This window comes from Agromyces tardus, assembly GCF_003710805.1.
Lineage (GTDB): Bacteria > Actinomycetota > Actinomycetes > Actinomycetales > Microbacteriaceae > Agromyces > Agromyces tardus.
On sequence record NZ_RHHB01000018.1, the window covers coordinates 1 to 54487 of the forward strand.

General features: G+C 72.1%; 57 protein-coding genes (1 of these 57 cut by a window edge). 40 read left to right on the forward strand and 17 right to left on the reverse strand.

The genetic code is table 11. From position 1 onward, the window contains the following. Positions 1-135 precede the first annotated feature (135 nt). The 4 genes from EDM22_RS10445 (at position 136) to EDM22_RS10460 (ending at position 2905) form a co-directional block, all read left to right on the forward strand. Positions 136-477 carry an NAD(P) transhydrogenase subunit alpha part 2 gene (locus EDM22_RS10445; protein ID WP_122936997.1) on the forward strand — a complete coding sequence of 114 codons (342 nt, stop codon included), beginning with the start codon at positions 136-138 and terminating at the stop codon, positions 475-477. After that, complete coding sequence (locus tag EDM22_RS10450) at positions 474-1847, forward strand: NAD(P)(+) transhydrogenase (Re/Si-specific) subunit beta (RefSeq protein WP_122936998.1); 1374 nt, start codon at positions 474-476, stop codon at positions 1845-1847. Before EDM22_RS10445 ends, EDM22_RS10450 begins: the two co-directional genes overlap by 4 nt. A gap of 189 nt (positions 1848-2036) precedes the next feature. After that, the gene (locus tag EDM22_RS10455; protein ID WP_122936999.1) at positions 2037-2627 is read left to right on the forward strand and encodes a DUF308 domain-containing protein; all 591 of its coding nucleotides are present in this window, start codon (positions 2037-2039) and stop codon (positions 2625-2627) included. After that, positions 2624-2905 carry an ABC transporter ATP-binding protein gene (locus EDM22_RS10460; RefSeq protein WP_212591936.1) on the forward strand — a complete coding sequence of 94 codons (282 nt, stop codon included), beginning with the start codon at positions 2624-2626 and terminating at the stop codon, positions 2903-2905. The genes EDM22_RS10455 and EDM22_RS10460 overlap by 4 nt, the downstream gene beginning before the upstream one ends. 81 nt (positions 2906-2986) lie before the next feature. Here the strand turns inward: EDM22_RS10460 and purB are convergent, their stop codons facing one another. Further along, positions 2987-4369, reverse strand: coding sequence for an adenylosuccinate lyase (purB, locus tag EDM22_RS10465; RefSeq protein WP_122937000.1), 1383 nt, complete (start codon positions 4367-4369; stop codon positions 2987-2989). Further along, positions 4366-4893, reverse strand: a complete 528-nt coding sequence (locus EDM22_RS10470) for a low molecular weight protein-tyrosine-phosphatase (protein ID WP_122937001.1) — start codon at positions 4891-4893, stop codon at positions 4366-4368. The genes purB and EDM22_RS10470 overlap by 4 nt, the downstream gene beginning before the upstream one ends. Positions 4894-4962: 69 nt before the next feature. Between EDM22_RS10470 and EDM22_RS10475 the strand changes: the two genes are divergently transcribed. The 3 genes from EDM22_RS10475 (at position 4963) to EDM22_RS10485 (ending at position 7914) form a co-directional block, all read left to right on the forward strand. Beyond that, positions 4963-5916 carry an aminoglycoside phosphotransferase family protein gene (locus EDM22_RS10475; RefSeq protein WP_122937002.1) on the forward strand — a complete coding sequence of 318 codons (954 nt, stop codon included), beginning with the start codon at positions 4963-4965 and terminating at the stop codon, positions 5914-5916. A gap of 133 nt (positions 5917-6049) precedes the next feature. Next, positions 6050-6445, forward strand: coding sequence for a hypothetical protein (locus EDM22_RS10480; protein WP_138708065.1), 396 nt, complete (start codon positions 6050-6052; stop codon positions 6443-6445). Then, the gene (locus EDM22_RS10485) at positions 6430-7914 is read left to right on the forward strand and encodes a hypothetical protein (RefSeq protein WP_122937004.1); all 1485 of its coding nucleotides are present in this window, start codon (positions 6430-6432) and stop codon (positions 7912-7914) included. The genes EDM22_RS10480 and EDM22_RS10485 overlap by 16 nt, the downstream gene beginning before the upstream one ends. 6 nt (positions 7915-7920) lie before the next feature. Here the strand turns inward: EDM22_RS10485 and EDM22_RS10490 are convergent, their stop codons facing one another. Beyond that, a complete protein-coding gene (locus EDM22_RS10490; protein ID WP_122937005.1) occupies positions 7921-8301 on the reverse strand; it encodes a phage holin family protein in 381 nt (126 codons plus the stop codon). Between the two features lie 52 nt (positions 8302-8353). Here EDM22_RS10490 and EDM22_RS10495 point away from each other — a divergent pair, with 52 nt between their 5' ends. From EDM22_RS10495 to EDM22_RS10510, 4 genes are all read left to right on the forward strand, one after another. Continuing rightward, positions 8354-9463, forward strand: coding sequence for a histidinol-phosphate transaminase (locus EDM22_RS10495; protein ID WP_245989319.1), 1110 nt, complete (start codon positions 8354-8356; stop codon positions 9461-9463). Between the two features lie 16 nt (positions 9464-9479). Further along, positions 9480-10613 carry a thiamine pyrophosphate-dependent dehydrogenase E1 component subunit alpha gene (locus EDM22_RS10500; RefSeq protein WP_122937007.1) on the forward strand — a complete coding sequence of 378 codons (1134 nt, stop codon included), beginning with the start codon at positions 9480-9482 and terminating at the stop codon, positions 10611-10613. An 83-nt stretch (positions 10614-10696) separates the two neighbouring features. Further along, the gene (locus tag EDM22_RS10505) at positions 10697-11656 is read left to right on the forward strand and encodes an alpha-ketoacid dehydrogenase subunit beta (RefSeq protein WP_122937047.1); all 960 of its coding nucleotides are present in this window, start codon (positions 10697-10699) and stop codon (positions 11654-11656) included. 17 nt (positions 11657-11673) lie between these two features. After that, positions 11674-13122 (forward strand): dihydrolipoamide acetyltransferase family protein, encoded by a 1449-nt coding sequence (locus EDM22_RS10510; RefSeq protein WP_122937008.1) that lies wholly within the window; start codon positions 11674-11676, stop codon positions 13120-13122. Positions 13123-13134: 12 nt separating this feature from the next. Here the strand turns inward: EDM22_RS10510 and EDM22_RS10515 are convergent, their stop codons facing one another. Further along, entirely contained in the window at positions 13135-13620 is a 486-nt protein-coding gene (locus EDM22_RS10515; RefSeq protein WP_170964087.1) for a GNAT family N-acetyltransferase, read from the reverse strand. A 116-nt stretch (positions 13621-13736) separates the two neighbouring features. Here EDM22_RS10515 and EDM22_RS10520 point away from each other — a divergent pair, with 116 nt between their 5' ends. From EDM22_RS10520 to EDM22_RS10540, 5 genes are read left to right on the forward strand one after another with little or no spacing between them, the layout of a single operon-like run. After that, a complete protein-coding gene (locus tag EDM22_RS10520; protein WP_122937010.1) occupies positions 13737-14759 on the forward strand; it encodes a metal ABC transporter substrate-binding protein in 1023 nt (340 codons plus the stop codon). After that, entirely contained in the window at positions 14759-15541 is a 783-nt protein-coding gene (locus tag EDM22_RS10525; protein WP_122937011.1) for a metal ABC transporter ATP-binding protein, read from the forward strand. Before EDM22_RS10520 ends, EDM22_RS10525 begins: the two co-directional genes overlap by 1 nt. A gap of 1 nt (position 15542) precedes the next feature. Next, complete coding sequence (locus EDM22_RS10530) at positions 15543-16484, forward strand: metal ABC transporter permease (protein WP_245989320.1); 942 nt, start codon at positions 15543-15545, stop codon at positions 16482-16484. Continuing rightward, on the forward strand, positions 16484-17338 hold the full coding sequence (locus tag EDM22_RS10535; RefSeq protein WP_122937012.1) for a metal ABC transporter permease: 855 nt from the start codon (positions 16484-16486) through the stop codon (positions 17336-17338). Before EDM22_RS10530 ends, EDM22_RS10535 begins: the two co-directional genes overlap by 1 nt. After that, entirely contained in the window at positions 17335-17787 is a 453-nt protein-coding gene (locus EDM22_RS10540; RefSeq protein ID WP_122937013.1) for a Fur family transcriptional regulator, read from the forward strand. The genes EDM22_RS10535 and EDM22_RS10540 overlap by 4 nt, the downstream gene beginning before the upstream one ends. A gap of 49 nt (positions 17788-17836) precedes the next feature. Here the strand turns inward: EDM22_RS10540 and EDM22_RS10545 are convergent, their stop codons facing one another. Next, on the reverse strand, positions 17837-20665 hold the full coding sequence (locus tag EDM22_RS10545; RefSeq protein ID WP_122937014.1) for a hypothetical protein: 2829 nt from the start codon (positions 20663-20665) through the stop codon (positions 17837-17839). A gap of 316 nt (positions 20666-20981) precedes the next feature. Here EDM22_RS10545 and gad point away from each other — a divergent pair, with 316 nt between their 5' ends. The 7 genes from gad to EDM22_RS10580 all read left to right on the forward strand — a co-directional run bounded on the left by gad (position 20982) and on the right by EDM22_RS10580 (position 26654). After that, a complete protein-coding gene (gad, locus tag EDM22_RS10550; RefSeq protein ID WP_122937015.1) occupies positions 20982-22352 on the forward strand; it encodes a glutamate decarboxylase in 1371 nt (456 codons plus the stop codon). 31 nt (positions 22353-22383) lie between these two features. Beyond that, positions 22384-23070: a YrhK family protein gene (locus tag EDM22_RS10555; protein ID WP_122937016.1), complete on the forward strand. Its 687-nt coding sequence runs from the start codon at positions 22384-22386 to the stop codon at positions 23068-23070. A 223-nt stretch (positions 23071-23293) separates the two neighbouring features. Next, positions 23294-23530 (forward strand): 50S ribosomal protein L28, encoded by a 237-nt coding sequence (gene rpmB / locus EDM22_RS10560; protein ID WP_122937017.1) that lies wholly within the window; start codon positions 23294-23296, stop codon positions 23528-23530. After that, on the forward strand, positions 23530-23697 hold the full coding sequence (gene rpmG / locus EDM22_RS10565) for a 50S ribosomal protein L33 (protein ID WP_021760158.1): 168 nt from the start codon (positions 23530-23532) through the stop codon (positions 23695-23697). The genes rpmB and rpmG overlap by 1 nt, the downstream gene beginning before the upstream one ends. Positions 23698-23700: 3 nt before the next feature. Beyond that, entirely contained in the window at positions 23701-24006 is a 306-nt protein-coding gene (gene rpsN / locus EDM22_RS10570) for a 30S ribosomal protein S14 (RefSeq protein ID WP_122937018.1), read from the forward strand. 261 nt (positions 24007-24267) lie between these two features. Then, positions 24268-24555: an HU family DNA-binding protein gene (locus tag EDM22_RS10575; protein ID WP_122937019.1), complete on the forward strand. Its 288-nt coding sequence runs from the start codon at positions 24268-24270 to the stop codon at positions 24553-24555. Between the two features lie 191 nt (positions 24556-24746). Then, complete coding sequence (locus tag EDM22_RS10580; RefSeq protein ID WP_212591939.1) at positions 24747-26654, forward strand: bifunctional copper resistance protein CopD/cytochrome c oxidase assembly protein; 1908 nt, start codon at positions 24747-24749, stop codon at positions 26652-26654. A 23-nt stretch (positions 26655-26677) separates the two neighbouring features. Here EDM22_RS10580 and EDM22_RS10585 read toward each other — a convergent pair whose 3' ends face one another. Continuing rightward, on the reverse strand, positions 26678-27727 hold the full coding sequence (locus EDM22_RS10585; RefSeq protein WP_122937020.1) for a hypothetical protein: 1050 nt from the start codon (positions 27725-27727) through the stop codon (positions 26678-26680). Positions 27728-27882: 155 nt separating this feature from the next. Here EDM22_RS10585 and EDM22_RS10590 point away from each other — a divergent pair, with 155 nt between their 5' ends. Beyond that, the gene (locus EDM22_RS10590) at positions 27883-29202 is read left to right on the forward strand and encodes an ATP-dependent DNA helicase (protein ID WP_122937021.1); all 1320 of its coding nucleotides are present in this window, start codon (positions 27883-27885) and stop codon (positions 29200-29202) included. Positions 29203-29366: 164 nt separating this feature from the next. Here the strand turns inward: EDM22_RS10590 and EDM22_RS10595 are convergent, their stop codons facing one another. Both EDM22_RS10595 and EDM22_RS10600 read right to left on the reverse strand, forming a co-directional pair. Further along, positions 29367-29921 (reverse strand): hypothetical protein, encoded by a 555-nt coding sequence (locus EDM22_RS10595; protein WP_122937022.1) that lies wholly within the window; start codon positions 29919-29921, stop codon positions 29367-29369. Between the two features lie 10 nt (positions 29922-29931). Beyond that, positions 29932-30339, reverse strand: coding sequence for a DUF4383 domain-containing protein (locus EDM22_RS10600; protein WP_122937023.1), 408 nt, complete (start codon positions 30337-30339; stop codon positions 29932-29934). Positions 30340-30523: 184 nt separating this feature from the next. On the opposite strand from EDM22_RS10600, the gene EDM22_RS10605 reads away from it, so the two are divergent. Further along, positions 30524-31825 (forward strand): serine hydrolase domain-containing protein, encoded by a 1302-nt coding sequence (locus tag EDM22_RS10605; RefSeq protein ID WP_138708066.1) that lies wholly within the window; start codon positions 30524-30526, stop codon positions 31823-31825. Between the two features lie 21 nt (positions 31826-31846). On the opposite strand, the gene EDM22_RS10610 is transcribed toward EDM22_RS10605, so the two are convergent. After that, the gene (locus tag EDM22_RS10610; RefSeq protein WP_212591937.1) at positions 31847-32425 is read right to left on the reverse strand and encodes a YdeI/OmpD-associated family protein; all 579 of its coding nucleotides are present in this window, start codon (positions 32423-32425) and stop codon (positions 31847-31849) included. Positions 32426-32609: 184 nt separating this feature from the next. On the opposite strand from EDM22_RS10610, the gene EDM22_RS10615 reads away from it, so the two are divergent. The 3 genes from EDM22_RS10615 to EDM22_RS10625 all read left to right on the forward strand — a co-directional run bounded on the left by EDM22_RS10615 (position 32610) and on the right by EDM22_RS10625 (position 36665). Then, positions 32610-33446: a class II glutamine amidotransferase gene (locus EDM22_RS10615; protein WP_122937025.1), complete on the forward strand. Its 837-nt coding sequence runs from the start codon at positions 32610-32612 to the stop codon at positions 33444-33446. A gap of 76 nt (positions 33447-33522) precedes the next feature. Next, positions 33523-35178 carry an MFS transporter gene (locus tag EDM22_RS10620; RefSeq protein WP_122937026.1) on the forward strand — a complete coding sequence of 552 codons (1656 nt, stop codon included), beginning with the start codon at positions 33523-33525 and terminating at the stop codon, positions 35176-35178. Continuing rightward, on the forward strand, positions 35175-36665 hold the full coding sequence (locus EDM22_RS10625) for a DUF2252 domain-containing protein (RefSeq protein WP_245989322.1): 1491 nt from the start codon (positions 35175-35177) through the stop codon (positions 36663-36665). The genes EDM22_RS10620 and EDM22_RS10625 overlap by 4 nt, the downstream gene beginning before the upstream one ends. A gap of 168 nt (positions 36666-36833) precedes the next feature. Here EDM22_RS10625 and EDM22_RS10630 read toward each other — a convergent pair whose 3' ends face one another. Continuing rightward, on the reverse strand, positions 36834-37214 hold the full coding sequence (locus EDM22_RS10630; RefSeq protein ID WP_122937028.1) for an SHOCT domain-containing protein: 381 nt from the start codon (positions 37212-37214) through the stop codon (positions 36834-36836). Between the two features lie 204 nt (positions 37215-37418). On the opposite strand from EDM22_RS10630, the gene EDM22_RS10635 reads away from it, so the two are divergent. From EDM22_RS10635 to EDM22_RS10645, 3 genes are all read left to right on the forward strand, one after another. Then, the gene (locus EDM22_RS10635; protein ID WP_245989323.1) at positions 37419-38219 is read left to right on the forward strand and encodes a phosphatase PAP2 family protein; all 801 of its coding nucleotides are present in this window, start codon (positions 37419-37421) and stop codon (positions 38217-38219) included. 23 nt (positions 38220-38242) lie between these two features. After that, a complete protein-coding gene (locus tag EDM22_RS10640; RefSeq protein WP_245989324.1) occupies positions 38243-38965 on the forward strand; it encodes a phosphatase PAP2 family protein in 723 nt (240 codons plus the stop codon). 130 nt (positions 38966-39095) lie between these two features. Next, positions 39096-40313, forward strand: coding sequence for a low temperature requirement protein A (locus EDM22_RS10645; RefSeq protein WP_170964088.1), 1218 nt, complete (start codon positions 39096-39098; stop codon positions 40311-40313). Between the two features lie 85 nt (positions 40314-40398). On the opposite strand, the gene EDM22_RS10650 is transcribed toward EDM22_RS10645, so the two are convergent. From EDM22_RS10650 to EDM22_RS10660, 3 genes are all read right to left on the reverse strand, one after another. Beyond that, positions 40399-41838: a DHA2 family efflux MFS transporter permease subunit gene (locus tag EDM22_RS10650; RefSeq protein ID WP_122937031.1), complete on the reverse strand. Its 1440-nt coding sequence runs from the start codon at positions 41836-41838 to the stop codon at positions 40399-40401. Positions 41839-41999: 161 nt separating this feature from the next. Continuing rightward, positions 42000-42572, reverse strand: coding sequence for a TetR/AcrR family transcriptional regulator (locus EDM22_RS10655; RefSeq protein WP_122937032.1), 573 nt, complete (start codon positions 42570-42572; stop codon positions 42000-42002). Positions 42573-42700: 128 nt separating this feature from the next. Further along, complete coding sequence (locus EDM22_RS10660; protein WP_122937033.1) at positions 42701-43795, reverse strand: SDR family NAD(P)-dependent oxidoreductase; 1095 nt, start codon at positions 43793-43795, stop codon at positions 42701-42703. A gap of 81 nt (positions 43796-43876) precedes the next feature. On the opposite strand from EDM22_RS10660, the gene EDM22_RS20170 reads away from it, so the two are divergent. Beyond that, positions 43877-44455, forward strand: a complete 579-nt coding sequence (locus EDM22_RS20170; protein WP_122937034.1) for a TetR/AcrR family transcriptional regulator — start codon at positions 43877-43879, stop codon at positions 44453-44455. Between the two features lie 73 nt (positions 44456-44528). Here the strand turns inward: EDM22_RS20170 and EDM22_RS10670 are convergent, their stop codons facing one another. Then, complete coding sequence (locus EDM22_RS10670) at positions 44529-44945, reverse strand: nuclear transport factor 2 family protein (protein ID WP_122937035.1); 417 nt, start codon at positions 44943-44945, stop codon at positions 44529-44531. 23 nt (positions 44946-44968) lie between these two features. Here EDM22_RS10670 and EDM22_RS10675 point away from each other — a divergent pair, with 23 nt between their 5' ends. Beyond that, positions 44969-45451, forward strand: coding sequence for a MarR family winged helix-turn-helix transcriptional regulator (locus tag EDM22_RS10675; protein ID WP_122937036.1), 483 nt, complete (start codon positions 44969-44971; stop codon positions 45449-45451). Between the two features lie 45 nt (positions 45452-45496). On the opposite strand, the gene EDM22_RS10680 is transcribed toward EDM22_RS10675, so the two are convergent. Beyond that, positions 45497-46150 carry a class I SAM-dependent methyltransferase gene (locus EDM22_RS10680; protein WP_122937037.1) on the reverse strand — a complete coding sequence of 218 codons (654 nt, stop codon included), beginning with the start codon at positions 46148-46150 and terminating at the stop codon, positions 45497-45499. A 110-nt stretch (positions 46151-46260) separates the two neighbouring features. Here EDM22_RS10680 and EDM22_RS10685 point away from each other — a divergent pair, with 110 nt between their 5' ends. Then, a complete protein-coding gene (locus tag EDM22_RS10685) occupies positions 46261-48060 on the forward strand; it encodes a SulP family inorganic anion transporter (protein ID WP_122937038.1) in 1800 nt (599 codons plus the stop codon). A gap of 17 nt (positions 48061-48077) precedes the next feature. Here EDM22_RS10685 and EDM22_RS10690 read toward each other — a convergent pair whose 3' ends face one another. After that, positions 48078-48860, reverse strand: coding sequence for an SDR family oxidoreductase (locus tag EDM22_RS10690; RefSeq protein WP_122937039.1), 783 nt, complete (start codon positions 48858-48860; stop codon positions 48078-48080). Between the two features lie 144 nt (positions 48861-49004). Between EDM22_RS10690 and EDM22_RS10695 the strand changes: the two genes are divergently transcribed. Next, positions 49005-49190, forward strand: a complete 186-nt coding sequence (locus tag EDM22_RS10695) for a hypothetical protein (protein ID WP_122937040.1) — start codon at positions 49005-49007, stop codon at positions 49188-49190. A 120-nt stretch (positions 49191-49310) separates the two neighbouring features. Continuing rightward, a complete protein-coding gene (locus tag EDM22_RS10700) occupies positions 49311-50819 on the forward strand; it encodes a multicopper oxidase family protein (RefSeq protein WP_122937041.1) in 1509 nt (502 codons plus the stop codon). Between the two features lie 54 nt (positions 50820-50873). Here EDM22_RS10700 and EDM22_RS10705 read toward each other — a convergent pair whose 3' ends face one another. Further along, complete coding sequence (locus EDM22_RS10705) at positions 50874-51248, reverse strand: hypothetical protein (protein WP_122937042.1); 375 nt, start codon at positions 51246-51248, stop codon at positions 50874-50876. Between the two features lie 186 nt (positions 51249-51434). On the opposite strand from EDM22_RS10705, the gene EDM22_RS10710 reads away from it, so the two are divergent. From EDM22_RS10710 to EDM22_RS10720, 4 genes are all read left to right on the forward strand, one after another. Then, positions 51435-53093, forward strand: a complete 1659-nt coding sequence (locus EDM22_RS10710) for an FAD-dependent oxidoreductase (protein ID WP_122937043.1) — start codon at positions 51435-51437, stop codon at positions 53091-53093. A 97-nt stretch (positions 53094-53190) separates the two neighbouring features. Continuing rightward, a complete protein-coding gene (locus EDM22_RS19555) occupies positions 53191-53352 on the forward strand; it encodes a hypothetical protein (RefSeq protein ID WP_170964089.1) in 162 nt (53 codons plus the stop codon). Positions 53353-53448: 96 nt separating this feature from the next. Then, positions 53449-54102: an RNA polymerase sigma factor gene (locus tag EDM22_RS10715; protein ID WP_122937044.1), complete on the forward strand. Its 654-nt coding sequence runs from the start codon at positions 53449-53451 to the stop codon at positions 54100-54102. Position 54103: 1 nt separating this feature from the next. Beyond that, on the forward strand, positions 54104-54487 hold the 5' portion of the coding sequence (locus EDM22_RS10720) for a hypothetical protein (RefSeq protein ID WP_122937045.1). The gene runs 366 nt beyond the window's last position; 384 of the gene's 750 nt are visible here — the first part of the coding sequence; the start codon lies at positions 54104-54106; its stop codon lies off the right edge, out of view.

The window sequence follows — 54487 nt, forward strand, 5'->3', positions numbered from 1 at the left end:
GCCGCCGAGCCCGCCAGGGCCGCCGGCGCCGCCGACCCCGCCAGGCCCGCCTGCGCCGCCGGCTCCGCCCGGGCCGCCCATCGCCCCGGCAACCGACCTCGCCACCCCCACCACCGATTCGGAAGGAGCGGCCTGATGGACGCCGTCGCCCTCACCACCATCACCGTGCTGGCGGTGTTCGTGGGCTTCGAGGTGGTCTCGAAGGTCTCGAGCACGCTGCACACGCCCCTGATGTCGGGCGCCAACGCGATCCACGGCATCATCCTCATCGGCGCGATCATCGTCGCGGGCCAGGCGTCGGATGCCGCGACCCTCATCGTCGCGCTCATCGCCGTCGTGCTCGCCACCGCCAACCTGGTGGGCGGCTTCGTCGTGACCGACCGCATGCTGGAGATGTTCCGCGGTCGCCGGCCCGCGGCATCCGGAACCGCCGTCGCGGGGGCCGCGACCGACCAGAAGAAGGAGAACGGTCGATGACCCTGCTCGATCCCACCTGGACCGCGCTGCTCTACCTCGTCGCCGCCGTCTGCTTCATCCTCGCGCTCAAGGGCCTCAGCTCGCCGCGCACGGCGCGACGCGGCAACCTCATCGGCGCGGCCGGTGCGCTCATCGCCGTGGTCACCGTGTTCCTCTCGACGAAGCTCGACAACATCCCGTGGATCCTCGCGGCCATCGCGATCGGCGCGGCGATCGCGGCCCCCGTCGCACGGCGCGTGCAGATGACGCAGATGCCGCAGCTCGTGGCGCTCTTCAACGGCGTGGGCGGCGGCGCGGCCGCGCTCGTGGCGCTGCTCGAGCTCGACCTGGCCGAGGAGTCGTGGGTGCGCGTGGCCATCGTGTTCACGCTGCTCATCGGCGCCGTGTCCTTCGCGGGATCCCTCGTGACGTTCGCGAAACTGCAGGAGCTGATGACCACGCGCCCGGTGCTGTTCCCGGGCCTGCCGGTGCTCATGGGCGCCGCGATCCTCGCCTCGGTCGGGTCGGCCATCGCGGTCGTCTTCACGGGCGAGCTGTGGATCGCGGTGCTGCTCATCGTGCTCGGCCTCCTGACGGGCGTGCTGCTCGTGCTGCCGGTCGGCGGCGCCGACGTGCCCATCGTGATCTCGCTGCTCAACGCATTCACGGGACTCGCGGTCGCGGCGTCGGGTCTCGTGCTCGGCAACGTGCTGCTCGTCGTGGCGGGCACCCTCGTGGGTGCGAGCGGAACGATCCTGACCAGGGCGATGGCGCAGGCGATGGGACGCAGCGTCACCGGCATCCTGTTCGGTGCGTTCCGCGGCGGGTCGACGGCGGGGTCGACCGTGGCATCCGACCGCCCGGTGCGCTCCTCGAGCGCCGAGGACGTCGCGGTGCTGCTCGGGTACGCCCAGAAGGTGATCATCGTGCCGGGCTACGGCCTCGCGGTCGCACAGGGACAGCACACCGTCGCCGAGCTGCAGCACGCCCTCGAGGCGCGTGGCATCGAGGTCGAATTCGCGATCCACCCGGTCGCGGGCCGCATGCCCGGCCACATGAACGTGCTGCTCGCCGAGGCGAACGTGCCCTACGAGTCGCTCAAGGAGATGAGCGAGATCAACCCCGAGTTCAAGACCGCGGATGTCGCGCTCGTCGTGGGTGCGAACGACGTGGTGAATCCCGCGGCGAAGTCGTCGCCCGGCTCGCCGATCTACGGCATGCCGATCCTCGAGGTGGCCGACGCCCGCCAGGTCGTGTTCCTCAAGCGCTCGATGCGACCTGGGTTCGCCGGCATCGAGAACGAGCTGCTGTTCGAGCCGCAGACGACGCTGCTCTTCGGCGACGCGAAGGACTCGCTCACGAAGGTACTCGGCGCCGTGAAGGCGCTGTAACCGGGTTCTCGGGTCTCCAGGGCGGCGGATGCAGCGGCAGTGCGCCGCGGCATCCGCCGCCGCTGCTCGACCTGATGGGTTCGATCGAGCGAGCGCGTCGAGGCGGTGCCGGTCGAGCGCCCCGGCGCGGCTTCACAGGAACGCGGCGCGTAGGATTGAGCGGAACCCCCGATGTGAAAGAGGTCGCCCGTGGCCGACGCCCGCGATGCTGCGCCCGAGCGAGCCGGTTACTGGCTCGTCCCGGTGCTGCGCGGCGTGCTCGCCCTCATCCCCGCTGCCGTGATCACCTTCTCGCCGAACCACTCCCCCGCGTTCGGCCTGGCCGTGTTCGGCGTCTGGGCGCTCGTGTCGGGACTCGTCACGGGCGCGCTGGCGCTGCGACGCACGAGCGAGGCCACCATCCGGGCGATCTTCGGCGCGAACGCCGTCACGACCGTGATCGCCGGCATCCTCGCGCTCACCGTCGCGCCGAGCCTCGCGCTGTTCACGTACCTCGTGAGCGTCTGGGCGGCCATCACGGGCATCGCCGAGCTCATCGCCGGGCTCCGCTCCCGGGGCCGCACCGCCGCCGCCCGCGACTGGATGACCGCCGGCGTGCTCACCGCACTGCTCGCGCTCGTCTTCCTGCTCTTCCCGCTCGACCCGGTGACGGCCGTGGGCTTCCTCGGAGCGTACTTCGTGGTGCTCGGCGTGTTCCTCGTGATCGGCGGATTCTCGTTGAAGTGGGCCGAACGCCCGGCCACGGCCGGCGGCGCGGCGACCGGATCGGAGCACTCGTGACCAAGAACCCCGACGGCGACTACCGCCCCAGCCGGCGTGAGGTGCTGCGGCCCGTCGAGTACGTCGGCGGCGCGGCGATCGCAGCCGTGTTCACCTCGGTCGTCGTGCTCATCGTGACCCGCGAGTGGAACCTCGCCCTCATCACGGCCGGCGGCGTCTTCATCGTGGTGCTCGTCGTGCTCGCGCTGCTCGCCATGGCCGTGAAGCCCAACGCGTCCGAGACCGCCGAGCTGCACGACGACGGCACGAACCCTCCCCCGCCGCCCTCGCACGGCTGAGCGGACCGCCCGCCCCTCCTGAGGGGGCGAGCTGACGGGCGAGCGGATGCCGCGTCGCGGCCGGATGCCGCACGGCCCGGGTCAGCCCAGGCGGTCGACGAGCTCCGACGCGATGCCGGTGTAGCTCGCGGGAGTCAACGCCAGCAGGCGCTGCTTCGCGGCATCCCCGATCTCGAGGCCCTCGACGAAGGCAGCGAGGTCGGCCGCGCCGACGCGCTTGCCGCGCGTGAGCTCCTTGAGCAGCGCGTACGGGTCGGCGATCGTCGAGCGCCCTGCGGCGACCTCGGCGCGGATGACGGTCTGGATCGCCTCGCCGAGCACCTCCCAGTTGCCGTCGAGGTCGGCGAGCAGCAGCCCGCGGTCGAGGTCGATCTCGCCGAGGCCGCGCTGGATGTTGTCGAGCGCGAGGAGCGAGTGGCCGAAGCCCACGCCGATGTTGCGCTGCGCGCTCGAGTCGGTGAGGTCGCGCTGCAGGCGGCTCGTGACGAGCGTCGCCGCGAGGGAGTCGAGCACGGCGCTCGAGAGCTCGAGGTTCGCCTCCGCGTTCTCGAAGCGGATCGGGTTGACCTTGTGCGGCATCGTCGACGAGCCCGTGGCACCGGCCTGCGGGATCTGGCGGAAGTAGCCGAGCGAGATGTAGGTCCAGATGTCGGTCGCGAGGTTGTGCAGCACGCGGTTCGCGTGCGAGATCTTGCCGTAGAGCTCGGCCTGCCAGTCGTGCGACTCGATCTGCGTCGTGAGCGGGTTCCAGGTCAGCCCGAGCGACTCGACGAACTCGCGTGAGACGTCGGGCCACGTCACATCCGGAGCCGCGACCACGTGCGCCGAGAACGTGCCGGTGGCGCCCGAGAACTTGCCGAGGTACTCGGCGGCCTCGACCTGCTTCGCGATGCGCTCGAGGCGGAACACGAAGACCGCGAGCTCCTTGCCCATGGTCGACGGCGTCGCCGGCTGGCCGTGCGTGCGCGAGAGCATCGCCGCGTCGCGGTGCTCGCGGGCGAGGGCGGCGAGGGTGTCGATGACGGTGCGGTACTTCGGGAGCCAGACCTGCTGCACCGCGTCGCGCACGGTCACGGCGTAGGAGAGGTTGTTGATGTCCTCGCTCGTGCACGCGAAGTGCGTGAGCTCGGCGAGGTGGTCCAGGCCGAGGTCGTCGAGCCGGCGCCGCACGTAGTACTCGACGGCTTTCACGTCGTGGCGGGTGGTGGCCTCGAGCGACGCGAGCTCGTCGATGTCGGACTGGCCGAACTCGGCGACCACCCGGCGCAGTGCCGCCTTCTGGTGGTCGGAGAGCGGCTCGGTGCCGAAGAAGCGGCGGTCGGTCTGCGCGATGAGCCACTCGACCTCGACGTGCACGCGAGCGCGGTTGAGGCCCGCCTCCGAGAGGTGCTCGCCGAGCTCGCCGACCGCTGAGCGGTACCGTCCGTCGAGGGGGCTGAGCGGCTGGGGAGGCAGCGAAGTCATCGGATTCCTTGTCTGAGTGCGGGGGCGAGCTGGCGGAAGAGCGCCGAGGTCGACCGCTCTATCATCCCAAGAACTCGATCGAAGGTCTCCGCATCGCTGTAGTAGGGGTCGGGAACGTCCTGGATCGGGGCGAGCTCGCTGTCGAACTCGAGCAGCAGGCGCACCTTGTGCTGGTCGTGCGCGCTGCGTGCCCAGTTCCGCAGGATGCGGGACTGCCCGCGGTCGAACGCGACCACCAGGTCGAGCGCGGGGAAGTCCCCGGGGTCGAACTGACGGGCACGATGCTGGCTGCCGTCGTAGCCGGCCCGGGCGAGCGCCTCGATGGTGCGCTGGTCGGCCTGCTCGCCCACATGCCAGTCGCCCGTCGCCGCGGATTCGATCGCGATGCGGTCCTCGAGTCCGGCGCGCTCGGCGAGGGAGCGCAGCACCACCTCCGCCATGGGCGATCGGCAGATGTTGCCGGTGCACACGAACGACACTCGGAAGGGCTGCGCCGCGTCCCCTGCGGGCTGCGCGCGCGTCATGCCTCTTATTGTGGTGGCAACGGTGCGCTTCGCACAGGGCGGAAGCGCCGACCGGTACGCAATGTTCACATGAGCCGCTCGCATGAGGTGGGGGTCGCGATGCCGACAGACGCGCCCGACGCCGACGTGGAGGTCGACGCGGCCCTCGTGGCCCGGCTCGTGACGGCGCAGCATCCGGCGTTCGCGGGTGCTGTCGAGCTCGTTGCGAACGGGTGGGACAACGCGATCTTCCGGCTCGGCGAGCGGCATGCGGTGCGGATGCCGCGGCGCGCGATCGGCGACCGGCTCGTCCGGTCCGAGCAGCGCTGGCTGCCGGTCATGGCCGCGGCGCTTCCCGACGGGGTGCGGGCACCGGTGCCCGTCGTCGTGGGCGAGCCCGGCGAGGGCTACCCGTATCGGTGGAGCATCACGCCGTGGTTCGAGGGCGTGGTCGCGGCATCCGTGGACCCGCCGGAACGGAGCGGGGCGGCGCTCGCGCTCGCCGACGTCGTCGTCGCGATGGGCAGGCCGGCGCCGTCGGACGCGCCCGAGAACCCGTTCCGCGGGGTGCCGCTCGCCGAGCGCGACGAGGTCGTGGCCGAGCGGCTCGCGTCGGGCCGGCTCGAGGCCGTGCTGCCGGCGACGGATGCCGCTGCGCTCGCCACGGTCTGGCGCGACGCGCTCGACGCGCCGCCGTGGGCGGGGCCGCCGCTCTGGGTGCACGGCGACCTGCACCCGGGGAACCTCCTGCTCGAGGCCGACCCGGCGGGCGAACTGCGGCTCGCCGCCGTGCTCGACTTCGGCGACCTCACCTCGGGCGATCCCGCGACCGACCTCGCGACCCCCTGGCTCACGTTCGACGGGCGCGGGCGCGCGGCGTTCCGCGCCCGGGTGGCCTCGCTGCGGCCGACGGATGCGTCGGACTGGGCGCGTGCCCGTGGCTGGGCGCTCGCCGTGGGCAGCGCCATCGTCGACACGATCGGCGTCGAAGGGCCGATCGGTCGCATCGGCGCGCACGCGCTGGAGCAGGTGCTCGCAGACTGATCCCCGGTCGCGAACGCTGTTCTCCCGGGCGATCGGGCGCCACTCCTCCTCCCCCGCGCGCCGCGCGAGATGGACTGCACCGAGCGCGGTTGCCGGAGGGCGGGGCGCTACACCAGCCGCGAGCATCGGTGCCATGCTCTCCCCCGATTCCCCGGCGCCACCGACCGGTACGGCGGTCGTGCTGCCCGGCGCACCGCTCGACGAGCACGCCATCGACCTCCTGCGTGAGCAGCTCGCCGCGCTCGACCGCCTGCGCATCGGCGTGCTCGACGAGCTGCCGGCGCTCGCGCCGCCCGACGTCATCCGCGAATGGCGGTCGAGCGCGGCCGATCGCTGCTCGGAGCGGATCCGGGAGCTCAATGCCGACGCGCACTGGATCGGCGAGCACCTCCACGACGCGGCACTCGCGCTGCGGCATCGCATCGACGAGGTCGAGGCGCAGTTGGCGGAGCGGCGCGCGGCCGCGGCGCTCGCGGCCGCTTCCGTCGCCACCCCGCCGTCCGAGGGGTGGCGATGGACGACCGGCTGATCCTCGCGGGCGGCGGGTCGACGGCCGTCGCGGTCGACGAGCTCTTCGTCGAGGTCGCGCGACTCCACCGGCTCGCCGCCGCTGCTCGCGACTGGGGCCGCCGGCTCGCGTCGATCACGTCGAGCCTGCAGGCGCTCGGACTCACGTCCTCGTCGGCGGGCTTCCTGCCCTCGCGATTCGACGCGAGTGCGGTCGACGCCGGTCTCGGCGGCGCCGCCTCCGCGATCACCCGCTCGATCCGGTTGGCGGAGCGTCTGGGGCACGACCTCATGAGTTCGGCGGAGCGCTACGGCCGGGCCGAGCGCGAGGCGGTGGAGCGCTGGCGGTTCCTCGTCGGCGCCGCGGCATGGGCGGTCGGCGCGGCCCCGCTGTATGCGGCGGCGACCGCGGCGACGATCGCCGGAGCCACGTGGCTCGCGGCGGAGACCAATGCCGTGCCCCGCGTCGATCGCATCGACTGGAGACCCGTCTTCTCGTCGCCGGAGTTCGTCTCGCTCGTGCGGGCGCTCGCGGACTCACCCGATGAGCTCGCGGCGGGCGGCGCGCACGTGCCGCTCGCCGAGTCGCTGCGCGCCGGCGACGGACTCGGCGCGCCGAGCGCCGCCGCCGTACTCCTCGCGGCGGCCGCGATGATCGCCGGTACGGGTCGCAGCGCCGGTGCCGTGGGCACCGCCGGAGCCGGCCCCGTGCTCGTCGAGCGGGACCTCGGCATCGTCCAGGCGCGCACGGTGCACCCGCAGCCGGGCGCGCCGCTGCCGACGGCGCCTCGCGGGGTCGCGGAGCTCGCGGCCCGCATCCCCTCGCCCGAACCGGGCGCGCCCCAGGTGCGGGTCGAGCGGTACGGCGAGGGCGCCGACGCGAGGTACATCGCGTACGTCACCGGCACGGTCACGTTCGACGTGCACGCCGGATCCGAGCCGTTCGACATGACCTCGAACCTGCACGGCGTCGCCGATGACGCCCCCGCCGCGAACGTGCCCCCGGCCGCCATGGAGCGTGCGGTCAGGCTGGCGCTCGCCGAGGCCGGCGCGGGCACCTCCAGCCCCGTGCTCGTGGCGGCCTACTCCGGGGGCGGCATCGCGGCGGCGCAGCTGGCCGCGGCATCCGACCTCAACGTGGTCGGCGCGGTCACGTTCGGCAGCCCGACGGCCTCGGCTCCGCCGAGCGACGGCGTGCCGGTGCTCGCGTTCGAGCACGCCGAGGATCCGGTACCGGCGACCGGCGGCGCCGGAGCACCGTCGCCGGATCGACTCGTCGTCGCTCGCGCCGCCCTCGACGGCGCCGTGATCGCGCCTGATGACGTGCTGCCCGGCCATGCACTGTCGCGCTACCGCGAGACCGCCCGCCTCGTCGACGCCTCCGAGGAGGCGCGGCTCGTGGCCTTCCGGCAGACCGTCGCCGGATTCGCCGAGGGCGGCGCCACCGAGGTCACGTCGTTCCGGTTCGGTCGCGAGGCGTCGGCCGACTGACCGGGGTCAGTCCCGGGGACGCACCACGATGCCGATGAGCCAGCTGATGAGTCCGAGCACGATCGCCCCGAGCACGCCCCACCAGAAGCTCTCGACCTCGAGCCCGAACCCGAGGAGGCCGCTGATCCAGTCGACGAGCAGGAGCAGCAGTCCGTTCACGATGAACGAGATGAGCCCGAGCGTGAGCACGTACAGCGGGAAGCCGACGATGCGCACGAACGTGCCGACGGTCGCGTTCACGATGCCGAAGATCGCGGCGACGAGCAAGTAGGTGAGGATCGTGGCGAGCTGGGTGTCCTCGTACGGCACCACCCGCACGCCCGAGACGATGAACGTCGTGAGCCACAGGGCGAGTGCCGAGACGATGACCTTGACGAGGAAGCGCATCCCCCCACTCTGGCAGCGGAGCCCGTGGCGGCAAAGGGGTACGGTGGAATCCGTGACCGCACCGGAGCCCACGGGCGCGCGGGTTCGCCTGCGTGCCGAGATCGCCGCCCTTCCGCCGTACCGACAGGGGCGCCCGGCGCCCGCCGACGGCTTCAAGCTGTCGAGCAACGAGAACCCGTTCGATCCCCTGCCGTCGGTGCAGGCTGCGATCGCGGCGGCGGCGACCGAGGTCAACCGCTACCCGGATGCCACGGCGCTGCGTCTGCGCGAGCGCCTCGCCGAGCGCTTCGGCGTCTCGCCCGACGAGGTCATCGTGGGCGCCGGATCGGTGTCCCTCCTCGCGCAGTTCATCCTCGCCGCGGCCGGCCCCGGCGACGAGGTGGTCTACGCCTGGCGCTCGTTCGAGGCCTACCCCGGACTCGTGACGGTCTCGGGCGCGACGAGCGTCCAGGTCCCGAATCGCGCCGACCACGGACACGACCTCGACGCGATGGCCGACGCGATCACCGACCGCACGCGGGCCGTGATCGTCTGCTCGCCCAACAACCCCACGGGTGTCGCCGTCACGGCGGACGAGTTCGAGCGCTTCATGGCGCGCGTGCCGAGCGACGTGCTCGTGCTGCTCGACGAGGCCTACGCGGAGTTCGTGCGCGACGAGGCATCCGTCGACGGCAGCACCCTGATCGGGCGGTACCCGAACCTGGTCGTCCTGCGCACCTTCTCGAAGGCCTACGGGCTCGCGGGCGTGCGCATCGGGTACGCGATCGGGCCCGTCGAGATCCTCGACGCCGCGCGAGCCACTGCCATCCCGCTCGGCGTCACGGGCGTCGCCACGGCCGGCGCGCTCGCCGCCCTCGAGGCCGATGCCGAGGTCGAGCTCCTCCGGCGGGTCGACGCGCTGGCCGAGCAGCGCACCCGGTTCCGGGCCGCCCTCCTCGAGCAGGGGTGGGCCGTTCCCGACGCGCAGGGCAACTTCGTCTGGCTGCCGACGGGCGAGCGCACGGCGGCCGTCGCGGACCGCCTCTTCGACGCCGGGTTCGTCACCCGCGCGTTCCCGCCCGACGGCATCCGCATCTCCGTGGGTGAGGCGGAGTCTGTCGACACGCTCCTAAGGGTTCTCGAAGAGCTTGTGGAGCCGTCACAAGAAGGGCACTCCGCCTAGCGGGTAGCGTGGAACGGTGGCCGCCCCCTCGAGAGACTTCACCGCGCCGACGCTCCAGCTGCTGACGCCCGACGGCGAGCTGCGCCCGACCCCCGAGGCCGAGGCGTATCTGCCGCTCGTCGAGGCGCTGTCCGACGAGACACTCGAGCAGTTCTACCGCGACATGCTCATCTCGCGTCGCGTCGACGTCACCGGCGCCAACCTGCAGCGCCAGGGCCAGCTCGCGCTCTGGGTCCCGAGCCACGGCCAGGAGGCGGCCCAGGTCGGCTCGGGCCGTGCCAGCCGCCCGCAGGACCACATCTTCCCCTCCTACCGCGAGCACGTCGTCGGCATGATCCGCGGCCTCGACCCCGTGAAGATCATGAACCTGCTGCGCGGCGTCACCCTCGGCGGCTGGGATCCGGCAGAGAACGGCAACTTCCACCTCTACACGCTCGTGCTCGCGTCGCAGACGCTGCACGCCACGGGCTACGCGATGGGCCTCCAGTTCGACGGCGACACCGCCACGGGCGACCCCGACACGGATGCCGCGGTGCTCGTGTACTTCGGCGACGGCTCCACCTCGCAGGGCGACGCCAGCGAGGCGCTCGTCTTCGCGTCGAGCTATCGGACGCCGCAGGTCTTCTTCGTGCAGAACAACCAGTGGGCGATCTCGGTGCCCGTCTCACGGCAGTCGCGCTCCCCCATCTCGCTCCGCGGCGGCGGATTCGGCATGCCCGGCATCCGCATCGACGGCAACGACGTGCTCGTGAGCTACGCGGTCACGCGCCAGGCGCTCGAGGAGGCCCGCGCCGGCGACGGCCCGAGCTTCATCGAGGCGGTCACCTACCGCATGGGCGCGCACACCACCGCCGACGATCCCACGAAGTACCGCACCGACGACGAGGTCGAGTACTGGCGGCAGCGCGATCCCATCACCAGGTACCGCGCGTGGCTGGAGGCTCGCGGGGCATCCGCCGCCTTCTTCGAGGAGGCCGAGGCCGAGGCGACCGATGTCGCGGCCGACGTGCGCGCCCGCCTGCTCGACGCCACGGCGCCGCCGCGCAGCGCGATCTTCGAGCACGTGTACAGCGAGCCGCATCCGCTCGTCGAGGCCCAGGCCGCCTGGCTCGAGGCGTACGAGAACTCGTTCGAGGGAGAAGGCCAGTGAGCGTCGAGACCGTTCCGAGCGCGACCGCGACCACCGGCACGGATGCCACGGCCGACGCGGTGCGCGGCGTGCAGACCCTCTCGATGGCGAAGGCCATCAACGCGGGCCTGCGCGAGGCGCTGCTGGCCGACCCCAAGGTCCTGCTGATGGGCGAGGACATCGGCCCGCTCGGCGGCGTCTTCCGCGTCACCGAGGGGCTCCACGCCGAGTTCGGCGACAAGCGCGTGCTCGACACCCCGCTCGCCGAGTCCGGCATCGTCGGCACGGCGATCGGCCTGGCCATGCGGGGCTACCGCCCGGTGGTGGAGATCCAGTTCGACGGCTTCATCTTCCCGGCGTTCGACCAGATCACCACGCAGCTCGCCCGCGTGCACCTCCGCAGTGAGGGCACCGTGCCCATGCCGGTCGTCATCCGCGTGCCCTACGGCGGGCATATCGGATCGATCGAGCACCACCAGGAGAGCCCCGAAGCGTACTTCGCGCACACTCCGGGCCTGCGCGTCGTGAGCCCGTCGTCGCCGCACGACGCGTACTGGATGATCCAGGAGGCGATCGCCTCGAACGACCCGGTGCTCTTCTTCGAGCCGAAGAGCCGCTACTGGCCCAAGGGGCCGGTGGACCAGGACCACCCCGGCACCCCCTTGCACGCGAGCCGGGTCGTGCGCCGCGGCACCGACGCGACGCTCGTCGGCCACGGCGCCATGGTCGCCACCCTGCTGCAGGCCGCCGACATCGCCGCCGGCGAGGGCCGCAGCCTCGAGGTCGTCGACCTGCGTTCCCTCTCCCCCATCGACTACGGGCCGATCGTCGACTCGGTGCAGCGCACCGGCCGGCTCATCGTGGCCCAGGAGGCCTACGGCTCGGTGAGCGTCGGCTCCGAGGTCGCCGCCACCGTGGCCGAGCGGGCGTTCTACTCGCTCGAGGCGCCCGTGCTGCGGGTGTCGGCGTTCGACACGCCCTTCCCGCCGGCCGCACTCGAGACCGAATACCTCCCGAGCGCCGACCGTGTGCTCGAGGCCGTCGACCGCGCCCTGGCGTACTGAAGCACCCGAGGAGAGCGATGACCGAGATCCGGTTCCCACTGCCCGACGTCGGAGAGGGACTCACCGAGGCGGAGATCGTGCAGTGGCGCGTGGCGCCCGGTGACCGCATCGCCCTCGACCAGGTGTTCGTCGAGATCGAGACGGCCAAGTCGCTCGTCGAGCTGCCGAGCGCCTACGAGGGCGTCGTCTCCGAGCTCCTCGTCGAGGAGGGCAATACGGTCGACGTGGGCACGCCCATCCTCGTGATCCAGACGGATGCCGCGAGCGGCATGAATACCGCGACCACTCCCCCGGCGGCGACGCCCGCCACGCAGGCTGCCTCGGATGCCGCCTCCATGGTGGCCGACACGGTCGCGTCGATCGCGCCCGACGAGGGCGGTGCCGTGCTCGTGGGCCATGGCAGCTCCGGACCGGCGAACAGCCGTCGCCGGCGTCACCCATCGCCCGGTGGCGCGCACGAGCATCTGGCGGCACCGGCACCGGCACCGGCACCGGCTCCCGCGCCCGTCGTGGCCCCCACGGCGTCGGCGCCGCGGCCAGCGGGGAGCGCCGTCGCAGCGCCCGACACCGCGCGCCGTGCCGCGCCGGAGCGGGTCGACGACGGCATGCCCGTCATCGCCAAGCCGCCCATCCGCAAGCTCGCGAAGGACCTCGGCGTCGATCTCTCGCGGGTCACCCCCACCGGTCCGATCGGCGACGTCACGCGCGACGACGTGATCCGCGAGGCCAGCCAGGCGAGCGTGTTCCGCAACATCCAGACGCCCGAGGTGCCGTCGGATCGGGAGACCCGCATCCCCGTCAAGGGCGTGCGCAAGGCGATCGCGCAGACGATGGTGCAGAGTGCATACTCCGCGCCGCATGTATCGGTGTTCGTCGACGTCGACGCCACCCGCACGATGGAGTTCGTGAAGCGACTCAAGGCGTCGCCCGACTTCGCGGGCGTGAAGGTGTCGCCGCTGCTGATCATGGCGAAGGCCATGATCTGGGCCGTGCGTCGCAACCCGAGCGTCAACGCGCAGTGGACCGACGACGAGATCATCATCAAGCACTACGTGAACCTCGGCGTCGCGGCGGCGACGCCGCGCGGCCTGATCGTGCCGAACGTCAAGGAGGCGCAGGCCATGTCGATGGTCGAGCTGGCCACCGCGCTCGAGCAGCTCACGCTGACCGCCCGCGACGGCAAGACCCAGCCCGCCGAGATGCAGGCCGGCACCATCACCATCACGAACATCGGCGTCTTCGGCATGGACACGGGCACGCCCATCCTCAACACCGACGAGGTCGCGATCGTCGCGCTCGGCACGATCAAGCAGAAGCCCTGGGTGGTCGACGGCGAGGTGCGTCCGCGCTACGTGACGACGATCGGCGCCTCGTTCGACCACCGGGTCGTCGACGGCGACGTGGCCAGCCGCTTCCTCGCGGATGTCGCGGCGATCATCGAGGAGCCGGCGCTGCTACTGGAGTAGGAGAACCGCAGGTCAGAGGCGGATCTCGTAGACGACCGCGTCGGCGGTGCGGGAGACCTCGGCCATGCCGGCGCCCTCGAGCACGCGACGTGCGGGGAGGTTCGCGACCTCGGCGGCGGCACGAGCGATCGCGGCGCCGCTCGAGCGGAGCAGCGCGAGCGTCTCGCCCACCACGTGGGTGGCCAGGCGCTGTCCGCGCACCGCGGGCACGAGCCCGAAGTCGAACTCGACCGCGCCGCGGTCGTCGGGCGGCCCGAACAGGTTGACTCCCCCGATCGCGGGGCCGTCGGGGCCGCGGCGCACCAGGTACGGGCCGAAGGGCGCGGGGTCGCCCACGTCGCGCACCGCACGCACGAACTCGGCGAGGAGTTCGGGCTCCTCGGTGAACGCGTAGCCGCCCTCCCAGCCGTCGACCGGGTCGACCTCGCCTGCGAGCATGCGCTCGGCGTCGGCAACGGTGAACGGCGTGAGGGCGAGTTGGAGCGTCGGTGAATCCACGTGCTTCATGGTGTCATCCCCCGCCGACGTTCGAGGACTTCCGTCCACAGACGCGCGGGCGCGGCATCCGTTGACTGATGTTGACAATCATTATCAATAGACCTACCGTGGAGCACATGAACCGCGCCGTCCGCCGTGCTCGCACGCCCCTCACCGTCGCATCCGTCGCGGTCGCAGTCAGCCTGACGCTCACGGGCTGCGCGACCCAGGGGAGCGGCGACGCCGGTGATTCGGGGGTGTCGATCGTGGCCACGACGACGCAGGTCGCCGACTTCACGCGCGAGCTCGTCGGCGACACGGCGGAGGTCACGCAGCTCGTGCAGCCCGACCAGAGCGCCCACGCGTTCGACCCGTCGGCCAAGCAACTGCTCGCGCTCAGTCAGGCGGACGCCCTCGTCGTGAACGGCGCGGGGCTCGAGAGCTGGCTCGACGACACGATCGCGGCATCCGGCTTCGACGGCGAGCTCATCGTGGCGAGCGACGGCATCGAGCTCGCGGGGGAGGCCCACGACCACGCCGACGGCGCAGCCGCCGGCGATGAGAGTCCGGCCGCCGACGATCACGAGTCGGGCGACCCGCACGTGTGGACCGACCCGGCCAACGCCATGACCATGGTCCAGAACATCGCCATCGGACTCGAGGGCGTCGACGGCGTCGACGCAGAGGTCGTGTCGTCGAACGAGACCGCCTACCTCGGCAGGCTCGAGGCGCTCGACGCGTGGATCCGCGAGAACATCGACGCCGTGCCCGCCGACGAGCGCCTGCTCGTGAGCAACCACGACGCGTTCACCTACTTCACCGCGGCGTACGGCATCACCTTCGTCGGCAGCATCATCCCGAGCTTCGACGACAACGCGGAGCCGAGCGCCGCCGAGATCGACGCGCTCGTGAGCGCGATCCGCGAGACGGGCGTCAAGGCCGTCTTCTCCGAGGCGTCGCTCTCGCCGCGTGCCGCCGAGACCATCGCGAAGGAGGCCGGGGTGGCCGTCTACTCGGGCGACGACGCGCTCTACGCGGACTCGCTCGGCCCGGCGGGCAGCGACGGCGCGACGTACCTCGGCAGCCAGGTCCACAACGTGCGGCGCATCCTCGAATCGTGGGGGGCGACGCCGACCGAGCTCCCCGCTACGCTGCAGTGATGACGCGCGATCCCGCCGACGGGGCGGTGCTCGAACTCCACGAGGCCGCCTTCTCGCACCCGGGCGGAGGCGGCGTCTCGGGCATCGAGCTGCGCGTGGCGGCGGGGGAGTCGGTCGCGCTCATCGGCCCGAACGGCGCGGGCAAGTCCACGCTCCTGCAGGGCATCCTCGGGCTCGTGCCCATGACGGCCGGGAGCCTGCGCATCGACGGGGTCGCGAATGCCCGCGATCGCGGCCGGGCCGTCGGCTACCTGCCCCAGCAGGCGGCCCTCGACCCCGAGTTCCCGATCACGCTCGACCAGGTCGTCATGCAGGGCCGCTATCGCCGGCTCGGCTGGCTCAGGTGGCCGGGTCGCGCCGACCGCCGGGCGGTCGCCGACGCGCTCTCGGCCGTCGGCCTCGCGCATCGGGGGGGCGCGCGGTTCGGCGACCTGTCGGGCGGGCAACGGCAGCGTGGACTGCTCGCGCGCGCCCTCGCGTCCGAGCCGCGCGTGCTCCTGCTCGACGAGCCGTTCAACGGCCTCGACCAGCCCAATCGCGACGCGCTCCTCGAGACGGTGCGCGAGCTGAAGGGCCGCGGCGTCGCCCTGCTCATCTCGACGCACGACCTCGAGCTCGCCCGCGAGGTGTGCGACACGGTCGTGCTGCTCAACGGCGTGCAGCTCTCGGCGGGTCCGGTCGACCAGGTGCTCACCCTCGGCAACGTGCAGGAGTGCTTCTCCGACCAGGGCGTCGAGTTCGACGAGCACACGCTCGTGGTCCCGGGCCACGAGGGCCACTGACGTGGATGCCGCCGACGCGCTGTTCGGCGCCTTCGCGCTGCCGTTCATGGCGCGCGCCCTCGTGGTGCTGCTCGTGCTCGCGGTGGTCGCGGGCTTCGTCGGCGTGCTCGTGAACCTGCGCGGGCTCGAGTTCATCAGCGACGGACTCACGCACGCCGTGTTCCCCGGGCTCGCGATCGGCTTCGCGCTCGGCGGGTTCGGCGGGCTCATCCCCGGGGCGGCGGTCGCCGCGCTCATCGCCGCACTGCTGCTCACGATGCTCGCGCGTGCGGGGGTGGCATCCGACTCGGCGATCGCGATCGTGCTCACGGCGACCTTCAGCGTCGGCGTGATCGTGGTGTCGCGCGGCAACGACTACGCGGGGGAGCTCGAGGCGCTGCTCTTCGGCCGGCTGCTCACGATCACGCCGGAGGAGGTCGTGCCCATCGTCGCGGTGGCGCTCGTCGCGCTCGTGACGGTCGCGGTGACGTTGAAGCAGCAGCTGTTCCGGGCGTTCGACCCCGTGGGCAGCCGCGCGGCGGGCGCACCCGACCTGGGGCTCGACCTGGCCCTCAACGCCGCGATCGCCCTCGTCGTGGTCGCAGCGTCGACCGCGATCGGCTCGCTGCTCGTGCTGGCGCTGCTCATCGTGCCGGGAGCCACCGCACGGCTGCTCTCGAACCGGCTGTTCGCGCTCTTCCCCATCGCGATCGGGTTCGCGGCGCTGTGCGCGTGGCTCGGCCTCGCGTCCGGCTTCGCGCTGTCGGTCGGCGCCGGCATCGACGTGCCCGGCGGTGCGACCGTCGCGGGGGTCTTCGTGGCGGCGTACGTGCTCGTGCTCCTCGGCTTCCTGCTGGTGCGCCGACTGCGTCCTGCGGATGCCGCAGCCCGGCGCGTGACCGCGGCGGGTGCGGAGCGCGCGGCATCCGTCACCTCCTCGACCGGTGTCGGGACGGCCGGCTGATGGGCTACTTCGAGCGGGCGATGCTCGCGGCGACGATCATCGGGGCCGGTGCGGGACTCGTCGGCGTGCTCGTCGTGCTGCGCCGCCGCACGTTCTTCGCGCAGGCGCTCACCCACGCGACCTTCCCCGGTGCCGTGGCGGCGGCCGCCCTCGGCGTCTCGGTGCCGCTCGGCGCGGCGGTGGCCGCGATCGCGATCGTCGCCGCGGTGACCGCGATCGGGCGGGTGCGCCGGCAGGGGCCCCAGGTGGCGGCGGGCATCCTGCTCACGGGCGGCTTCGCCCTCGGGATGCTGCTGCAGGCCCTCGTGCCGGGGATCCCGATTCGCACCGAGTCGTTCCTCGTGGGCTCGATCCTCACGGTGAGCGACGGCGACATCCTGCTCGCCGGCACCGTCGCCGCGGTGGCACTCGCCGCGGTCGTCCTGTTCGGCAAGGAGCTCGCGTTCTCGACGTTCGACCGCAGCGGCTACCGTGCGGCCGGCTATCGCGAGTGGCCGGTCGAGGTGCTCGTGCTCGTGCTCATCGCGGCCTCGGTGGTGACGTCGCTGCCGGCGGTCGGCGCGATCCTGGCGATCGCGCTCATCGCGGCGCCCGCGGCGGCGGCTCGGATCGTCGCGCCCTCGTTCCGCGCGATGCTCGTCGTCGCGCCGCTCCTGGGGGCCGCCTCGGGAGTGCTCGGCGTGCTCGCGTCCCGCACGTTCGCGATCGCCGCCGGTCCCGCGATCGCGCTCATCGCCACGGGGTTCTTCGCGCTCGCGCTGCTCGCCGGCCGGCTGCGCCGAGTACCGTGGAAGGGCCCCGCGGCATCCGGGATCGAACGAATCAGGCCGCCCGAGGAGGTTCGAGGCACATGAAGCGCAACACGTGGCAGCGCGAAGCCGTGCGCGAGGCCCTCGACGGCACCGGCGGGTTCATCAGCGCACAGGCGCTGCACTCCGCGCTGCACGCGAGCGGGTCGCCCATCGGACTCGCCACCGTCTATCGCGCGCTCGGCGATCTCGCGTCGACGGGCGAGGCCGACTCGCTGCAGTCGCCCGACGGCGAGGCGCTCTACCGCGCCTGCAGCACCACCGGACACCACCACCACCTGATCTGCCGCAACTGCGGGCTCACGGTGGAGATCGCCGCCGACGAGGTCGAGGCGTGGGCGAAGCGGGTCGCGGGGGAGCACGGCTTCACGGGCGCGGCGCACGTCGTCGACGTCTTCGGGCTGTGCGCCGACTGCACGGCGGCGCAGCGCGGAGCCGACGAGCGTCGGGCGGATGCCACAGCGAACGGCTCCTCGTCGTCGCACCCCGCCTGACCGGTCCCGGCCTCTCGGCTGAGCCGTGCGGCCGCGCCCCCGGCTCGGTTCAGCGCGACAGGCGTCGGCGGCGCCACACGAGTCCCGCGCCGGCCAGCAGGAGCAGCAGGCCCGCGACGAGCGGGGGCAGCAGGTCGGTGCCGGTCGTCGAGAGCCCGGCGGGTCCGGGTTGCGGCGTCGGCGTCGGCGCTGGTGTCGGCGTGACGTGCACGGTGAGACTCGTGCTCACGTCGCCGAGCGTCGCGGTGATGACATGCGGGCTCGCGGTGGGGAAGGTGACCGTGAGTCCGTCGACGACGTCGGTCGCGACCGAACTGGTGAGCACGACCCCGCTCGTGTCGACCGGGCGCCCGTCGTGCGTCGTGCCGCTCACACGGAAGGTGAGGGAGTCGCCCTGGTTCACGGTGTCGTCATCCGCCGTGAGCACGAGCGTTGCGTCGGTGGTCGCGAAGAGGCTGAGGTCGCCGGTGACCGGGGTCGTCGCCTCGAACCAGTCGCCCGACCCGTCGGCCGCGGTGTTCCAGCCGTCGAGCTCCGGCGGCGCGGGAATCGTGCGGTAGCCGCTTGCGAAGTCCGGTGCGTAGAGGCGAATGGATGTCGCGGGGTCGCCGTCCTGCGGATCGAAGGTCACGAGGAAGTCGTGGTCGTTCACCTCGACGCCGACGAACGACTCCTGGAGTGCGATGACCCCGTGGTTGTCGATCTGGCCGTCGCCGCCGATGCTCGCGCCGCTCGTCGGATCGGCCTCGGTGCCGACCAATCGACCACCGGACTCCACCACGACCTCCGCCCCGCCCGCATCGGAGTCGAGGATGGTGAGGAGCCCCTCGGGTACCCGCAGGGTCCCGGCGACGCGAAGCGACCCGAACTCCGATGCACCGTTGCCGGCTCCGACCGCCGACGTGGCGGGGAGGTCGACGCCGACCGCGGTGACCGTTCCACCGATGATGTCGACCGCGGCTCCCGCGCCCCCATTCCCGCCGCCGATGCCGGCGCCGCCGGAGCCCGCCACGGCGGTGACCGCGCCGCCGAACACCGTCAGCAAGCCGCCGCTGTCGCCGGTCTCGCCGCCGCCGATTCCGGAGGCACCGGTCCCGCCGACGGCCGTGACCGTGCCTCCCGTGACCCCCACGTCGCCGCCGGCACCACCGTATCCGCCGCCGATCCCGGCACCGTAGAGGCCGCCGGTCGCCGTGACGGTTCCTCCTTCGATTCGGATGAAGCCCGCGCGCTGCCCACCGCCACCGCCGATCCCAGCGCCGCCGCGTCCGCCGGCGACCGTCACGGTGCCGCCGCGGATGATGAGTCCGGCGCCTGTGGTCACTCCGATCCCGGCCGCTCCGCTGTAGTTCTCGGGGTCGAGCGCCGGAGTCGACAACTCGCCGCCGCCGCGGGTGTCTTCGATGATGAGGAGGCTGTCCACGGCGACCTGCACGTCCGACGCGAAGAGGGCGAACCCGTTCAAGTCGAGCGTGACGTCGCATCCGACGAGGAGGCTCCCGCCGGCGAGGTCGCTGCCGAGCTCGATCACGTCGCCGTCGGTGCACTCCGCCAGTTTCAGGGCGAACTGCCAGAAGGCGTCGTCGACCGCGTACAGGGTCGTGTCGGCGAAGACACGGGTGGTCTCGGTGAACACCTGCCCGAGGCCATCGGCCGACGTGTTCCACACGGTGCCGCCCGGCGACGGTGGGATCTGACGGTACCCGCTCGCGAAGTCGGGGGCGTAGAGGCGAACGGATGCCGGCGGCCCGCCGGTCTGCGCATCGAAGGACACCAGGTAGTTGTTGCCGGCGACCTCTACAGCGACGCGCGACTCGTCGAGCGCGATGACGCCCGAGTTCTGGATCTGGCCCGCGCCGGAGAGGTCGGCGCCGACCGTGGGGTCGGCCTCCGTGCCGAGGAGTTGCCCGCCTTCCTCGATGAGCACCTCCGGCCCGCCACCGGGATCGGAGTCGGGAATCACGAACGGGCCGGATGGGGCGCGCAGTGCGGCGCCGGCGCCGACGACGAGCGATCCGAACTGGCTGCTCCCCGCACCGGCGCCGATGGCGGTGGACCCGCCCGTCGCGGTGACGACGCCACCCGTGATGGAGACCTTCGCGCCCGGCTGCCCCTGTGCTCCGCCGATTGCGGCGCTGCCGGTGCCGCCGATGGCCGTGACCGTGCCGCCGGTGACCGCCACTTCGAAGTCGGCAGGGCCGCCGATCCCGACGCCCTCACCGCCGCCGCCGGTCGCCGTGACGGTGCCGCCGTTGACCGTGAGACGCCCGCCTTCGAGCGCCGCAGCGAATGCCGCGCCGATTCCGGCCGCGGCGCCGCTGTCCAGGACCTGGTCGCCGCCCACTGCGGTGACGTTCCCGCCGTTGATGGTGATGTCCCCGACGCCGGCCTCGGAGCCATCGGGAGCCGTCAAGCTGCCGCCGATCCCCGCAGCCGCGACGCCGTCGTTGAAGTCCAGTTCGCTGTCACCGGTCGCCACGATGGTGCCGCCGTCGATGACGAGGCCCGACCCGATCGGGACCGCGATCCCGGCGAGCGAGGCGCGACCGGAGGACACGAGCGTGCCGCCTCCGGTGGCCGTGATCGTGAGCACGGTGTCGGGCGCGATCACCACGCCCTCGGCGGCGAGGCTGCGGCCGTTCAGGTCGAGCGTCACGTCGCAGGCGACCACGAGTTCCCAGTCGGGGGAGAGAGGCGGGACGGTGAGGTCGGCGCCGAGCCGGATCGTGTCGCCGTCGGCGCACGTCGCAAGTGCCGCCTTGAGGTCGGCGAAGGTGCTCGGCGTCCACTCGGCGGCGAACGCGGGTGCCGCGCCGAGGCCGGCGAACAGCAGCGCTGCTGCAGCGGTGGACGCGGCGAACGTGGTCGAGCGCATCATCGGGCTCCATCCGTCGAGGCGCCGGGGGGACTCCGAGGCCTTCGACCTCCCACCGTACGGTCGGGATCGACCATACGGTCAGTCCCAGAACGGGTGCCGCGCCCCGCACGGCTGTCGGGCGGCATCCATTCGAGAGGCCCGTGGGACCTTCGTCCCGGTGCCGGGGTATCGGGCGCGCGGGGCTCGGGCGTAGTGTCGGGCGGGTAACAGGTGGATCCGGTCCGGGGGGCCCGGCGCCCTCCTCAGGTTCACGGCCTTCCGGTGTGCTCGCGGCGTCGCGAGCGGGGTGCGCCGACCTCGACGGAAGGACCGGAAGATGACCCACGACCCCAGCGTGCTCGCGCCGACCTACACGAGGGCGGGCGAGCGAGCCGTCGCACCGCGGTACACGATCCCCGACGTGGAGATGGACCCGACCACGGCGTACCAGATCGTGCACGACGAGACGATGCTCGACGGCAACGCGCGCCTCAACCTCGCGACCTTCGTCGCGACGTGGATGGGCGACGAGGCCGACCGGCTGTTCGCCGAGACGTACGACAAGAACATGATCGACAAGGACGAGTACCCGCGCACCGCGGCGATCGAGGAGAACTGCTGGCGCATCCTCGCGTCGTTGTGGAACGTGCCCGACGTGAAGAACTCGATCGGCACGTCGACGATCGGCTCCTCGGAGGCCTGCATGCTCGGCGGCCTCGCGTTCAAGCGCCGGTGGCAGCTCGCCCGACGCGCCGCGGGCAAGTCGACCGAGAAGCCCAACCTCATCATGAGCTCGGCCGTGCAGGTGTGCTGGGAGAAGTTCTGCAACTACTTCGAGGTGGAGCCCCGTTACGTGCCGGTGAGCGACGAGCATCCGGCGCTCGACGGCAGCCAGCTCGAGCAGTACGTCGACGAGAACACGATCGGCGTCGTCGCGATCATGGGCGTGACGTACACGGGCAAGTACGAGCCCGTGCAGGAGATCGCCGCGGCGCTCGACGCGCTGCAGGAGAAGACCGGCCTCGACATCCCGATCCACGTCGACGGCGCGTCGGGCGCGATGATCGCGCCGTTCCTGCAGCCCGAGATCGAGTGGGACTTCCGCCTGCCGCGGGTGCACTCCATCAGCACGTCGGGCCACAAGTACGGCCTCGTGTATCCCGGCGTCGGCTGGGTGGTCTGGCGCACCCTCGATGCGCTGCCCGACGAGCTCATCTTCCGCGTCAGCTACCTGGGCGGCGACATGCCCACGCTCGCGCTCAACTTCTCCCGCCCCGGCTCGCAGGTGCTGCTGCAGTACTACCAGTTCCTCCGCCTCGGCCGGGAGGGGTACACGGCGATCCAGCAGGAGTGCCAGGACGTCGCCAAGTACCTCTCGAAGGCGATCTCGGAGATGGGCGCCTTCGACCTCTGGAGCGACGGATCCGACATCCCCGTGTTCGCCTGGCGGCTGAAGCCCGGCCACACCGAGAACTGGAACCTGTACCACCTCTCCGATCGACTGCGGATGAAGGGCTGGCTCGTGCCGGCCTACCCCATGCCCGACGACATGAGCGACCTCACCGTGCAGCGCATCGTGGTGCGCAACGGCTTGAGCCGCGACCTCGCCGACGAGCTGCTCGACGACATCCGCACCGAGACGGCATGGCTCGACGGGCTCTCATCGCCCATGCCGACCGAGGGGCAGCAGCCCGGGTTCCACCACTGACCGGCGAGCGAGGCGAGCGGATGCCGCGGCGATGACCACGACGGCGGGGCGCACCGGCCGGCGACGGCGCCTGCGCCGCGAGGCGTGGGGTTTCGCGGTCGGATCGGTGCTCTTCGCGCTCGGCGCGATCCCCTTCTACGCGGAGTGGGCGGGCGCCGTCGGCGTGGGAGTCACCTTCTTCGCCGGCTCCATCTTCTTCACGGCGGCCGGGTTCATCCAGCTGAGCCTGAGCGGCAGGAGGCCGCCGCGGACGGGGACGAACCCGGCCGACCGTGCCGACTGGTGGGCCGCCGCCATCCAGTTCGCGGGCACCCTGTTCTTCAACGTGAGCACGTTCGTCGCGCTCCTTGCGGCGATCGCCGACCCGACGAGGCTCGGCGCCGGCTGGCGGCCCGACGCGTGGGGGTCGCTCGCGTTCCTCGTGTCGAGCGCGCTCGCCGTGGTCGCCACGAAGGACCGCGGCGAACTGTGGGACACCGACGCGCGCACGTGGCACGGCACGTGGCTCAACCTGCTCGGCTCGATCGCCTTCGGCGTCTCGGCGATCGGCGCCTACGTCGTGCCCGAGACCGGAACCCTCGTCAGCATGTTCTGGGCGAACCTCGGCACGCTCATCGGCGCCCTGTGCTTCCTCGTGGCGGCACTGCTCTCACGCCGGGCGATCGACGCGGATCCGGATGCCGCCGCGGGCCCGGCCTCGGCGCCGACGGCGGGGTGACGCGGCGGCCGGATGCCACGGGGCCGACCACGCGGCATCCGCTCGTTTCGGCTGATCAGGGCGGATCTGGTAATCTAGTCCTTTGGCTGGGCACTTCCACTGCCCAGACCGCGACACTCCCACCTCGAGATCCGCGAGAAATCGCGGGCTTCGGGGTGGGCAGCGTCAGCAGACAAGAGACCTTGGGAGGGGCATCCGCCCCTCGGTATTGGAGGAAAGACCAATGGCAGCAGTGTGCCAGGTGACCGGAGCCGTTCCCGGCTTCGGACACAACATCTCGCACTCGCACCGCCGGACGAAGCGCCGCTTCGACCCGAACGTGCAGAAGAAGACGTACTACGTGCCCTCGCTTCGTCGTAGCGTCACCCTGAACGTGTCCGCCAAGGGCATCAAGGTGATCGACGCCCGTGGCATCGAGGCCGTCGTCAAGGACATCCAGGCTCGTGGGGTGAAGCTCTAATGGCGAAGCAGCAGGACATCCGTCCGATCATCAAGCTCCGTTCGACGGCCGGCACCGGGTACACCTACGTGACCCGCAAGAACCGTCGCAACAACCCCGACCGTCTCGTGCTCAAGAAGTACGACCCCGTGGTGCGCAAGCACGTCGACTTCCGAGAGGAGCGCTAAGACATGGCGAAGAAGAGCAAGATCGCGCGCAACGAGCAGCGCAAGGTGGTCGTCGACCGCTGGGCCGCGAAGCGCCTCGAACTGAAGAAGGCCCTCGTCGACCCGAACGGCACCGACGAGTCCCGCGAGGCCGCACGCGTCGGCCTGCAGAAGCTCCCGCGCAACGCCTCGCCGGTGCGCGTGCGCTCGCGTGACGCCATCGACGGCCGCCCCCGTGGCGTGCTCACGAAGTTCGGCGTCTCGCGCGTCCGCTTCCGTGACATGGCCCACCGTGGCGAGCTGCCCGGCATCACCAAGTCGAGCTGGTAGCACTCCCGCTTCACCGAGAGGGGCGTCCCGAAAGGGGCGCCCCTCTCGTCGTCTGCGGGTTCCGATCCGGGCGGATGCCGCGGCATCCGACCGCCGACACGCCCGGGCGGATCGCCCGAACCCCCTCGAAATCCGCGTGATTCCGGGGAACTCTGCTACATTCGAGGCGGCCCGAACGGCCACGGGGGAGATCGAAGGGTCGAGCCCGCATTTCCACACGACAGCTGTTCACACACAGCGAAGGTCCGAGGAGGACATTCAATGGCTGACAAGTCGCTCAACAAGTCCGAGCTCGTTGCCAAGATCGCTGCGGCGACGAACCAGAGCCAGACCACCGTCGACGCCGTGCTCGGCGGGTTCTTCGACGCGCTCGCCGACTCGGTCAACTCGGGCACGAAGGTCTCGATCCCGGGCTGGCTCGCCGTCGAGCGCTCGCACCGTGCCGCGCGCACGGGCCGCAACCCGCAGACGGGTGCGACCATCGAGATCCCGGCCGGCTACTCGGTCAAGGTCACGGCGGGCTCGAAGCTCAAGGCTGCTGCGAAGTAGTCTTCCGCGACTTGCGTAGGGGCGCCGGCATCCGCCGGGCGCCCCTTCGTCGTCTCCGGGGCACGGATGCCGCGTGCCGCGGCGCCCGCGGCCGATGCGCCGTTCTCAGGCGGCTCACCTAGGCTTGTCCGGTGCTCCGTACCGTCCGCGTGCTCGGCCCAGCCGTGCTCACCGCCGCCGCCCTGCTGGCGATGATCGCGGCCCTGTCGTACGGCGGGGGAGCGGAGCCGTACCCCATCCAGGACCCGGGGCCGGTGGCCCGCTGGGGCGTTCCCGCCGCGAAGCTCTTCGTGAACCTCGGCGCCGCGGGCATGATCGGCGCCCTCGTGCTCGCGGTCTGGGCGCTCAGCCCGAAGCGACGCGAGTTCGACCTCGCGCTCGATGTGGCCGCGGCATCCGCTGCGGTGCTCACGGTCGCGAGCGCCGCGACGGGCCTGCTCACCTTCGTGCTCGTGACGGGCGTGCCGCTCGACTTCGGCGACGCGTTCGGCCAGCAGCTCGGGCAGTTCGCCACGACGATCGAACTCGGTCGTGCATGGCTCACCACCACGCTCGTCGCCGCGGCGGTCACCGTGCTCTGCTTCGCGGTGCGCAACCACACCGCGCTCGTCTTCGTCACGGTGCTCGCCGTGGCGGCGCTCGTGCCGATGGCCCAGCAGGGCCATGCCGCGGGCACCGCGGGGCACAGCGCCGCGATCACCGCCCTGGGGCTGCACCTCGTGTTCGTCTCGGCGTGGCTCGGCGGCCTCCTGACGATCGTGATCCTGCGGAATCGGCTCGAGGGCGACCGGCTGCCGACGGTGCTCGCCCGCTACTCGACGGTGGCGCTCGTGTGCTTCATCGTGGTCGCGATCTCGGGGTACACGAGCGCGGCCCTGCGCATCGGCACGTGGAACGAGTTGGCGACGCCGTACGGCGTGCTCGTCGTGGTGAAGGTCGCCGTGCTCGTGGGACTCGGCTTCATGGGTGCGCTGCAGCGACGGGCGTTCATCGGGCGGATGTCGCGGGACGCGGCATCCGTCGCCAAGCCCTTCTGGCTGCTCGTCGTCGTGGAGCTGGCGTTCATGGGGATCGCCTCGGGAGTGGCCGCCGCCCTGGCCCGCACGGCGACGCCGGTCGCCGAGAGCCCCGGCACCATCGCCCGCACGCCCGCCGAGATCCTCACGGGCGAGCCGCTGCCGCCGTGGCCCGACTGGTACCGCTACTTCACCGAGTGGCGCCCCGACCTGCTGTGGGTGCTCGCCTGCGGGTTCGGCATCTTCTTCTACGTCGCCGGCGTCGTGCGCCTGCACCGGCGGGGCGACCGGTGGCCCGTCTATCGCACGGTGCTGTGGGTGTCGGGGCTGCTCCTGCTCGCCTTCGTCACGAGCGGCGGCCTCAACGTCTACGAGCAGTACCTCTTCTCGGCGCACATGGGCGCGCACATGATGCTCACCATGGCCGTGCCGGTGCTGCTCGTTCCCGGCGCCCCCGTCACGCTCGCCGCGCGCGCCATCCACCCGCGCAAGGACGGCAGCCGGGGCGGCCGCGAATGGATCCTGCTCGCGGTGCACTCGAGGTTCGCGAGCATCATCGCGAACCCGATCGTGGCCGCGGTGCTGTTCGCCGGCTCGCTGTGGGTGTTCTACTTCTCGCCGCTCTTCAGGTGGACGATGCTCGACCATATCGGCCACGAGTGGATGGTCGTGCACTTCCTCATCACGGGCTACCTGTTCGTGCAGTCCCTCATCGGCATCGACCCCGTGCCGTACCGGCTGCCGTACCCGTTCCGGCTCGTGCTGCTGCTCGGCACGATGGCGTTCCACGCGTTCTTCGGACTCGCGATCATGTCGGGCACCGGGCTGCTGCTCGCCGATTGGTACGGGGCGATGGGCTGGGGCACCGACGCGCTCGCCGACCAGCAGGTCGGCGGCGGCATCGCGTGGTCGATCGGCGAGATCCCCACGGTGGCGCTCGCGATCACCGTGGCGGTGCAGTGGTCGCGCAGCGACGCGAAGGAGTCGAAGCGCCGCGATCGGCACGCCGACCGCACGGGAGATGCCGAGCTCGAGGAGTACAACGCCCGGCTCGCGGCCCTCGCCGACCACGACCGGGTCTGACGCTCGCCCCGACCCGCCCGGCGCTACTTCAGCTGGATCGAGATGGAGCCGTCGGGCCTCACGGATGCGTCGAGGGCGAGGGTGAAGACGACGTCCTCCTCGTAGGTGTAGACCGTGCCGTCGAAGAGCGACTGGAGCTCGACCGTGATGTGGGCGACGCCGTCGGTCGGCGGCATCTCGAACGACGACTCGCCGGGGACGAGCGTCACCTGCGGCGATGCGTCGATGCGCCACGTCGGATCGCTCAGCACGCGGTCGTCGAGTTCGACGCCGAAGGGGCATCCGGCGGGCTGGAGCACCGCCTGCGACGCGCAGGTCTCGGACAGGAACTCGTCGACCTTGGTCTGCACGCGCTGCACGAACGTGTCGGTGGGCAGGGCGTCGACGGTCACGGCCGTGTGCGAGCCGGGCTCGACGCCCGCCGTCACATGGGTGGCCTCGAGCAGGGTGGAGTCGTAGTGGAACTCGTAGACGGCCGGCGCGATCGCGAGGTAGGGGGCCGTCTGCGAGAACGCGGTGAGCTCGTCGCCCGACTTCGTCGCCCGCGTGTCGAGCGAGAGCGTGCCGACGGTGAAGAGCGGGTTGTGCGCGGCGGTCACGTCGATGATGGCGAGGGGGCTCGTCGCGAACTCCCAGCGGTTGAGCACGCCGTAGAGCGGTGCGATGGGGCTCACCCGGAACGAGGACTCGACGATGGCGGTGTCGAGCCGGTAGCTGACGCTGACGGTGTGGGAGCCGTCGTCCTCCGTGACGTCGCTCAGGATGCGCACGTCCTCGGGCGCCGACGCGATCACGCCCGACCGCATCATGGCCGTGGACACGTCGGCCGGCAGCCCGGCCGCCTCGAGCTCGGCGGCATCGAGCTGCACGCCCGGCGTGCTCGAGGCCGTGATGAGGTCGTCGTTCGCGATGGCCTCGAAGTACCGCTCGACGAAGCTCGACGCGCCGTAGAGGGTCTGGTTGAGGGCGCCGAGGGCCGCGAGGAACGCTCCGACGAGCACCACGGCGAGACCCGCCCACCCGGCGATGGCCGCCGGCGACAGGCGCCCACCGCGTCTGCCCGAGCTTCCCACGCGTGAAGTCTATGCGGAGGCTTCCTCGGATCCGCCGATATCCCCAGCGGGGCAGTGGGTTCCACGGATGCCGCGGCGCCGGGCGAACCCCGCAGCCGGTCGGTCTACAGTGGGAGCGCCCGCCCTGCGGCATCCCCGACCGTGAAAGCCCGACCGTGCAGAACGTGACCCTCACCCGCGAACAGGCCGCGGTGTACCAGGCGATCGAGCACACCCGCGAGCACGTCTTCGTCACGGGTCGCGCGGGCACGGGCAAGTCGACCCTGCTCAATCACCTCAACTGGAACACGCAGAAGCAGATCGTGATCTGCGCGCCCACGGGTGTCGCGGCGCTCAACGTCGGCGGGCAGACGATCCACTCGCTGTTCCGGCTGCCCATCGGGGTCATCGCCGACCACGACATCGACCAGAACGATGCCGTGCGCAAGATCCTCAACGCCATGGACACCCTCGTGATCGACGAGGTGTCGATGGTCAACGCCGACCTGATGGACGCGATGGACCGCTCGCTGCGGCAGGCGCGCCAGCGCCCGCACGAGGCGTTCGGCGGGGCGCAGGTGGTGCTGTTCGGCGATCCGTACCAGCTCGCGCCCGTGCCGGGCAGCGGCGACGAGCGCCGGTACTTCGCCGACACCTACCGTTCGATGTGGTTCTTCGACGCGAAGGTCTGGCAGGAGGCCGACCTGCGCATCTACGAACTGGGGGAGGTGCACCGCCAGCACGACGACGCCTTCAAGCACATGCTCAACGCCGTGCGGCACGGCATCGTCACCGCCGAGATCGCGGGCATGCTCAACGAGACGGGCGCCCGCCGTCCGCTGCCCGAGCACGGCGCCATCACGCTCGCCACGACGAACGACACCGTCAATCGCATCAACCGCACCCAGCTGCACCGGCTGCCGGGCCAGTCGCAGGCCAACGAGGCCGAGGTGAACGGCGACTTCGGGGGCCGCGCGTTCCCCGCCGACGAGACGCTCGAGCTCAAGCTCGGCGCGCAGGTCATGTTCCTGCGCAACGACACCGCGCTGGGGCCCGACGGCCAGCGCTGGGTGAACGGCACGATCGGCACGGTCACCTCGCTGAAGCGCGAGGTGCGCGTCGAGATCGACGGCGACGAGCACGAGGTCGAACCCGTGACGTGGGAGAAGTACAAGTACTCGTGGGATCCGGGGCGCAAGAAGCTCGAGCGCCAGATCGTCGCCGAGTTCACCCAGTACCCCCTCCGGCTCGCGTGGGCGGTCACGATCCACAAGTCGCAGGGTGCGAGCTACGACGCCGCGATCGTCGACCTCGGGTCGCGCGTGTTCAGCCCGGGGCAGACCTACGTCGCACTCAGCCGGCTCACGAGCCTCGAGGGGCTCTACCTCGCGCGGCCCCTGCGTCCGAGCGACATCATCGTCGATCGCGACGTCGAGCGCTTCATGTCGGGCGCGCAGCGCGAGATCGGCACCGCGGGCGAGGCGCACTCGGCCTGACCGGGCGGATGCCGCGGCGTGGCGCCTTCGTCGCGTGCAGTGGTCCCGCCGGTCCTGCCGGTCTCGCCGGTCCCGCCGGTCCAGCGGAGCGAGGACGCCGCCGCCGGCAGCAGCGGAGCGGCCGGGGGCGTCGTCGCCACGCACCCCCGGCCGCGGTCTGGGGGTCAGTGCGAGTGACCCGGCTCCCCGTGCACCTCGAGCGGTGCGATGGTTCCCGGGCCACCGTGCTGGCCGTGCGGCACGGCGAGGCGTCCGGGCTCGGTCGCCGCGAGGGCGGGCGTGGCGAGCGCGGCCACGAGCGCGGCGCCGCCGGCGAGGCCGAGCAGCGACATCCGCCCGTCGATCGCGCGGCGCGGGCGGGGCTCGGCGCCGGCGGCGCGGCCCCGTCGCACCTCGAACGCGGCCGAGAGGGCGACGGCCACGACGAACACGGATGCCGCCGCGAGCGGGAGGCCCGCGGCATCCGCCATCGCGCCCGTCGCGACGAGGAGGCCGACGACCGCGAGCGCGCCGGCCGAGGTGGCGAGCACCGTGCGCGGAGCGACGATGCGGCCCGCGTGGAGGGACAGGACGGCCCAGCCGAGCCCGGCGACGCCGAGCCCGGCCAGGACCACCTGCGGTGCACCCCCCGCACCGGCGGCGAGGGCCGTGAGCACGAGGCCCGCGCCGAGCGCGCCGAGCATCGGCCAACTGCGGGTCATCGCCGCCAGTGCGTTCATGGCCGGCTCCCTAGGCCGTGGCCACGCGTGCGGAGCGCTCGGCTCCGAGACCGACACCGAGGAGCACGATGGCGCTCGCGAGGTGGAGGAAGTGATCGGCGGTGTTGAGTGCCAGGATGTTCGCCGCGGTGCCGGCCAGGAAGAACCCGACCACGCCGAGCAGCAGGTAGGCGGCACCCACGACCGAGTTCACCGTCTTCGCGGCGGCGGCGTTCGACAGGCCCGCGATGAGCAGGGCCGCGCCGATGGCGAGGTGGGCGATGTTGTGCAGCGGGTTCACCGCGAAGATGCCGAGCAGCAACCCGCCCTCGGTCGCGATGAAGCCGACGCCGCCCGTGACGGCGAAGCCCAGCAGGCCGACGAGCACGTAGACCGCGCCGAAGACAGTGGCGACGATGCGGTTCGGTGAGTTCTTCATGAGTGCCTCCTTCTGTGGACGCGGCGTTCGCGCCGTGCACAAGGAGGTTCGGCGCGGGAGGGACTGCGGATTGGGCGGATTCGCGGGTTTCCCCGTCCGCCATCCGACGGGGGACATCGCGGCGCCATCATCGCGACACCCGCCCGGGTTACAATCGCAGCGGACACACGGCTAGGGGGGCACGGTGGCTGCACGGCAGGGATACGCTCGCGGGCGAGTGGCGGCGATCATCGTCGCGCTCTCCGGTGCGCTCGTGATGTCCGCGTGCACGGCTCCGGTCGGCTCCTCGGTCGACTACCGCCAGGTCGACGCACCGCTGCCCGACGACGTCGCCCAGCAACTCGACGACGTGCTCGCGAGCGCCGTCAGGCTGAGCGGATCGAGCGGCGGCGTCGCCGGCGTCTGGTCGCCGTGGTCGGGGAGCTGGACCGGTGCCGTGGGCACCGTGGGCTTCGACGAGGGTGCGGCGAAGGTCACGCCCGACACGGAGTTCCGGCTCACGACCGTCACCAGCGAGGTCACGTGCACCGTGCTCGCGCGGCTCGTCGACGCCGGCGTGGTGAAGTACGAGGACCAGGTCGCCGATCTCGTGCGCAGCCTGCCGGGCGTCGAGGGCATCACACTCGACCAGCTCTGCCGGAACACGTCGGGTCTCGCCGATTACTACCCCGCACTCCGCCACGCGTTCGTCACCAACCCGGAGCGGGTCTGGCCCGTGCGGGAGCTCGTCGCGAGCGGGATGGCCGAGAAGCGCGCGGGCGCGCCGGGCACGCAGTGGTCGTACTCGCGCACGGGCGTCCTGCTGCTCGGTCTCGCCCTCGAGCAGCGCACGGGGCGCTCGATGTCCGACCTCGCGGACCAGTACGTCTTCGGCCCGCTCGGCATGGAGTCCACGACGCTGCCGTCGCCGGACGTCACCGCGAAGCCCGCCGGCGCCCTGGGCGGCTACTCCGCCAGTCCCGTGGGCGGCGGCAAGGTCGACTGCGCCGTCGTGCTCGACGTCTCGCGGCAGTCCAGCTCGATGGGGGGCGCGGCCGCCGGCGCCGTCTCGACGCTCGACGACACGAAGCGGCTGAGCGAAGCGTTCGCCACCGGGGAGCTGCTCACCGAGGCGACGGCCCGCGACGTGTGGAACACGGTGCCGCCCGGCGCCACGTCGCCGTCGTGGTACGCGCAGGGCCTCGGCGGCATGGAGTTCGGCCCGATGCGCGGCAGCGCCGGGGAAGCTCCGGGGGCGCTGACCGCCGCGATCACCGACCCCGAGACGGGGCTCACCGTCGTGATCGCGCTGAACAACTCGAGCTCGGGCGCGGAGTTCGTTCGGCAGGTCGCCTTCGCGCTCGCATCGATCGGATCGAAGGCCCAGCCCGCGTCGGATCGCGAACTGCCGCTCGTGGAGCTGCCGTGGTCGCTCGAGCAGGCCACCGCCAACATGGAGCAACTCGCGGTGTGCCCGACCCCCGAGGAGCCCGCGGCCGAGGGCTGAGCGACGCCTCGCGTGCCGCCGCTACTCGCCGACGCGCTTGCCGACCGCGGCGAGCCGCACGACCTCGGCGATGCGGCGCGCACGCGTGTCGTCGCGCCGGGCCAGCGCGATCCAGCCGAGGGCGCCCGTGCGGCTCGACGGCGTGAAGCCGTTCCAGTGCTCGCGGGCGACGGGGTCGGCGTCCAGCGCGGCGGCGAGCTCGGGCGGCTCGATCAGCTGCTCGGGGCCGTCGAGCACGCTCCAGCGGCCGTTGGCCTTCGCGCGCTCGATGGCGGCGCGTCCAGCCGGCTGCATCCGCCCCTCGCGCTCCAGCTGCGCGACCCGCCGCTTGTTGCTGGCCGCCCACGGGCTGTCAGGGCGCCGGGGCGCGAACCAGATCGCCCCGCGCTCGGCATCGAGCGTGCGCGTCTGCCCGTCGACCCACCCGTAGGCGACCGCCTCGAGGATCGAGTCCTCGTAGCTCATGCGCGGCCGCCCGGTGTGCGAGCGCCAGAACACCACCCACGCCCCCCGGCTCGTGGCGTGGTGCTCGGCGAGCCAGTCGCGCCACTCCGCAGCGGTGTCGACGTGCACGAGCTCGGCGTCGTCCATCGCACCCATGCAGGCACCGTAGCGCGCACCGGCGACCCACGGGTATCGAGGCGAGCGGATGCCGCGCGGCCGGCCCCGCAACATCCGCCGATCTCACGAGGTGAGACTTTGGGCCCTACGAGCCGTCGGACCCGGCGCGAGACTGGGCGGGATCGCGGCACCCGGGCGGATGCCGCTGCAGGGGGTGTGTCGCATGTGCCGGTGGCTTGCGTACTCGGGCGAACCGCTTCGCCCATCGACGGTGATCCTCGACGCGAAGCACTCGCTCGTCGCGCAGTCGCTCGACTCGCCGCTCGGCGCCGAGACCGTCAACGGCGACGGCTTCGGCGTCGGCTGGTACCCCGTCGGATCGGTGGCAGGCAGCATCCCGGCGACCTTCCACAGCACCGAGCCCGCCTGGAACGACGAGAACCTGCGGGAGCTCACGCGCGCCGTCGAGAGCCCGCTGTTCTTCAGCCACGTGCGGGCGGCGGCGGGCCCGCCGATCCAGCGCACGAACTGCCACCCGTTCCGGTACGAGAACTGGCTGTTCATGCACAACGGCTTCCTCGGCGAGTTCAAGAAGATGAAGCGCGACCTGACGTTCGCGATCGACCCGTCGCTGTACCCGAGCGTGCTCGGGACGACCGACTCCGAGGTGCTGTTCCACCTCGCGCTCACCCTCGGCCTCGTCGACGACCCAGTGAAGGGCATGAACGCGGCGATCGACGAGGTGGAGCGGGTGGGGCACGAGCACGGCGTGCTCTTCCCGATGCAGGGCACGATCGCCGTGTCCGACGGCGCGACGATCTGGGCGTTCCGCTACTCGTCGCAGGGGCGGAGCCGCACGCTCTTCCACTCGGTCGACATCCCGACGATCCGGGAGATGTACCCGGACGTGGAGCGCGTCTCGCAGTTCGGCGATCACGCGCACGTCGTGGTCTCCGAGCCGCTCAACGACCTGCCCGGCGTCTTCCACGAGGTGCCCGAGGCGACCGTGGCGATCCTCGACCGCACCGGGTATCACCACGAGCCCTTCCGCTCCGAGTGACGCAGGTGGCAGCATTCGCAGTGGGGCGGGGGGCGCGCGGGTCGTGCGCGACGATCGCACCGGAACCGGGGGCGGAATGAACAAGTGGACGGTCGTCGCGATCCTGGGCGCCGCGCAGTTCGTGATGGTGCTCGACAGCACGGTCATGAACGTCTCGATCTCGACGGTCGTCGCGGATCTCGACACCTCGGTCAACGCGATGCAGGCGGCGATCACGTTCTACACCCTCACGATGGCGGCGCTCATGCTGCTCGGGGCGAAGCTCGGCGACGTGTGGGGCCGCCTGCGGGCGTTCGTGATCGGCTCGGTCGTCTACGCGATCGGGTCGCTCACGACGGCACTCGCACCGAACATCACCGTGCTCTTCCTCGGCTGGTCCATCGTGGAGGGAATGGGGGCGGTGCTCGTCATCCCGGCCATCGCCGCGCTCGTCGCCGACAACTACGAGGGCCGGGCGCGGATCTCCGCCTATGCGGTCATCGGCGCGGTGTCCGGGGCGGCGGTCGCCGCCGGCCCGCTCATCGGCGGCTACCTCACGACGTACGCGAGCTGGCGCTACGTGTTCGTGGGCGAGGTCGTGATCATGGCGGTCGTCGTGTTCTTCGCCCGCAAGATCGTGGACAAGCACGGTGCGCAGCGCCTGCGCATCGACCTCCTGAGCGTGCTGCTCTCCGCCGCCGGCCTCATCGGGGTGGTGTTCGGCATGCTGCAGAGCAAGACCTGGGGCTGGGTCATCCCCCTGCAGACGCCCGAGGTCAACGGGGTCGAGATCGCGCCGCTCGGCGTCTCGCTGACGGCGTGGTTCATCCTCGCCGGCTGCGTGCTGCTCGGATTGTTCTTCCGCCGGCAACGGCACCTCATGGAGCAGGGCCGTCCCCCGCTGCTCGATGTCACGCTCTTCTCGATCACGCGACTGCGCAGCGGACTCGGGTCGCTCATGCTGCAGTACACGATCACCGCGGGCATCTTCTTCATGGTGCCCGTCTACCTGCAGATGACGCTCGGACTCGACGCGCTGGAGACGGGCATCCGCATCTTCCCGCTGTCGATCTCGCTCATCCTCTTCTCGATCGTCGGCACGCGGCTCGCAGCGGTCTGGTCGCCGAAGCGCATCGTGCGGATCGGGCAGCTCGTGCTCGTGCTCGCATCGTTCGTGCTGCTGGGATCGGTCGACCTCGAGCTCAAGAGCTTCCTGTTCGCGGCCGGCATGTTCGTGGCGGGCGCCGCACTCGGCCTCCTCGCCTCGCAGCTCGGCAACGTCAACATGTCGAGCGTCGGCGAGGAGAAGTCGAGCGAGGTCGGGGGCATGCAGGGCGTGTTCCAGAACCTCGGCTCCTCGCTCGGCACGGCCCTCATCGGCTCGGTGCTCATCACGGCGCTCGCGACGTCGTTCGGAGCCGGGGTCGCGTCGAGCGACCTGCCGGCGGAGGTGCAGGGCCTGGTCGTCGAGGCGACCGCCGGGGGAGTGGAGATCGTGCCCGCGGCATCCGTCGACGAACTCGCCACGGAGGCGGGGCTGTCGGCCGAGGATGCCGCCACGCTGCAGCGCGTCTACAGCGAGTCGCAGGTGGAATCGTTGCGCGTCGCCTTCGTCGCGCTCACGGCGCTCGCGCTGCTGGCGCTGCTGTTCTCGCGCGGGATCCCCACCGAGGTGCTCGGGCGCAAGCCCGAGGAGGAGACGTCCGATACTGCGGCCGCGGCCGCCGGCGGCGACGAGGGGAGTTCGAGATGAGCACAGGGTTCGACATGGGGGCCGCGGGCGTGGTGACGGATGCCGCGCCCCCGGCACCCGCGACCGACGAGTTCGATCCGGCTCCACGCTACGACTTCCCGGCGCGCGCCGCGTACGGACGCGAGGCCCGCCGGATCGTGCCCCGGTCGTCGCACGCCGGCTGGACCCCCCCGGCGGACCGGGGCGATCCCGTCTCCCTGCTCGAGGAGCAGGCGATCACCCGCGTCCCGGAACTCGTGCCGATCCGGTACGCGCGCATGCTCGTCTCGCCGTTCAACTTCTACCGGGGGGCGGCACTGCTCATGGCCGCCGACCTCGCGTCGACCCCGCGCTCGGGCATCACGACGCAGATCTGCGGCGACGCGCACCTGTCGAACTTCGGCGTGTTCGCCTCGCCCGAGCGGTCGCTGATCTTCGACATCAACGACTTCGACGAGACGCTGCCCGGCCCGTGGGAGTGGGACGTCAAGCGCCTCGCCGCGAGCTTCGAGGTCGCGGGGCGCCACCGTGGGTTCACGGCCGAGGAGCGCCGGCGCGTCGTGCTGGAGTCCGTCGCCGCATACCGCGAGCGGATGGCCCGCTCGGCCGCCTCGGGGGTGCTCGAGGCGTGGTACGACCGGCTCGACGCCGACCATATCGAGGAGTGGATCCGCGAGGAGCGCGAGGCGAACCGCGTCGCGGACAAGCAGGTGAAGCGCACCCGCGCGGCGTTGCAGAAGGCGCGATCGCGCGACAGCGTGCGCGCGTTCTCCAAGCTCGTCGAGGTCGTCGACGGCCGCATGCGCATCCGTTCCGAGCCGCCGCTCGTCGTCGCCATCGAGGATCTGGGGCTCGCGCCCGGCACCGGCGAGGAGATGGAGGACTGGATGCGGCGGATGCTGACCGAGTACCGGTCGACGCTGCCGCTCGAACGGCATCCCATCGAGGAGTTCCGCTACGTGCACCTCGCCCGGAAGGTGGTCGGCGTCGGCAGCGTCGGCACCCGCGCGTGGATCGTGCTGCTGCGCGGTCGCGACGACGCCGACCCGCTGATCCTGCAGGTGAAGCAGGCCGAGGCGTCGGTGCTCGAACGGTTCCTGTCGTCGAGCCGCTACGCCAACCACGGTGAGCGCGTCGTGCGCGGGCAACGGCTCATGCAGGCGGCCAGCGACCTGTTCCTCGGCTGGCAGCGCGTGCTCGGTCCCGACGGCGTGGAGCGCGACTTCTACCTGCGGCAGCTGAACGACTGGAAGGGCTCCGCCGACATCGAGGTGATCATGCCCCGGGGCGCCGAGCTCTACGCTCGCGCGTGCGGCGAGACGCTCGCCCGCGCGCACGCACGTGCCGGCGACCGCGTGGCGATCGCGTCCTACCTCGGAGCGAGCGACCGGTTCGACCGGGCGATCGCGGAGTTCGCCGTGGACTACGCCGACCAGAACGAGCGGGACTTCGCGGCGTTCCGCGATGCCGTGGCATCCGGTCGTCTCGAGGCCGCCGACTTGGTCTGATCGGGCTCTCCGCCGGTCGAGTAGCGCGAAGCGCGTATCGAGACCAGTCGCCGGTCGAGTAGCGCGAAGCGCGTATCGAGACCAGTCGCCGGTCGAGTAGCGAAGCGTATCGAGGCCTCGCCACGGATCTCGATACGGCGCTGCGCGCCGACTCGACCGGCGAGGGATTCAGGCGAGGGCGGCGGACTTCAGCTGCTCGTACTCGGCCTGCGTGATCGCGCCGTCGTCGAGCAGCTGCTTCGCCCGGGCGATCGCGGTCGCCGACGACTCCGTGCCGGTGCCGATGACCGAGGCGAGGTAGTCGTCGGAAGCGCCCCTGACCTGCACGGCCTGCCGGCTGCCCATGCCGCGACCGCGCGCGATGAGGTAGACGATCACCGCGAGGAACGGCACGAAGACGATGAACACGATCCACCCGGCCTTGCCCCAGCCGCCCAGGGTGTGGTCGCGGAAGATGTCGACGATGACGGAGAACACCACCATCAGGTAGGCGATCCACACGAAGAGCCAGAAGAACCAGACGACCATGTCCCAAGCGTTGTCGATCATCGCACGCCTTCCCCTCGCGGACCCCGCCACGTCGGGAGCCCCTAACAGCAGCATCCTCCCACCGGGCCCTGCGGTCAGAGCCCAACGTCCCACGGCGAGTCAAGGGGGTGGGCGAGATCGGTACGGATGCTCCCCGCACGGGGGCGAACCGCCATACTGGATGGCACCCGCGCGTGCGCGGGTCGGCGGCAGGAAGGTGCAGCGGTGACGGACACGACGGAGAAGCCGGGTCGGCTGAAGCGGTTCCACGAGAAGTTCATCGTCGAGGAGCGCTTCGTCTCGGCCGCCGCGAGGCGCAACCTCATCATCATCGCCATCGTGCTGATGGTGGTCGGGGTGTCCGCGTTCCTCTTCATCCTCGACTCGGTGCTCGAGGCCGACGACGTCTCCGCCATCGACAAGCCCGTCGAGGCGTGGCTCGAGGGTGCTCGCGCCGATTGGCTGACGACGGTCATGGCGGTGATCGCGTTCGTCTTCGGCCCGATCGTGATGCCCATCATCGCCCTGGTCACGACGGTGGCGTGGGGCATCCTCGCGAGGCACGCGTGGCGGCCGATCCTGCTCGCGGGCGGCATGCTCCTGGGCCTCGTGCTGGTGCAGGCACTCGCGCCCATCATCGATCGCCAGCGCCCGCCCATCAGCGAGATGCTGCTCGAGGTCGACAAGACGGCGTCGTTCCCATCGGGCCACGTCATGGGGGTCGCCGACTTCCTCTTCATCACGACCTACCTCGTGTTCTCGAGGCACCGCAACACGATCGTCGCGGTGTTCGCCTACATCGTGGCCACCGCGATCGTGCTCCTCACCGCCGCGTGCCGCATCTACCTCGGGTACCACTGGGCCACCGACGCGCTCGCGTCGATCTCGCTCTCGCTCTTCGTGCTCGGACTCGTGATCCTCGTCGACGTGTGGCGCACGGTGCGCGTGCGTCCACCGGGCATGAGCGACCAGGAGGCGAGCGGAGACACCTTCGGCGAACGCGGCGACGCGTCCGCCGGATCGTGACGGCAGCGGGCTAGCATCTCGGGATGAGCGCGGTGGGGGACGAGCAGCAGACTCAGGGGCAGCCGTCGGAGCATCACGCACCGGCGCCGGTGCGGATCGCGCGGATGCGCTGGATCTTCATGGGCGCCGGGGCGATCGTGCTCGTCGTGCTGCTCGCCCTCGTGATCGTGTACCGCGAGGCCGACAAGCCGTTCGGCTTCGAGGTCGAGTTCATGAGCGTGCTCGTGGCGAGCCGCGCCGACGTGCTCACGGTGCCGGCGCTCGTCTTCAACGCCCTCGGCGGCGGCATCCTCTCGACCTTCGTCGTGCCCGCCGTGATCGTGGTCGGCCTGCTGCTCTGGCGGCGGCCGTGGGCGGCGGCCTACTTCGTCGTCGCGGCGATCGCGAGCGCGACCGTCACCCGCGTGATCAAGGTGATCGTGGCGCGACCACGACCCGAGGACATCCTCGTGACGCCCGACTTCGGGTCGTTCCCCTCGGGTCACAGTGCGAACGCCGCGCTGCTCGCGACGGCGCTCGGCATCATCTTCCTGCGTACCTGGATCTGGATCGCCGGCGCGGTGTACACGCTGCTCATGATGCTGAGCCGAACCTACCTGGGCGCGCACTGGATCTCGGACACGATCGGCGGGGCGCTCGTGGGGGCGGGCGTGGCCGTCATCGTCTGGGCGCCGTTCGCCTACCAGCTGTATCGCGAGCATCGGCTGCCGCATCGCCCGATCTGGGAGCGGGCGACGTCGGCCTGACGGCGCCGGTCTGACGGCGCCAGCCTGACGACCGCGGCCTGACGGCCACGGGCACGCCCTGAGCGAACAGCCTCGGTTCGCTCCGCCACCGCCCTCGATCCCGTCGCGCCCGTCCTGCATGCTTGGTCGCATGCAGGAGAGCACCGCAGATCCGGGAGGCCGCGGCATCCTCGGCCGGGTGCGCGTCGCCGACGCCTCGGCGCGCGTGACCACGTTCGAGCTGTTCTTCGACCTCGTCTACGTCTTCGCGTTCACGCAGATCAGCATGCTGATGGCCGACACGCACACGGCCTTCGGGGTGCTGCAGGCGCTCATCGTGCTCGGGCTGCTCTGGTGGACGTGGTGCGCCTACAGCTGGCTGGCGAACCAGGCGCCCGCCGACCAGGGGGTGCTGCAGGTCGGCATGGGCGTCGCGATGATCGCGATCTTCCTCGTCGCACTGGTCATTCCCGAGGCGTACGAGGACCTGCCCGGCGGCTGGTCCGGACCGCTCGTGCTGGCCCTCGCGTACACCCTCGTGCGCCTCGTGCACACGGGCCTCTACCTCGTCGCCGCGGGCGACGACCGGGCCCTGCGCGTGCAGGTGCTTCGGACCCAGGCGGTCGCGATGGTCCCCGCGGCGGTCGCGCTCATCGTCGGCGCGATCATGGGCGGTGCCGCGCAGACCTGGATCTGGCTGGCGGCGTTCGCCTGGGACGTCGTCTTCACCTACGCCAGCTCGCGCGGCGGGGGCGGCTGGCGCCTGCACTCGCCCGCGCACTGGGCGGAGCGCTACGGGCTCGTCGTCATCCTCGCGCTCGGCGAGTCGATCGTGGCGATCGGCGTGGGCGTGGCCCGGGAGCCCATCGACGCGGCCATCGCGCTCGGCACCGTGTTCGCCGTCGTGCTGTCGATCCTGCTGTGGTGGGCGTACTTCGCCCGCATCGCCGAGGCCGGCGAGCACGCGCTGCAACGGCGAGCGGATGCCTCGCGGGTGGTGCTCGCACGCGACGCGTACACCTACCTCCACTTCGCGATCGTCGCGGGCGTGATCCTCGCGGCGCTCGGCGTCGAGGACGCGATGGCCCACGTCGGCGAGACCGAGCCCTTCGGCGGCTTCGGAGCGGCGGCCCTCGCGAGCGGGCTCGCGCTGTACCTGCTCGCGACGGCGGCGTTCGGGCGCATCGTCGACCTGCCGTGGTCGCGGGTCCGCGTCGGCACGGCCGTGGCGCTCGCCGCGTCGATCCCGCTGCTCGCCGTGTTCGCGCCGATGGGTGCACTCGCCGTAGCGGTCGTGGTGGTCGCCGCGTCGCTCGCCCTCGAGGGCGTCGTGCAGGCACGGCGCGCAGCCACGCCGCGCGTGCCCTGACGCGAGCATCGAGCGGCCGCGGCATCCGCTCGACGCGAACGACGGCCGACCCCGGTGGGCGTCGGCCGTCGTGCGGTGCCGGGCGTCAGCGCCGGTCGCGCAGCAGCAGGGTGATCGCCGCGGCGGCGAGGGCGAGGGCGCCGGCCCCGGCGAAGACCGCCGAGAACCCGGTGACGGATGCCGCCGCGGCATCCGCGCCACCGTCGAGGAGCGCCGTGGTGATCGCGGCGCCGATGGCGGGCAGCGTGGCCATGCCGACCGCACCGCCGATCTGCAGGCTCGTGTTCACGAGCCCGCCCGCGGCGCCGGCTTCGCCCCCGGCGACACCCTGTACGGCGAGCTGCGTCGTGCTGACGAACGCGCCGCCGAGGCCGAGGCCGATGAGCACGGTCGGTGCGAGCAGGTGCAGGGCGAAGTCCGCGTCGACCGGGGCGGCCGCGAGCCAGCCGAGCCCTCCGGCGACGACCACGAGTGAGGCGGCGAGCACCGGCCGCAGGCCGAAGCGCGTGATGGCGGGGGCGACGGCTCCGGCCGCGACGACGAGGGCTCCGGCGAGCGGCAGCTGCGAGAGGCCCGCGGTGAGCGCGTCGAAGCCCATCGCGTCCTGCAGGTAGACGGAGAGGGCGAAGAAGAGCGCCACCATCGCGGCACCCACGAGCAGCATGACGAGGTTGCCGGCGAGCACCCCGCGGTTGGCGAAGAGCGCGACGGGTACGAGCGGGTCGTCGCTGCGGCGCTCGACGACGACGAGCGCGGCGAACAGCACCGCGGATGCCGCGAGCAGCCCGAGCACGAGCGGGTGGCCGAATCCGAACGGCTCCGCCGCCGAGAGCGCCGACACGAGGGCGACGAGCGCGGAGGTCACGAGGGCCGCGCCGGGGAGGTCGAGCCGGCCGCGTGCGGTCGCGGCATCCGCTCGCACCAGGACGGGGATCGTCGCGAGGACGAGGATGCCGACGGGCACGTTGACGAAGAACACGGCCTGCCAGCCGAACGCCGCGGTGAGCACGCCACCGAGCAGCACGCCCGCGGCGCTGCCGATGCCCGCGACGGCGCCCCAGATGCCGAGCGCCTTGGCGCGGTCGGACTCGGTCGTGAACAGGCGCGTCACGAGGGCGAGCGAGGCGGGTGCGAGCAGTGCCGCCGACGCGCCCTGCAGGGCCCGGGCCACGAGCAGCACCTCGCCCGTGGGTGCGAGTCCCGCGATGACGGAGGCCGCGGTGAAGCCGGCGATGCCCGCGAGGAAGAGCCGGCGGTGGCCGTGGCGATCGGCGAGGCGGCCGCCGAGCAGCAGGAGGCTGCCGAACGGCAGGACGTACGCGGTGATGACCCATGTGAGCGCGGCGGGGGAGAGGCCGAGGTCGGTGCCGATGCTCGGGATCGCGATGTTCACGATGGAGGCGTCGAGCACGACGAGGAACTGCGCGAGCGCGAGTACGGCGAGTGCCCACCAGCGCCGGCGGTCGGGCGGCGGGGTGGCAGCGGTACCGGTCGGTTGCCGGAGTTCGATCGTGGTGGCGGTCATGATTCGATCCTTTCGTTCGTGAGTGATTCATCACTCACTCAATTGGGTGCGGAGAGCCGGTCGCGCCGGCCGGTGGTGGGGCGGATGGTCGGTCGTGCGTGGTGCGGTTGGTGAGGGCGGGGTGACTGCGGTGTGTTCGCGAAGGTGGTGCGGTGGCGCGGCTACGGCCGATCGGATGCGGCCGGGTGGCGGATGCCCGCCGCGACGACCCGCTCCCAGCCGCCGTGCGACTCGTCGATGCCGAGCGTCGCCACCAGGTGGCAGAGCTGCCCGAACGAGAGGAAGCGCTGCACCTGCTCGGGCGTCGCGCCGGAGCGCGAGCCCGCGAACTCGGTGACCCGCTCGTAGCCGCGGCGGAGCGCGGCGCGGATCTCGGCCACGTCGGTCGCCGACTGCGCGTGCACCTGCAGCATGAGCAGGTCGCGGTCGGCGATGAGCTCGGCGTACGCGAGGCCCATCGCGTCGAGCACGCCCTCGGGGGAGTGGTCGACGGTCGACTCCACGCCGTGCTCGAGCGCGGCCACGACGAGGTCGAAGCAGCGGTCGAGTGCGGCGACGAACACCGCCCCCTTGCTCGAGTAGAGCTTGAACACGTAGGCGGGGGAGATGCCGGCGCGCTTCGCGACATCCGCCACCGTGGTGCCGTGGTAGCCCGCATCGGCGAATGCAGCGATCGCGGCGTCGACGGTGGCCGTGCGGCGTTCGTCGGAGGTGGAGAGGGTCGTTCGTGCCATGTGAGTGACTGTACACTCACTCTCTTGACGGTGTCAACCGCGCGCCCGAACCGAGCCGGGAATGCGCCGCGAAAGGAACGGCCCGCCCGGCGTGTCGGCAGGGCGGGCCGTTCGGCATCACGCGGCGGTCACGCGGCCGACCAGCCGCCGTCGCTCGCGAGCACGACGCCGTTGACGTTCACGCCGTCGTCGCTGAGCAGGAACGTGATGGATGCCGCGAGGGCCTCGGCTTCGGCGGCATCCGGGAGGAGCGCCATCGCCTGGCGCACGCGCTGCGCGCCGAGCGGCGACGCGAAGGTGGCCTCGATGTTCGTGATCGTGGGGCCGGGGGCCACGGCGTTCACGCGCAGGCCGTTCGGTCCGTACATGAACGCGGTCGACTTGGTGAGGCCCACGACGGCGTGCTTCGACGCCGTGTACGCGACGCCGGCGGCCGAGCCGCGGAGGGCGGCCTCCGACGCCGTGTTGACGATCGAGCCGTCGCCCTGCGCGAGCATGGCGGGCACGACGGCGCGCATGAGCTTCATGGTGCCGTCGACGTTGACCGAGAAGACGCGCTTCCAGACGGCGTCGGTGAGGTCGCCGATGGGCGTCATGTCGTCCATGATCCCGGCGATGTTCGCGAGGCCGTCGATGCGGTCGCCCGCGGCGGCGACGATCTCGGCGACCTTCGCGTCGTCGGTGATGTCGGCGACGAGCGTCACGACATCGGCGCCCGCGTGCTCGCCCGCGAAGTCGTCGAGGCGCTCCTGCGACACGTCGACGGCGATGACCCGTCCGCCCTCGCGGGCGACGCGAGATGCCGTGGCGCGGCCGATGCCCGATCCGGCGCCGGTCACGATCACGGTCTTGCCCGAGAACCGGCCCTGGTCGATGCGCTCGACCCACTCGGGGCGCTCGACCTCGGGCGCGGCCTCCGCGGCATCCGCGGCATCCGGGTCTGCGCCGGAGGCCTCGGCCGCCGCCGCGACGGGAGCGCCGGCGGTCGCCGGGGGCACCTCGCCGGCTGCGACCCGGACGACGAGCTCGTCGACCAGCTCCTGGCTGAACTGCCCCTTGCTGAGCTTGATCAGGCGCTTGAGGGCCAGGCGCTGCACGGGACGCAGCACGTCGGCGTCCTGCCCGGACTGCGCGAGCAGGTCGCGGAGGATCGGACCGCCGACCGGGTCGGCCAGCCAGGTCTTGATCGAGTCGTCGCCGGTGAGTGGCTTGGGGGTGCTCATCGCGTGCTTCCTTCTGTCTCGGGTGGCGTGGCGCTGGGGCGCGCATACCGGACAACCGTGTCCGGTAGTAAGGTAACACCCGTGCCTGAGCGTCGGAAGGGAGTTGCGGGCGAGCGCAAGGCCAACCGCGGCCCGAGCGCCGGACCCGGGAATCGGCGCGCCCTCATCGCCGCCGCCCGCGAGGTCTTCGCCGCCGAGGGCCTCGCCGCGCCGCTCAGCGCGGTGGCCAAGCGCGCCGGGGTCGGGCAGGGGAGCCTCTACCGGCACTTCCCCGACCGCATCGCGCTCGCCGTGGCCGTCTTCGACGAGAACCTGACCGAGCTCGAGGCCGCAGCGGATCGCCCCGAGACGACCCTCGACGACCTCCTCGCCCGTGTCATCGACCAGGCGCTCGTCTCGACCGCGCTCGTCGACACGCTCTGGGCCGACCCGCTCGACGAGCGCGTGCTGCCTCTCGGCGATCGCATCCGGCGCGTCGCCGAGGTCGTCGTCGAGCGCGAGCGCGCGGCGGGCCGCATCGGCCCCGACGTCGCGACCGATGACGTGCTGCTCGCGATCTCGATGCTCTCGGGGCTGCTGTCGCGAACGGATGCCGCGGAGCGCCCGGCCGTCGCGAAGCGGGCGTGGTCGCTCTTCCATGCGGCGTTCGCGGCGCGCTGAGCGGCGGGGACCCGCCGGGCGTCGGAGCGGATCGGCGTGACGCGACCGGGCGTGCGACCTGCCGGCGGACGACTCAGCCTGCGGCGTCGAACGGCTCGTAGCAGTCGTACGTCTCGATCGACGCGATGCGCCCGTCGCGCACGCGCACGAACTGGGCGATGTGGGCGGTGAGCACCTGGCCGGCTCGGAACGGGCCGCGGTCGGCGGCGATCTCCCCCGTCCAGGTGAGCCGGATGACGGCGAGGTCGCCGTGGGCGAACGCATCGTGCACGTCGTAGCGCTGGCGCGCGAGGAGCCCCGCGCCGGCAGTGGAGCCGCGCAGGATCTCGGCGAGCCCGATCGTGCCGCCGCGCGGGTTGATCGCGTTCGGGCGCTCGGTGGTCGTGGCATCCGCCGTGAAGAGCTCGGCGAGCCGGTCGCCGTGCAGGCCCGCCTCGAGGGCGGCGTGCAGGGCGCGGGCGGCGGCGACGGGATCGGCGACATCGGACATGAAACACAACTATAGTTGTGAATATGACGGAAGTCGACCCCCTCGCCCTCGACCTGCCGGTGCTCGCGTCGCTCGCGGGCTCGGCGGCCGACGAGTTCCTGCTCGCCCGCCTGCGGGCGGACGGGCACGAGCACATCCGCCGCTCCCACGGCTACGTCTTCCAGCGGCTCATAGCGGGCGCCCCCACCGTCACCGAGCTCGGCGCGGCCCTCGGCGTCACGCAGCAGGCCGCCTCCAAGGCCGTCATCGAGCTCGAGCAGCTCGGTTACGTCGAGCGTTCCGCGGATGCCGCGGACAGCCGCATCCGCCGCATCGCGCTCACCGATCGCGGCCGCGAGGTCGTCCAGCTGGGCCGCCGCCTGCGCGCCGAGCTGGAGCAGACGCTGCTCGCGACCGTCGACCCCGCGGATGCCGCTGCCGCACGCCGCGTGCTCGTCGCGCTGCTCGCCGCGAGCGGCGGCCTCGAGGCGATCGCCGGCCGCAGCGTTCCCCTGCCGTCGGACTGACGGGCGCGGGGCCCGCACCGCGCGGCGCCGCATCCCGTCGTCGTGCTACGGGTGCGCCGGCTCCGTCGGCGGCCGCACCGCCACGAGGAGGGTGTCGACGGCGATCGCCGGGTCGTCGCCCGGTCCCTCGGGATCGGCGCGGCCGTCGCGGTGGTACCGCTCGGCGGTGAGCACCCGCAGGCCGGCCACCGCGGAGCGAAGCAGCTCGGGCGTGTGCAGCACGACGGGATTCCGTGGTCCCGGGGCGCCGGCGGCGAGGTTCTCGACGTCGTGGCTGATCACGAGCAGCGTTCCTCCGGGCTCGAGCCATCCGGCGGCGCGGGCGAGCACCGCCGTCATCGGTTCCGCGGGCAGTTGCAGGTAGGTGACCACGATGAGGTCGAATCGCTGCGCGGGCTCCCACGCCGCGACATCCGCGAGCACCCAGTCGACGCCCTCGGGGGCGTGCGACCGGGCGAGGTCGAGTGCTTCGGCCGAGAAGTCGACGGCGGTCACCGACCAGCCGTGCCGGGCGAGCCAGGTAGCGTTGCGCCCGTCTCCGCACGCGAGGTCGAGCGCTCGCCCTGTCGCCAGGCCGCCGGCGACCCGCTGCAGCTCGCGATGCGGCTCGACCGACCACGTGCGACCGCCCGCGTCGGCCGCGGCGCGGTACCTCGAGTCCCAGGCCTCGGCATCCGGTCCTCCGGCAGCAGATGTCATCGGGCTCCCTCCTGGGCGATCGGGCGGCCTCGCCGTGGGCCGGCCCTCGTGATCATGATGCCCCACGCGGGTGCCGCACCGATCCGCCATGATGAACGGAGGGGGTCGAGATGGCCGCGAAGGGCATGGGGCGGTGGCTGCCGCCGGGCGTGCGCACGGCGATGCACTACCAGCGGGCGTGGCTGTGGCCCGACGTGCGCGCGGGCGTGGTCGTGACGGCCCTGCTCATCCCCGCCGGCATGGGCTACGCGGAGGTGGCCGGCCTGCCGCCGGAGACCGGCCTCTACGCCACGATCGTGCCGCTGCTCGCGTACGCGCTGCTCGGCCCGTCGCGCATCCTCGTGCTCGGGCCCGACTCCGCGCTCGCGCCCATCATCGCCGCCGCGATCCTGCCGCTCGCCGTCGGCGACGAGTCGCTCGCGGTCGCGCTCGCCGGGCTCCTCGGCATCATGGTGGGCGTGATCCTGCTGCTCGGCGGCATCCTGCGGCTGGGGTTCGTGACCGACCTGCTGTCGAAGCCGATCCGCGTGGGCTACCTCAACGCGGTCGCGCTGCTCGTGATCATCTCGCAGGTGCCGAAGCTGCTCGGGTTCTCGACCGACGCCGGGTCGCCGTTCGCCGAGGTCGTGGGCATCGTCGACGGGATCGCCGCCGGCGAGGTGCAGCCGCTCGCCGTCCTGTTCGGGGTGGCCTCGCTCGTGGTGGTGCTCGTGCTCACGTGGCTCCGGTCGCCGGTGCCGGGGGTGCTCGTCGTCGTCGTGGTCGCGATGGCGCTCACCGCGATCCTCGGCCTGTCGGGCGACCTTCCCGTGGTCGGGGCGCTCCCCCAGGGCCTGCCGGCGCCCGCCCTCGGCGGCCTCGAGTGGGCGGATGTCGCGGCGCTCGCGCTGCCTGCGGCGGGCATCGCGCTCGTGGCCTTCGCCGACACCGCGGTGCTCTCGCGCACGTTCGCCGCCCGCCGCGGCGAGTCGGTGAGCGGCAGCAGCGAGATGGCGTCGATCGGCGCCGCGAACATCGCGGGCGGCCTGCTCGGCGGATTCCCGATCTCGGCGTCGGCGTCGCGCACCCCCGTCGCCGAGCAGGCCGGCGCCCGCACGCAGCTCACGGGCGTGGTCGGCGCCGTGCTCATCGTCGCGTTCATGCTCCTCGTTCCGGGGCTCACCGAGTACCTGCCGTCGGCGACGCTCGCCGCCGTCGTGATCGCGGCCGCGAGCCGGCTGATCGACGTGCGCGGCTTCCGCCGGCTCGTGCGCATGGACCGGGTCGACGCGGCGCTCTCGGTCGCGGCGTTCCTCGGCGTGCTCGTGTTCGGAGTGCTGCAGGGCATCGCGGTGACGATCGCACTGTCGCTGCTCGCCTTCGTGAACCAGTCGTGGCGGCCCTATCGCGCGGAGCTCGGACTGGTGACCGGACTGCGCGGTTACCACGACCTCTCCCGCAATCCCGAGGCCGAGCGCATCCCCGGGGTCGTGATCCTGCGCTTCGACGCGCCGCTCTTCTTCGCGAACGGCGGCATCTTCGAGGACTTCGTGCGCGCGCGTGTGCGGGCGGCCGGACCCGGCATCCGCACCGTCATCCTTGCGGCCGAGCCGATCACCGACATCGACACGACCGCCATCGACGAGCTCGTGGAGCTCGACGACTGGCTCGCGTCACGCGGCATCCGACTCGTGATCGCCGAGATGAAGGACCCCGTCATCGACGTCCTGCGCGACTACGGCCTGCTCGACCGGTTCACTCCCGATCGGTTCGCACCCACCGTCGGCGCCGCCGTCGACGACGTCACGGGGACCCTGCGCGGCGACCTCGAGGGCACGAAGTGGGAGGAGGGCCCCGGCGGCGCGAACGGCGCAGGGGGCTCGGACCGGCAGGACCCGGGCGCGCCGCGCCGGAGCGACCAGGGGGAGTGAGGTGGGCCGGTACCCCATCACCAGGTCGAGTCGCCGCGGATGACCGCGTCGGACCCCCCGTCGATGAACACGACCTGTCCGCAGAGGTGGGCGTTCTCCTCGCTCGTGAGCCAAGCGAGCAGGTAGGCCACGTCGCGCGGCTGGAAGATGCCGTTGAGCGGCATCGGCACCATCTGCAGGATCGCCTCGCGTGCCTGCTCGGTGTCGGTGTACGCCGACGTCATGGGGGTGGCGACGACGCCGGGTGCGATGGCGTTGAGCGGGATGCCGGCACCGGCCCAGTCGGGGGTGGCTGCGTTGCGGCGGATCCAGAGCGCGAGGGCGCGCTTGGTCGTGCCGTAGATCAGGTTGGCGAGGTCGCCGCCCGCGGCCTCGAGCTCGGCGCCGCGCGCCATCGCCGCGGCCTCGTCTCCGGCGAGCAGCGCCTCGAGCAGGGCGTCGTCCGGCGGGTACAGCGAGGCCATCGACGCCGTCGCGACCGCGCGAGGCGCCGCTGATCCGGCGAGCAGCGGGCGCAGTCCGGTGAGCGTCGCGACCGTGCCGAAGTAGTTCACGGCGACGGTCGCGGCCGTGGGGGTCGCGATTCCCGCGTTGGCGATGATCGCGTCGATCGTGCCCCCGCTCCGCTCTGCGACCTGCGTGACGAGGCCGGACCGGCCCTGCTCGGTCGCCAGGTCGACGTTCACGTCCGAGCCGCGCAGGTCGACGCCGATCACGCGATGCCCGCGCTCGACGAGCAGCTCCGCCGTCGCCTTCCCGATACCGCTCGCTGCTCCGGTGACGACATACGTTCGGGACATCCGATCCGACCTCCATGCGATGATCCGGGCTCCCACGCCGGGCCGCCCCACGTTCCACACTGCGTCGCGGGCTCGCCTGCGGACGGGGACAAGGTCCCGAGACATCCGGCGGCGCGCGCGTAGCCTCCGGGCAGGGGGGATGACATGAGCAACTCGAACACGGGCGTCGTCGCGGGGGGCAGTGCGCTCTACGGCCTCGGGATCTTCGGCGCGTGGGTGTGGTTCTGGCAGCAGGCCGACGGCTTCTGGGAGTACGTCGGGGCGATCCTGCAGGGCTTCGTCTGGCCGGCCTTCATGGTCTACGACCTGTTCCACGCACTCGGCAGCTGAGTCGCGGGCCGTCCCGGGCGGGGGCGACCGGGCGCGGGCCACCACCGGGCGCGGGCGGGCGGTGCCGGGCGCGGGTACGAGGTCCTGCTCGCGCGGCGGCGGCGGGGTTACCGTTCGAGCATGAGCCATGCACCCGATTCCGAGCGACGCTGGACCCGACGGGACGTGCTGATCGCCGCCGGCGCGGGCGCTGCCGCGGTCGTCGGCGCCGGTCTCGTCGTGTGGAGCACCACCCAGGGCGGGGCGCCCTCGCCGGCGGGCGGGACGTCGGGCTCGGCCTCCCCCGCTGCGCCCTCGGGCTCGGCATCGGCCGCCACGCTCCGAGAGCCGGAGGTGCTCATGAGCGCGGACGGACGACTCGAGCTCACGCTCACCGCCGCGCTCGCCGAGGTCGTGGTCGCGGGCTCGCCGGTGCGGGCGCTCACCTACAACGGCGGCCTGCCCGGGCCGACGCTGCGCGTGCGCGCGGGCGATCGCATCACGCTCGCGTTCCGCAACGAGCTCGGCGCGCCCACGAACCTGCACGCCCACGGGCTCGTCGTCTCGCCCGAGGGGAACAGCGACAACGTGTTCGTCATGATCGACCCGGGCGGCTCGCACGACTACGAGTACGTGCTCGGGGCGGATCATCCGCCCGGCGTGTTCTGGTACCACCCGCACCACCACGGCAACTCCGCGGAGCAACTCTTCGGCGGGCTGTACGGCGCGATCATCGTCGAGGACGAGACGCCGATCCCGGTCACCCGCGAGCGACTGCTCGTGATCTCCGACATCGCGTTCGATGCGAACGGCGACGTGCGCGTGGCATCCCAGTTCGACCGCATGACAGGCCGCGAGGGCGACCTCGTCATGGTGAACGGGCAGGTGGGGGCGGCGGTCGCGGCGAACCCCGGCGACCGGGAGCGCTGGCGCATCGTGAACGCGTGCAGCTCTCGCTACCTGCGCCTGCGGCTCGACGGCCAGCGGATGCAGCTGCTCGGCGTCGACTCGGGGCGGTACGACGAGCCGGCCGACGTCGAGGAGTTCGTGCTCACGCCCGGCAACCGCGCCGACGTGCTCGTGACCGCGGCCGCCGGCGAGTCCGTGCTGCGCACGCTCCCCTTCGACCGGGGGAGCACGATGATGGGCGCGCCGCCGAGCGCGACGAGCGGCGCCGACCTGCTCGCGTTCTCGGTCGGCGGTGCCCGGGCGGAGGCGGTCGACGAGGTGCCGACGCAGTCCGCCCGGCGCGACCTGCGGCTCGAGGAGGTCGCCGGATGGCGCACACTGACGCTCGCGATGGGCGGCATGGGAATGGGCGGCGGCGGGAGCTTCACGATCGACGGGCGGAGCTTCGACGAGGCGCGCATCGACACCGAGGTCGCCCTCGGCGCCGTCGAGGAATGGACGATCGTGAACACGAGCACGATGAGCCACCCGTTCCACCTGCATGTCTGGCCGATGCAGCTCATCGAGGTCGACGGCGCCACGGTCGACGCCGTCGATCGTCGGGACGTGGTCGAGGTCCCGGCTCGCGGCAGCACCGTGGTGCGCATCGCGTTCGAGGGCCTCACGGGCACGACCGTCTACCACTGCCACATCCTCGACCACGAGGACAACGGGATGATGGGCGTCATCCGCACGGGATGACGCCCTTCATGCGCTCGGCTCGACCCCTCGCCGACCGCGGTCGACCGGGGACGATCACCGCAGGCTGAGCAGCAGCGGCAGGATGTTCAACAGGATCTCGGCCGCGCCGACGACGCTGCCGATGACCGCCGGGACGAGACCCGACGCGACGCCCTGCCGGCGTGCGCGGAACCCGAACCACGCCGCGCAGGCGGCCGGGGCCACGAGGATGAGCACGCCCGCGAGGCCGGCGGTGAGCATGACCCCGATCGGCGCGAGCTCGCCGCTGCCCGGGTCGTAGCCCATGAGGCTCGCAAGCCAGTCGCCGGCCACCATGGCGACGATGAACGCCACGGGGATCGCCGCGACGGAGATCCACGCGTTGCGGAGCGATCGACGGGCCGCCGCGTCCTGGGCGGACCGCTGGGCGGGGGCGGGTGAGACGGTCATGACGCACCTCCTCGGGGAGGTGTCCAGTCTGCGCGGCCGCCGCGGCCGGCGGTGGGCCTCTGGTCCCGTCGCGAGGCGCCACGCGGGACGCGGCGCACGGCCGCTGCATCCGCTGGCTGGGAAGAGCCTGTGCGATACCCCCAGGGTATTTTGACAATACCCCCGGGGTATCCGTACGATGGTCTCATGACCCACAAGCACTTCATCATCATCGGCGGCGTCGCAGGCGGCATGTCCGCCGCCACTCGCCTTCGCCGGCTCGACGAGGATGCCCGCATCACCGTGCTCGAGCGAGGCGGCCACGTCTCGTTCGCCAACTGCGGCCTGCCCTACTACCTCGGCGGTGTCATCGAGGAGCGGGAGAGCCTGCTCCTGCAGACCCCCGCCTCGCTCGGCAGCCGCTTCAACCTCGACGTGCGCGTGCGCACCGAGGCCATCTCGATCGACCGCGACGCGCAGACCGTGCTGGTGCGCGACCTCGTCACCGGCGAGGAGACGACGGAGCGCTACGACGCGCTCGTGCTCTCCCCGGGCGCGACGCCCGTTCGTCCCCCGATCCCCGGCGGCGAGCGGATGCTCACGCTCCGCGACATCGACGACGTCGACGCCGCGATGGCCGAACTCACGGTCGCGCCGCGTACCGCACTCGTCATCGGCGCGGGCTTCATCGGCCTCGAGATGGTCGAGAACCTCGTGCACCGCGGCCTCGCCGTGACGCTCGTCGAGCTCGGCGATCAGGTGCTGCCGCCCCTCGACCCCGAGATGGCCGGCCCCGTCGCAGAGCGTCTCCGCGAAGCGGGCGTCGACGTGCGCCTGGGCACGCAGGTCACGGAGCTCGGCGCCGACACGGCGGTGCTCTCCGACGGCACGGTCGTCGCGGCCGAGTTCGTGCTCGCCTCCATCGGCGTGCGTCCCGACACCTCCCTCGCCACAGCCGCCGGTCTCGCGATCGGCGAGCGGGGCGGCATCCGTGTCGACGACCAACTGCGCACGAGCGACCCGCACATCTACGCGATCGGCGACGCGGTCGAGAAGACCGACGCGATCTCGGGTGAACAGCGACTCGTCGCCCTCGCCGGGCTCGCGAACCGCCACGGGCGGCTCGTGGCCGACGCGATCTCGGGCAAGACGATCCGCGTGCGCGACGCGCTCGGCACCGCGGTCGTCGGTGTCATGGGCCTCACCATCGCGGCCACCGGCTGGAACGAGAAGCTGCTGCGCCGCATCGGCCGCGACATCCGCGTCTTCCACACCCACCCGGCATCGCACACGGGGTACTACCCCGGCGCCGAGTCGATGGCGCTCAAGCTCGTCGTCGACGCGAACACCGACGAGATCCTCGGTGCCCAGGGCGTCGGCGGTGACGGTGTCGACAAGCGCATCGACGTGATCGCCACGGCCATGACGGGCGGCATCACCGCCTCGGAGCTCGCCGACCTGGAGCTCGCCTACGCGCCGCAGTATTCATCGGCGAAGGACCCGGTCAACATGCTCGGCTACGTCGCGCTCAACGCCGCCGAGGGGCTCACCCCCGCGATCCAGTGGCACGAGCTCGAGGCGGAACTCGACGCGGGTGCGACCCTCGTCGACGTGCGCACGCCCGGCGAGGTCGCCGACGGCGCCATCCTCGGCTCGATCAACATCCCGCTCGACGAGCTCCGGGCCCGCCGCGACGAGCTGCCCGAGGGGCGCCTGATCGTGCACTGCAAGGTCGGTCAGCGCGGCCACACCGCCGTGCGCCTGCTCGCCCAGCTCGGTCGCGAGGCCGTCAACCTCGACGGCGGCTACCTGACCTGGCGGGCCGGCGCCACCGCTCGCACTGCGGTGCCCGAACTCGTCAACTAGACCGGTGCCGTGGCGGGTGCCCCCCTCCCCGGCGCGGCACCGCGGGCGATGCCCATCCACCCCGAACCCCACCACCCCGACCCGAGGAGAACCCCAGATGTGCAGTGCAGTCACCTGCCGGAAGTGCGGAAAGACGACGTGGGCCGGTTGCGGCCAGCACGTCGACCAGGTCATGCGCGGCGTGCCCCGCAACCAGCGTTGCGAGGGCCACGCGAACGAGCCGTCGACCGGCTTCTTCGCGCGCCTGTTCAGCCGCTGACGCGGTGACGGCGGCGGCCCACGGGCCGTCGCCGTCTGCGCGCGGCCGATTTCGACCCCCGAACGAGGGCCGAGTTCCCCTACACTCGACCCCGACATGGCTGATTACGACGGCGCGCTCTCCCGATCGAAGCTCCGCGGAGCGTCGTCGTCGCGTGCCGCCTCGGGCGGCGCGGCCCGCGCCGAGGCCTTCCCCGGCGTGCTGCTCGCGGCGCAGTCGGGGGCGCAGTGGGCGTGCACGAACCTCTGGGTCGACTACGCGCCCGCGGTCATGGCGTTCCTCCGCGCCCGGGGCTCGCACGAGCCCGAGGACCTCACGAGCGAGGTGTTCCTGGCCGTCTTCGACCAGCTCGACCGCTTCCGGGGCGGCGAGCCCGAGTTCCGCACGTTCGTGTTCACGATCGCGTACCGCCGGCTCGTCGACGAGCTCCGGCGGCGGTCCGCACGCGGCATCCATGAGGAGTGGAGCGAGGAGCTCGACACCCGCCGCAGCCCCAGCGCCGAGCACGAGGCGACGACGCAGCTGGCGGATGCCGCGACCCGCGCCCTGCTCGACGGGCTCCCGCCCGACCAGCGCAACGTCATGGTGCTGCGCATCATCGCCGACCTCACCGTCGAGCAGGTCGCCGCGGTGCTCGGCAAGCGCCCTGGCGCCGTGAAGGCACTCCAGCGACGCGCGCTCGAATCCCTTCGAAGGAGATTGGCCGCAGGCCGTACCCCTCCGGGGCCGTCGGACGATAGCAGGGAGTGAGATGACGAATCACCGGATTTCCGACGACGAGGCTGCGGCCGTGCTGCGGGGGCAGGTCCCCGAGGCACGCCCCGACCTCGAGTCCGTGGCGCGCGCCGTCGCGATGTTCCGGCAGACGTCGCTCGATTCCCCCCGACCATCCGCCGAACTCGCACGTCGCCTCGACCTCGAGCGCGCGGCGATGCTCTCGGGCACGGCGGATGGACTGCATGCATCGACCGCGGCGTGGTCGCCTGTCAACGAGGCGCCGACGCCGGGAACTCGGAGAAGAAGAGTGGCATTGAGTGGTTTCGCGGGCCTCGGCCTCGCAGCGAAGATCGCCATCGGAGCGGTGGCCGCGTCGGCCGTCGGCGTCGCCGGAGCGGGCGCAGCCGGAGCCGTCGGC

Coding starts and splice junctions, on each gene's coding strand:
- EDM22_RS10445 (WP_122936997.1), top strand. CDS start 136: ATGGACGCCGTCGCCCTCACCACCATCACCGTGCTGGCGGTGTTCGTG.
- EDM22_RS10450 (WP_122936998.1), top strand. CDS start 474: ATGACCCTGCTCGATCCCACCTGGACCGCGCTGCTCTACCTCGTCGCC.
- purB (WP_122937000.1), bottom strand. CDS start 4,369: ATGACTTCGCTGCCTCCCCAGCCGCTCAGCCCCCTCGACGGACGGTAC.
- EDM22_RS10470 (WP_122937001.1), bottom strand. CDS start 4,893: ATGACGCGCGCGCAGCCCGCAGGGGACGCGGCGCAGCCCTTCCGAGTG.
- EDM22_RS10475 (WP_122937002.1), top strand. CDS start 4,963: ATGAGCCGCTCGCATGAGGTGGGGGTCGCGATGCCGACAGACGCGCCC.
- EDM22_RS10480 (WP_138708065.1), top strand. CDS start 6,050: ATGCTCTCCCCCGATTCCCCGGCGCCACCGACCGGTACGGCGGTCGTG.
- EDM22_RS10485 (WP_122937004.1), top strand. CDS start 6,430: ATGGACGACCGGCTGATCCTCGCGGGCGGCGGGTCGACGGCCGTCGCG.
- EDM22_RS10490 (WP_122937005.1), bottom strand. CDS start 8,301: ATGCGCTTCCTCGTCAAGGTCATCGTCTCGGCACTCGCCCTGTGGCTC.
- EDM22_RS10505 (WP_122937047.1), top strand. CDS start 10,697: ATGGCGAAGGCCATCAACGCGGGCCTGCGCGAGGCGCTGCTGGCCGAC.
- EDM22_RS10510 (WP_122937008.1), top strand. CDS start 11,674: ATGACCGAGATCCGGTTCCCACTGCCCGACGTCGGAGAGGGACTCACC.
- EDM22_RS10520 (WP_122937010.1), top strand. CDS start 13,737: ATGAACCGCGCCGTCCGCCGTGCTCGCACGCCCCTCACCGTCGCATCC.
- EDM22_RS10525 (WP_122937011.1), top strand. CDS start 14,759: ATGACGCGCGATCCCGCCGACGGGGCGGTGCTCGAACTCCACGAGGCC.
- EDM22_RS10535 (WP_122937012.1), top strand. CDS start 16,484: ATGGGCTACTTCGAGCGGGCGATGCTCGCGGCGACGATCATCGGGGCC.
- EDM22_RS10540 (WP_122937013.1), top strand. CDS start 17,335: ATGAAGCGCAACACGTGGCAGCGCGAAGCCGTGCGCGAGGCCCTCGAC.
- EDM22_RS10545 (WP_122937014.1), bottom strand. CDS start 20,665: ATGATGCGCTCGACCACGTTCGCCGCGTCCACCGCTGCAGCAGCGCTG.
- gad (WP_122937015.1), top strand. CDS start 20,982: ATGACCCACGACCCCAGCGTGCTCGCGCCGACCTACACGAGGGCGGGC.
- EDM22_RS10555 (WP_122937016.1), top strand. CDS start 22,384: ATGACCACGACGGCGGGGCGCACCGGCCGGCGACGGCGCCTGCGCCGC.
- rpmB (WP_122937017.1), top strand. CDS start 23,294: ATGGCAGCAGTGTGCCAGGTGACCGGAGCCGTTCCCGGCTTCGGACAC.
- rpmG (WP_021760158.1), top strand. CDS start 23,530: ATGGCGAAGCAGCAGGACATCCGTCCGATCATCAAGCTCCGTTCGACG.
- rpsN (WP_122937018.1), top strand. CDS start 23,701: ATGGCGAAGAAGAGCAAGATCGCGCGCAACGAGCAGCGCAAGGTGGTC.
- EDM22_RS10575 (WP_122937019.1), top strand. CDS start 24,268: ATGGCTGACAAGTCGCTCAACAAGTCCGAGCTCGTTGCCAAGATCGCT.
- EDM22_RS10580 (WP_212591939.1), top strand. CDS start 24,747: ATGATCGCGGCCCTGTCGTACGGCGGGGGAGCGGAGCCGTACCCCATC.
- EDM22_RS10595 (WP_122937022.1), bottom strand. CDS start 29,921: ATGAACGCACTGGCGGCGATGACCCGCAGTTGGCCGATGCTCGGCGCG.
- EDM22_RS10600 (WP_122937023.1), bottom strand. CDS start 30,339: ATGAAGAACTCACCGAACCGCATCGTCGCCACTGTCTTCGGCGCGGTC.
- EDM22_RS10610 (WP_212591937.1), bottom strand. CDS start 32,425: ATGGGTGCGATGGACGACGCCGAGCTCGTGCACGTCGACACCGCTGCG.
- EDM22_RS10615 (WP_122937025.1), top strand. CDS start 32,610: ATGTGCCGGTGGCTTGCGTACTCGGGCGAACCGCTTCGCCCATCGACG.
- EDM22_RS10620 (WP_122937026.1), top strand. CDS start 33,523: ATGAACAAGTGGACGGTCGTCGCGATCCTGGGCGCCGCGCAGTTCGTG.
- EDM22_RS10625 (WP_245989322.1), top strand. CDS start 35,175: ATGAGCACAGGGTTCGACATGGGGGCCGCGGGCGTGGTGACGGATGCC.
- EDM22_RS10630 (WP_122937028.1), bottom strand. CDS start 37,214: ATGATCGACAACGCTTGGGACATGGTCGTCTGGTTCTTCTGGCTCTTC.
- EDM22_RS10640 (WP_245989324.1), top strand. CDS start 38,243: ATGAGCGCGGTGGGGGACGAGCAGCAGACTCAGGGGCAGCCGTCGGAG.
- EDM22_RS10645 (WP_170964088.1), top strand. CDS start 39,096: ATGCAGGAGAGCACCGCAGATCCGGGAGGCCGCGGCATCCTCGGCCGG.
- EDM22_RS10650 (WP_122937031.1), bottom strand. CDS start 41,838: ATGACCGCCACCACGATCGAACTCCGGCAACCGACCGGTACCGCTGCC.
- EDM22_RS10655 (WP_122937032.1), bottom strand. CDS start 42,572: ATGGCACGAACGACCCTCTCCACCTCCGACGAACGCCGCACGGCCACC.
- EDM22_RS10660 (WP_122937033.1), bottom strand. CDS start 43,795: ATGAGCACCCCCAAGCCACTCACCGGCGACGACTCGATCAAGACCTGG.
- EDM22_RS10670 (WP_122937035.1), bottom strand. CDS start 44,945: ATGTCCGATGTCGCCGATCCCGTCGCCGCCGCCCGCGCCCTGCACGCC.
- EDM22_RS10675 (WP_122937036.1), top strand. CDS start 44,969: ATGACGGAAGTCGACCCCCTCGCCCTCGACCTGCCGGTGCTCGCGTCG.
- EDM22_RS10680 (WP_122937037.1), bottom strand. CDS start 46,150: ATGACATCTGCTGCCGGAGGACCGGATGCCGAGGCCTGGGACTCGAGG.
- EDM22_RS10685 (WP_122937038.1), top strand. CDS start 46,261: ATGGCCGCGAAGGGCATGGGGCGGTGGCTGCCGCCGGGCGTGCGCACG.
- EDM22_RS10690 (WP_122937039.1), bottom strand. CDS start 48,860: ATGTCCCGAACGTATGTCGTCACCGGAGCAGCGAGCGGTATCGGGAAG.
- EDM22_RS10695 (WP_122937040.1), top strand. CDS start 49,005: ATGAGCAACTCGAACACGGGCGTCGTCGCGGGGGGCAGTGCGCTCTAC.
- EDM22_RS10700 (WP_122937041.1), top strand. CDS start 49,311: ATGAGCCATGCACCCGATTCCGAGCGACGCTGGACCCGACGGGACGTG.
- EDM22_RS10705 (WP_122937042.1), bottom strand. CDS start 51,248: ATGACCGTCTCACCCGCCCCCGCCCAGCGGTCCGCCCAGGACGCGGCG.
- EDM22_RS10710 (WP_122937043.1), top strand. CDS start 51,435: ATGACCCACAAGCACTTCATCATCATCGGCGGCGTCGCAGGCGGCATG.
- EDM22_RS19555 (WP_170964089.1), top strand. CDS start 53,191: ATGTGCAGTGCAGTCACCTGCCGGAAGTGCGGAAAGACGACGTGGGCC.
- EDM22_RS10715 (WP_122937044.1), top strand. CDS start 53,449: ATGGCTGATTACGACGGCGCGCTCTCCCGATCGAAGCTCCGCGGAGCG.